Source organism: Limnohabitans sp. (assembly GCF_031539105.1).
Classification (GTDB): Bacteria; Pseudomonadota; Gammaproteobacteria; order Burkholderiales; family Burkholderiaceae_C; genus Limnohabitans.
Map to the genome: position 1 here is coordinate 110,646 of NZ_JAVKLM010000018.1, position 51,547 is coordinate 162,192.

Annotated in this window: 70 protein-coding genes, 1 other RNA gene and 1 pseudogene (1 of these 72 running past the window's edge); 25 read left to right on the forward strand and 47 right to left on the reverse strand. The window is 53.7% G+C overall.

Annotated elements, in window-relative coordinates:
- The 3 genes in view from pheA to gyrA are tightly spaced (at most 27 nt apart) and all read right to left on the reverse strand, a layout consistent with a single transcriptional unit that may run on beyond the window.
- Window positions 1-1,083, reverse strand: the 5' portion of a protein-coding gene (gene pheA / locus RMR24_RS05130; protein WP_310614007.1) for a prephenate dehydratase. 18 nt of this gene lie to the left of the window's left edge; only the first 1,083 of its 1,101 coding nucleotides appear in the window; it begins with the start codon at window positions 1,081-1,083; its stop codon lies off the left edge, out of view.
- 27 nt (window positions 1,084-1,110) lie between these two features.
- Entirely contained in the window at window positions 1,111-2,202 is a 1,092-nt protein-coding gene (serC, locus tag RMR24_RS05135; RefSeq protein WP_310614008.1) for a 3-phosphoserine/phosphohydroxythreonine transaminase, read from the reverse strand.
- A gap of 7 nt (window positions 2,203-2,209) precedes the next feature.
- The gene (gyrA, locus tag RMR24_RS05140) at window positions 2,210-4,897 is read right to left on the reverse strand and encodes a DNA gyrase subunit A (protein ID WP_310614009.1); all 2,688 of its coding nucleotides are present in this window, start codon (window positions 4,895-4,897) and stop codon (window positions 2,210-2,212) included.
- Window positions 4,898-5,122: 225 nt separating this feature from the next.
- Here gyrA and ompA point away from each other — a divergent pair, with 225 nt between their 5' ends.
- The 4 genes from ompA to ssrA all read left to right on the forward strand — a co-directional run bounded on the left by ompA (window position 5,123) and on the right by ssrA (window position 7,557).
- Entirely contained in the window at window positions 5,123-5,716 is a 594-nt protein-coding gene (ompA, locus tag RMR24_RS05145) for an outer membrane protein OmpA (RefSeq protein WP_310614010.1), read from the forward strand.
- Between the two features lie 69 nt (window positions 5,717-5,785).
- Window positions 5,786-6,505 carry a bifunctional 2-polyprenyl-6-hydroxyphenol methylase/3-demethylubiquinol 3-O-methyltransferase UbiG gene (gene ubiG, locus RMR24_RS05150; protein WP_310614011.1) on the forward strand — a complete coding sequence of 240 codons (720 nt, stop codon included), beginning with the start codon at window positions 5,786-5,788 and terminating at the stop codon, window positions 6,503-6,505.
- Entirely contained in the window at window positions 6,505-7,170 is a 666-nt protein-coding gene (gene gph / locus RMR24_RS05155) for a phosphoglycolate phosphatase (RefSeq protein WP_310614012.1), read from the forward strand. Before ubiG ends, gph begins: the two co-directional genes overlap by 1 nt.
- A gap of 12 nt (window positions 7,171-7,182) precedes the next feature.
- Window positions 7,183-7,557: a transfer-messenger RNA gene (gene ssrA / locus RMR24_RS05160) on the forward strand.
- A 196-nt stretch (window positions 7,558-7,753) separates the two neighbouring features.
- On the opposite strand, the gene RMR24_RS05165 is transcribed toward ssrA, so the two are convergent.
- The 35 genes from RMR24_RS05165 to RMR24_RS05330 form a co-directional block, all read right to left on the reverse strand.
- Complete coding sequence (locus RMR24_RS05165; RefSeq protein WP_310614013.1) at window positions 7,754-8,524, reverse strand: DNA adenine methylase; 771 nt, start codon at window positions 8,522-8,524, stop codon at window positions 7,754-7,756.
- Complete coding sequence (locus RMR24_RS13515) at window positions 8,457-8,693, reverse strand: Com family DNA-binding transcriptional regulator (RefSeq protein WP_405023310.1); 237 nt, start codon at window positions 8,691-8,693, stop codon at window positions 8,457-8,459. Before RMR24_RS13515 ends, RMR24_RS05165 begins: the two co-directional genes overlap by 68 nt.
- Window positions 8,694-8,806: 113 nt before the next feature.
- Window positions 8,807-9,241, reverse strand: coding sequence for a hypothetical protein (locus RMR24_RS05170; RefSeq protein WP_310614014.1), 435 nt, complete (start codon window positions 9,239-9,241; stop codon window positions 8,807-8,809).
- The gene (locus RMR24_RS05175) at window positions 9,241-10,158 is read right to left on the reverse strand and encodes a hypothetical protein (RefSeq protein WP_310614015.1); all 918 of its coding nucleotides are present in this window, start codon (window positions 10,156-10,158) and stop codon (window positions 9,241-9,243) included. The genes RMR24_RS05170 and RMR24_RS05175 overlap by 1 nt, the downstream gene beginning before the upstream one ends.
- Window positions 10,159-10,176: 18 nt before the next feature.
- The gene (locus tag RMR24_RS05180; RefSeq protein WP_310614016.1) at window positions 10,177-11,514 is read right to left on the reverse strand and encodes a phage tail protein; all 1,338 of its coding nucleotides are present in this window, start codon (window positions 11,512-11,514) and stop codon (window positions 10,177-10,179) included.
- 3 nt (window positions 11,515-11,517) lie between these two features.
- Complete coding sequence (locus tag RMR24_RS05185) at window positions 11,518-12,102, reverse strand: putative phage tail protein (protein ID WP_310614017.1); 585 nt, start codon at window positions 12,100-12,102, stop codon at window positions 11,518-11,520.
- Window positions 12,093-13,142, reverse strand: a complete 1,050-nt coding sequence (locus RMR24_RS05190) for a baseplate J/gp47 family protein (protein ID WP_310614018.1) — start codon at window positions 13,140-13,142, stop codon at window positions 12,093-12,095. The genes RMR24_RS05185 and RMR24_RS05190 overlap by 10 nt, the downstream gene beginning before the upstream one ends.
- Window positions 13,142-13,615 carry a phage GP46 family protein gene (locus RMR24_RS05195; protein WP_310614019.1) on the reverse strand — a complete coding sequence of 158 codons (474 nt, stop codon included), beginning with the start codon at window positions 13,613-13,615 and terminating at the stop codon, window positions 13,142-13,144. Before RMR24_RS05195 ends, RMR24_RS05190 begins: the two co-directional genes overlap by 1 nt.
- Before the next feature lie 62 nt (window positions 13,616-13,677).
- Complete coding sequence (locus RMR24_RS05200) at window positions 13,678-14,235, reverse strand: phage baseplate assembly protein V (RefSeq protein WP_310614020.1); 558 nt, start codon at window positions 14,233-14,235, stop codon at window positions 13,678-13,680.
- On the reverse strand, window positions 14,232-15,398 hold the full coding sequence (locus RMR24_RS05205) for a phage baseplate assembly protein (RefSeq protein ID WP_310614021.1): 1,167 nt from the start codon (window positions 15,396-15,398) through the stop codon (window positions 14,232-14,234). The genes RMR24_RS05200 and RMR24_RS05205 overlap by 4 nt, the downstream gene beginning before the upstream one ends.
- The gene (locus tag RMR24_RS05210; RefSeq protein ID WP_310614022.1) at window positions 15,398-16,609 is read right to left on the reverse strand and encodes a DNA circularization N-terminal domain-containing protein; all 1,212 of its coding nucleotides are present in this window, start codon (window positions 16,607-16,609) and stop codon (window positions 15,398-15,400) included. The genes RMR24_RS05205 and RMR24_RS05210 overlap by 1 nt, the downstream gene beginning before the upstream one ends.
- Window positions 16,609-18,423 carry a phage tail tape measure protein gene (locus RMR24_RS05215; protein ID WP_310614023.1) on the reverse strand — a complete coding sequence of 605 codons (1,815 nt, stop codon included), beginning with the start codon at window positions 18,421-18,423 and terminating at the stop codon, window positions 16,609-16,611. Before RMR24_RS05215 ends, RMR24_RS05210 begins: the two co-directional genes overlap by 1 nt.
- A 151-nt stretch (window positions 18,424-18,574) precedes the next feature.
- Window positions 18,575-18,865: a phage tail assembly protein gene (locus RMR24_RS05220; protein ID WP_310614024.1), complete on the reverse strand. Its 291-nt coding sequence runs from the start codon at window positions 18,863-18,865 to the stop codon at window positions 18,575-18,577.
- 3 nt (window positions 18,866-18,868) lie between these two features.
- Window positions 18,869-19,222 (reverse strand): phage tail tube protein, encoded by a 354-nt coding sequence (locus tag RMR24_RS05225; protein ID WP_310614025.1) that lies wholly within the window; start codon window positions 19,220-19,222, stop codon window positions 18,869-18,871.
- A 24-nt stretch (window positions 19,223-19,246) separates the two neighbouring features.
- Window positions 19,247-20,719: a phage tail sheath subtilisin-like domain-containing protein gene (locus RMR24_RS05230; protein WP_310614026.1), complete on the reverse strand. Its 1,473-nt coding sequence runs from the start codon at window positions 20,717-20,719 to the stop codon at window positions 19,247-19,249.
- Between the two features lie 17 nt (window positions 20,720-20,736).
- Window positions 20,737-21,006, reverse strand: a complete 270-nt coding sequence (locus tag RMR24_RS05235) for a DUF2635 domain-containing protein (RefSeq protein WP_310614027.1) — start codon at window positions 21,004-21,006, stop codon at window positions 20,737-20,739.
- A gap of 21 nt (window positions 21,007-21,027) precedes the next feature.
- The gene (locus RMR24_RS05240) at window positions 21,028-21,639 is read right to left on the reverse strand and encodes a hypothetical protein (protein WP_310614028.1); all 612 of its coding nucleotides are present in this window, start codon (window positions 21,637-21,639) and stop codon (window positions 21,028-21,030) included.
- Entirely contained in the window at window positions 21,629-22,153 is a 525-nt protein-coding gene (locus tag RMR24_RS05245; RefSeq protein WP_310614029.1) for a phage virion morphogenesis protein, read from the reverse strand. The genes RMR24_RS05240 and RMR24_RS05245 overlap by 11 nt, the downstream gene beginning before the upstream one ends.
- A complete protein-coding gene (locus tag RMR24_RS05250) occupies window positions 22,150-22,656 on the reverse strand; it encodes a DUF1320 domain-containing protein (RefSeq protein WP_310614030.1) in 507 nt (168 codons plus the stop codon). The genes RMR24_RS05245 and RMR24_RS05250 overlap by 4 nt, the downstream gene beginning before the upstream one ends.
- Before the next feature lie 39 nt (window positions 22,657-22,695).
- Window positions 22,696-22,935, reverse strand: a complete 240-nt coding sequence (locus RMR24_RS05255) for a hypothetical protein (protein WP_310614031.1) — start codon at window positions 22,933-22,935, stop codon at window positions 22,696-22,698.
- An 85-nt stretch (window positions 22,936-23,020) separates the two neighbouring features.
- Window positions 23,021-23,914 (reverse strand): Mu-like prophage major head subunit gpT family protein, encoded by an 894-nt coding sequence (locus tag RMR24_RS05260; RefSeq protein ID WP_310614032.1) that lies wholly within the window; start codon window positions 23,912-23,914, stop codon window positions 23,021-23,023.
- 37 nt (window positions 23,915-23,951) lie between these two features.
- Complete coding sequence (locus RMR24_RS05265; RefSeq protein WP_310614033.1) at window positions 23,952-24,371, reverse strand: hypothetical protein; 420 nt, start codon at window positions 24,369-24,371, stop codon at window positions 23,952-23,954.
- A gap of 37 nt (window positions 24,372-24,408) precedes the next feature.
- A complete protein-coding gene (locus RMR24_RS05270) occupies window positions 24,409-25,533 on the reverse strand; it encodes a phage protease (protein ID WP_310614034.1) in 1,125 nt (374 codons plus the stop codon).
- Between the two features lie 212 nt (window positions 25,534-25,745).
- Window positions 25,746-27,041, reverse strand: a complete 1,296-nt coding sequence (locus tag RMR24_RS05275) for a phage minor head protein (protein ID WP_310614035.1) — start codon at window positions 27,039-27,041, stop codon at window positions 25,746-25,748.
- 199 nt (window positions 27,042-27,240) lie between these two features.
- Window positions 27,241-28,863, reverse strand: coding sequence for a DUF935 domain-containing protein (locus tag RMR24_RS05280; protein WP_310614036.1), 1,623 nt, complete (start codon window positions 28,861-28,863; stop codon window positions 27,241-27,243).
- A 33-nt stretch (window positions 28,864-28,896) separates the two neighbouring features.
- Window positions 28,897-30,555 (reverse strand): hypothetical protein, encoded by a 1,659-nt coding sequence (locus RMR24_RS05285; protein WP_310614037.1) that lies wholly within the window; start codon window positions 30,553-30,555, stop codon window positions 28,897-28,899.
- Window positions 30,552-31,130, reverse strand: coding sequence for a phage protein Gp27 family protein (locus RMR24_RS05290; RefSeq protein ID WP_310614038.1), 579 nt, complete (start codon window positions 31,128-31,130; stop codon window positions 30,552-30,554). The genes RMR24_RS05285 and RMR24_RS05290 overlap by 4 nt, the downstream gene beginning before the upstream one ends.
- Before the next feature lie 11 nt (window positions 31,131-31,141).
- Window positions 31,142-31,444, reverse strand: coding sequence for an ArsR family transcriptional regulator (locus RMR24_RS05295; RefSeq protein WP_310614039.1), 303 nt, complete (start codon window positions 31,442-31,444; stop codon window positions 31,142-31,144).
- 5 nt (window positions 31,445-31,449) lie between these two features.
- A complete protein-coding gene (locus RMR24_RS05300; protein ID WP_310614040.1) occupies window positions 31,450-31,818 on the reverse strand; it encodes a DUF2730 family protein in 369 nt (122 codons plus the stop codon).
- Entirely contained in the window at window positions 31,815-32,237 is a 423-nt protein-coding gene (locus RMR24_RS05305; protein WP_310614041.1) for a holin family protein, read from the reverse strand. Before RMR24_RS05305 ends, RMR24_RS05300 begins: the two co-directional genes overlap by 4 nt.
- Before the next feature lie 10 nt (window positions 32,238-32,247).
- Window positions 32,248-32,784 (reverse strand): hypothetical protein, encoded by a 537-nt coding sequence (locus RMR24_RS05310; RefSeq protein WP_310614042.1) that lies wholly within the window; start codon window positions 32,782-32,784, stop codon window positions 32,248-32,250.
- Window positions 32,785-32,906: 122 nt separating this feature from the next.
- Window positions 32,907-33,170 carry a hypothetical protein gene (locus RMR24_RS05315; RefSeq protein WP_310614043.1) on the reverse strand — a complete coding sequence of 88 codons (264 nt, stop codon included), beginning with the start codon at window positions 33,168-33,170 and terminating at the stop codon, window positions 32,907-32,909.
- Window positions 33,171-33,448: 278 nt separating this feature from the next.
- A complete protein-coding gene (locus RMR24_RS05320) occupies window positions 33,449-33,871 on the reverse strand; it encodes a hypothetical protein (protein ID WP_310614044.1) in 423 nt (140 codons plus the stop codon).
- 412 nt (window positions 33,872-34,283) lie between these two features.
- Window positions 34,284-34,592, reverse strand: coding sequence for a hypothetical protein (locus tag RMR24_RS05325; protein WP_310614045.1), 309 nt, complete (start codon window positions 34,590-34,592; stop codon window positions 34,284-34,286).
- On the reverse strand, window positions 34,589-34,942 hold the full coding sequence (locus RMR24_RS05330; RefSeq protein WP_310614046.1) for a helix-turn-helix transcriptional regulator: 354 nt from the start codon (window positions 34,940-34,942) through the stop codon (window positions 34,589-34,591). Before RMR24_RS05330 ends, RMR24_RS05325 begins: the two co-directional genes overlap by 4 nt.
- A 126-nt stretch (window positions 34,943-35,068) precedes the next feature.
- On the opposite strand from RMR24_RS05330, the gene RMR24_RS05335 reads away from it, so the two are divergent.
- The 21 genes from RMR24_RS05335 to RMR24_RS05435 all read left to right on the forward strand — a co-directional run bounded on the left by RMR24_RS05335 (window position 35,069) and on the right by RMR24_RS05435 (window position 45,506).
- Complete coding sequence (locus RMR24_RS05335; protein WP_310614047.1) at window positions 35,069-35,329, forward strand: helix-turn-helix transcriptional regulator; 261 nt, start codon at window positions 35,069-35,071, stop codon at window positions 35,327-35,329.
- Window positions 35,326-35,661: a DNA-binding protein gene (locus RMR24_RS05340; RefSeq protein ID WP_310614048.1), complete on the forward strand. Its 336-nt coding sequence runs from the start codon at window positions 35,326-35,328 to the stop codon at window positions 35,659-35,661. Before RMR24_RS05335 ends, RMR24_RS05340 begins: the two co-directional genes overlap by 4 nt.
- Window positions 35,658-37,832, forward strand: coding sequence for a Mu transposase C-terminal domain-containing protein (locus RMR24_RS05345; RefSeq protein WP_310614049.1), 2,175 nt, complete (start codon window positions 35,658-35,660; stop codon window positions 37,830-37,832). The genes RMR24_RS05340 and RMR24_RS05345 overlap by 4 nt, the downstream gene beginning before the upstream one ends.
- Window positions 37,833-37,919: 87 nt before the next feature.
- Window positions 37,920-38,669: an ATP-binding protein gene (locus tag RMR24_RS05350; protein WP_310614050.1), complete on the forward strand. Its 750-nt coding sequence runs from the start codon at window positions 37,920-37,922 to the stop codon at window positions 38,667-38,669.
- Complete coding sequence (locus RMR24_RS05355; RefSeq protein WP_310614051.1) at window positions 38,666-39,295, forward strand: hypothetical protein; 630 nt, start codon at window positions 38,666-38,668, stop codon at window positions 39,293-39,295. The genes RMR24_RS05350 and RMR24_RS05355 overlap by 4 nt, the downstream gene beginning before the upstream one ends.
- Window positions 39,282-39,647, forward strand: coding sequence for a hypothetical protein (locus RMR24_RS05360; RefSeq protein WP_310614052.1), 366 nt, complete (start codon window positions 39,282-39,284; stop codon window positions 39,645-39,647). The genes RMR24_RS05355 and RMR24_RS05360 overlap by 14 nt, the downstream gene beginning before the upstream one ends.
- Window positions 39,647-39,823 carry a hypothetical protein gene (locus RMR24_RS05365; RefSeq protein WP_310614053.1) on the forward strand — a complete coding sequence of 59 codons (177 nt, stop codon included), beginning with the start codon at window positions 39,647-39,649 and terminating at the stop codon, window positions 39,821-39,823. The genes RMR24_RS05360 and RMR24_RS05365 overlap by 1 nt, the downstream gene beginning before the upstream one ends.
- Window positions 39,820-39,960, forward strand: a complete 141-nt coding sequence (locus RMR24_RS05370; protein ID WP_310614054.1) for a hypothetical protein — start codon at window positions 39,820-39,822, stop codon at window positions 39,958-39,960. The genes RMR24_RS05365 and RMR24_RS05370 overlap by 4 nt, the downstream gene beginning before the upstream one ends.
- Complete coding sequence (locus tag RMR24_RS05375; protein ID WP_310614055.1) at window positions 39,957-40,253, forward strand: hypothetical protein; 297 nt, start codon at window positions 39,957-39,959, stop codon at window positions 40,251-40,253. The genes RMR24_RS05370 and RMR24_RS05375 overlap by 4 nt, the downstream gene beginning before the upstream one ends.
- A 3-nt stretch (window positions 40,254-40,256) precedes the next feature.
- Window positions 40,257-40,601 carry a hypothetical protein gene (locus RMR24_RS05380; RefSeq protein ID WP_310614056.1) on the forward strand — a complete coding sequence of 115 codons (345 nt, stop codon included), beginning with the start codon at window positions 40,257-40,259 and terminating at the stop codon, window positions 40,599-40,601.
- Between the two features lie 11 nt (window positions 40,602-40,612).
- On the forward strand, window positions 40,613-41,236 hold the full coding sequence (locus tag RMR24_RS05385) for a DUF3164 family protein (protein WP_310614057.1): 624 nt from the start codon (window positions 40,613-40,615) through the stop codon (window positions 41,234-41,236).
- Window positions 41,233-41,928: a DUF2786 domain-containing protein gene (locus RMR24_RS05390; RefSeq protein WP_310614058.1), complete on the forward strand. Its 696-nt coding sequence runs from the start codon at window positions 41,233-41,235 to the stop codon at window positions 41,926-41,928. Before RMR24_RS05385 ends, RMR24_RS05390 begins: the two co-directional genes overlap by 4 nt.
- Before the next feature lie 20 nt (window positions 41,929-41,948).
- A complete protein-coding gene (locus RMR24_RS05395) occupies window positions 41,949-42,125 on the forward strand; it encodes a hypothetical protein (protein ID WP_310614059.1) in 177 nt (58 codons plus the stop codon).
- An 11-nt stretch (window positions 42,126-42,136) separates the two neighbouring features.
- Complete coding sequence (locus tag RMR24_RS05400) at window positions 42,137-42,829, forward strand: hypothetical protein (protein WP_310614060.1); 693 nt, start codon at window positions 42,137-42,139, stop codon at window positions 42,827-42,829.
- Window positions 42,826-43,284: a hypothetical protein gene (locus tag RMR24_RS05405; RefSeq protein WP_310614061.1), complete on the forward strand. Its 459-nt coding sequence runs from the start codon at window positions 42,826-42,828 to the stop codon at window positions 43,282-43,284. The genes RMR24_RS05400 and RMR24_RS05405 overlap by 4 nt, the downstream gene beginning before the upstream one ends.
- Entirely contained in the window at window positions 43,281-43,553 is a 273-nt protein-coding gene (locus tag RMR24_RS05410; protein WP_310614062.1) for a hypothetical protein, read from the forward strand. The genes RMR24_RS05405 and RMR24_RS05410 overlap by 4 nt, the downstream gene beginning before the upstream one ends.
- Complete coding sequence (locus RMR24_RS05415) at window positions 43,534-44,028, forward strand: DUF1643 domain-containing protein (RefSeq protein WP_310614063.1); 495 nt, start codon at window positions 43,534-43,536, stop codon at window positions 44,026-44,028. The genes RMR24_RS05410 and RMR24_RS05415 overlap by 20 nt, the downstream gene beginning before the upstream one ends.
- Window positions 44,025-44,399 carry a hypothetical protein gene (locus RMR24_RS05420; RefSeq protein ID WP_310614064.1) on the forward strand — a complete coding sequence of 125 codons (375 nt, stop codon included), beginning with the start codon at window positions 44,025-44,027 and terminating at the stop codon, window positions 44,397-44,399. Before RMR24_RS05415 ends, RMR24_RS05420 begins: the two co-directional genes overlap by 4 nt.
- The gene (locus RMR24_RS05425; protein WP_310614065.1) at window positions 44,396-44,827 is read left to right on the forward strand and encodes a regulatory protein GemA; all 432 of its coding nucleotides are present in this window, start codon (window positions 44,396-44,398) and stop codon (window positions 44,825-44,827) included. The genes RMR24_RS05420 and RMR24_RS05425 overlap by 4 nt, the downstream gene beginning before the upstream one ends.
- On the forward strand, window positions 44,824-45,192 hold the full coding sequence (locus tag RMR24_RS05430) for a Mor transcription activator family protein (protein ID WP_310614066.1): 369 nt from the start codon (window positions 44,824-44,826) through the stop codon (window positions 45,190-45,192). Before RMR24_RS05425 ends, RMR24_RS05430 begins: the two co-directional genes overlap by 4 nt.
- Window positions 45,189-45,506 carry a hypothetical protein gene (locus RMR24_RS05435; RefSeq protein ID WP_310614067.1) on the forward strand — a complete coding sequence of 106 codons (318 nt, stop codon included), beginning with the start codon at window positions 45,189-45,191 and terminating at the stop codon, window positions 45,504-45,506. Before RMR24_RS05430 ends, RMR24_RS05435 begins: the two co-directional genes overlap by 4 nt.
- A 689-nt stretch (window positions 45,507-46,195) precedes the next feature.
- Here RMR24_RS05435 and RMR24_RS05440 read toward each other — a convergent pair.
- The 9 genes and pseudogenes from RMR24_RS05440 to RMR24_RS05480 form a co-directional block, all read right to left on the reverse strand.
- A pseudogene (locus RMR24_RS05440) lies at window positions 46,196-46,609 on the reverse strand (transposase); the annotation flags it as partial.
- Between the two features lie 3 nt (window positions 46,610-46,612).
- Window positions 46,613-47,314, reverse strand: a complete 702-nt coding sequence (locus RMR24_RS05445) for a 2OG-Fe dioxygenase family protein (protein ID WP_310614068.1) — start codon at window positions 47,312-47,314, stop codon at window positions 46,613-46,615.
- A 26-nt stretch (window positions 47,315-47,340) separates the two neighbouring features.
- Window positions 47,341-47,679, reverse strand: coding sequence for a hypothetical protein (locus tag RMR24_RS05450; protein ID WP_310614069.1), 339 nt, complete (start codon window positions 47,677-47,679; stop codon window positions 47,341-47,343).
- Between the two features lie 21 nt (window positions 47,680-47,700).
- The gene (locus RMR24_RS05455) at window positions 47,701-48,096 is read right to left on the reverse strand and encodes a dihydroneopterin aldolase (protein ID WP_310614070.1); all 396 of its coding nucleotides are present in this window, start codon (window positions 48,094-48,096) and stop codon (window positions 47,701-47,703) included.
- On the reverse strand, window positions 48,093-48,287 hold the full coding sequence (locus tag RMR24_RS05460; RefSeq protein WP_310614078.1) for a hypothetical protein: 195 nt from the start codon (window positions 48,285-48,287) through the stop codon (window positions 48,093-48,095). Before RMR24_RS05460 ends, RMR24_RS05455 begins: the two co-directional genes overlap by 4 nt.
- Complete coding sequence (locus tag RMR24_RS05465; protein WP_310614071.1) at window positions 48,288-48,548, reverse strand: hypothetical protein; 261 nt, start codon at window positions 48,546-48,548, stop codon at window positions 48,288-48,290.
- A gap of 250 nt (window positions 48,549-48,798) precedes the next feature.
- Window positions 48,799-49,509, reverse strand: a complete 711-nt coding sequence (locus tag RMR24_RS05470; RefSeq protein WP_310614072.1) for a hypothetical protein — start codon at window positions 49,507-49,509, stop codon at window positions 48,799-48,801.
- A gap of 11 nt (window positions 49,510-49,520) precedes the next feature.
- The gene (locus tag RMR24_RS05475) at window positions 49,521-49,682 is read right to left on the reverse strand and encodes a hypothetical protein (protein WP_310614073.1); all 162 of its coding nucleotides are present in this window, start codon (window positions 49,680-49,682) and stop codon (window positions 49,521-49,523) included.
- On the reverse strand, window positions 49,679-51,424 hold the full coding sequence (locus tag RMR24_RS05480; protein ID WP_310614074.1) for a ParB/RepB/Spo0J family partition protein: 1,746 nt from the start codon (window positions 51,422-51,424) through the stop codon (window positions 49,679-49,681). Before RMR24_RS05480 ends, RMR24_RS05475 begins: the two co-directional genes overlap by 4 nt.
- Between the last annotated feature and the right edge of the window lie 123 nt (window positions 51,425-51,547).

The window sequence follows — 51,547 nt, forward strand, 5'->3', positions numbered from 1 at the left end:
AGAACCCAAGACTTTGTAAAACGCGCACAAGCCTTGCAGCTCTTGAAGTGCTGCAGCCACATGGGGCTGGCTGACGTGGCCTGAGATGTCGATGTAGAAGTAGTACTCCCACTCGCCTGATTTGGCTGGGCGCGACTCAAAGCGCGTCATGGACACGCCGTTGTTTTTGAGCGGTACCAACAAGTCGTGCACAGCACCCGGACGGTTGGGTACAGACACCACCAAGCTGGTGCAGTCGTTGCCAGACGCAGGCGGCGTGGCCAAGGTTTGGGGCAGCGCGATGACAGCAAAGCGTGTGCGGTTGTAGGCCTCGTCTTGGATGGCGTGGTGCACGATGTGCAGGCCAAACTGGCTGGCTGCGCGCTCGCTGGCCAAGGCGGCCCAAGCGGAGTTGGTGGCCGCCAAACGGGCGCCTTCGGCGTTGCTGGCCACGGCACGGCGCTCCACATGCGGCAGGTGTTGCGACAACCAGCCTTGGCACTGTGCCAAAGCTTGTGGATGGGCCATGACGACTTCAATGCCTGCATCCGAATTGCTTTGGCGCATCAGGTTGTGGCGCACCAGCAAACTCACTTCGCCCACCACATGCACGGGTGAGCGCAAGAACAAATCGAGCGAACGGGCCACCACGCCTTCTGTGGAGTTTTCCATGCCGACCACGCCATATTGGGCGGTGCCTGCAGCGGTGGCGTGGAAGACTTCGTCAAAGTTGGCGCAGTAAATCAGATTGGCGGCGCTGCCAAAAAACTCGATCGCCGCTTGTTCACAAAACGTGCCTTGTGGGCCGAGCACCGCCACGCGTTGGGGGGCTTCGAGCGCAAGGCAAGCCGACATGATTTCACGCCAGATGGATGCGATGTGTTCGTTTTTGAGCGGACCGGGGTTGGCTTGGGTGATTTTGTCGATCACTTGCGCCACGCGGTCAGGGCGGAAGAAGGGCGAGCCTTCAGCGCGTTTGATTTCGCCGACAAGCTCTGCCACTTTGGCGCGGTCGTTGACCAGCTGCAGCAGCTGTTTGTCGAGCGCGTCGATTTGCACGCGCAAGGCTGCGAGGGCTTCGGATTGAACGGGTTGTTGGCTCATGGTGTTGTTGCTCGTTCAGATGCTCAATCAAGCCTGTGTTTTTTCAAACGCTTGCATGTAGCTCACCAGCGCTTGCACGCCTTCGATGGGCATGGCGTTGTAAATGCTGGCACGCATACCGCCGACTGACTTGTGGCCTTTGAGCTGCAACAAGCCAGTAGCTTTGGCACCAGCCAAAAATGCGTCGTTGCGCGACTCGTCGGCTAAGAAGAAAGGTACGTTCATGCGTGAGCGGCAGTCATGGGCGACTTTGTTGCTGTAGAAGCTAGAGTTGTCCAAAAAGTCATACAAGAGCTTGGCCTTGGCGATGTTTTGTTGCTCCATCGCCGCCACACCACCTTGGCGTTTCAACCACTGGAAGGTCAGGCCAGCCATGTAGATGCTGTACGTGGGCGGCGTGTTGTACATGGAGCCGTGCTCGGCCACAGTTTTGTAGTTAAACGCGCTGGGGCAGACCTTGAGCGCATGACCCAGCAAGTCTTCGCGCACGATGACCAAGGTCACACCGGCAGGGCCGATGTTCTTTTGAGCGCCACCAAAAGCAACGCCCACTTTTGACCAATCGACGCTGCGCGAGAGCACATGAGACGAGAAGTCAATCACCAGAGGTGCATCGGAGCCCAAGGCCTTGAGGTCTGGCAAGGTGTGAAACTCCACGCCGTGGATGGTCTCGTTGGTGCACACATGCACATATTGCGCGTTGGCGCTGAGTTGCCATTGCGTAGGCGCAGGCAGGGTGGTGAAGTTTGTTTCAGCACCCGTGGCTGCCAAATGTGGTGTGCAGTATTTACTGGCTTCTTTGAACGACTTCTCGCTCCAACTGCCTGTGACCACCACGTCGACGGTTTCGCCGCGCGAAAGGTTCAAAGGCACGATGGCGTTTTCTGCCAAGCCGCCGCCTTGCATGAACAAGATTTTGAAGTTGGCGGGCACGGCCAAGAGCTCGCGCACATCAGCTTCGGCCTGTTCGTAGATGCTGATGAACTCTTTGCCGCGATGGCTCATTTCCATCACACCCATGCCGCTGCCTTGCCAATCGGTCATTTCGGCAGCCGCTTGCTGCAAGACCTCCAGCGGCATCGCCGCTGGACCTGCAGAAAAGTTAAAGGGGCGGTTCATGCCTCGATTAGCCTTCGCTTGGGGCGTCAGTGCCGCCTTCTGCGCTGTCGTCTTCAGCACCTTCGCTGAAATGGGCGTTGGCATCGTTTTCAACAATGCGTTGCAAGCCACTGAGTTTGGCGCCTTCGTCCAAACCAATCAAGGTCACGCCCTGTGTGGCGCGACCCATTTCGCGAATTTCAGCCACGCGGGTGCGCACCAGCACCCCGGTGTCGGTGATGAGCATGATTTCGTCGTCGGCCTGGACCAAGGTGGCAGCCACAACTTTGCCATTGCGCTCTGATTGCTGGATGGCGATCATGCCTTTGGTGCCCCGGCCGTGGCGGGTGTATTCGCTGATGTTGGTACGTTTGCCGTAGCCGTTTTCAGTGGCGGTCAAGACGCTGGCGCGGGCCACGGTTTCGTCGGTCACTGCACTTGGGTCTTCTTGTTCGGACACCAACATGGCAATCACGCTTTGTCCATCTTCGATCATCATGCCGCGCACACCGCGGGCACTGCGACCCAAGGGGCGCACGTCGTTTTCGTCAAAACGCACAGCTTTGCCGCCGTCGCTGAACAACATCACGTCGTGCTTGCCGTCGGTGAGGGCTGCGCCAACCAAGAAATCGCCCTCGTCCAAGTTGACGGCGATGATGCCGCCCTTGCGTGGGTTGTTGAATTCGTCGAGCGAGGTCTTTTTGACCGTGCCCATGGACGTGGCCATGAATACAAATTGGTCTTCAGGGAAAGTGCGTGCTTCGCCAGTCAAGGCCAACACGACGTTGATTTTTTCGCCCTCTTGCAGAGGGAACATGTTGACGATGGGGCGACCGCGTGAGCCGCGTGAGCCCGCAGGCACTTCCCACACCTTAAGCCAGTACAAACGGCCACGGTTGGAGAAGCACAGCAAATAGTCGTGCGTGTTGGCGATGAAGAGTTGGTCCACCCAATCGTCTTCTTTGTTGGCTGTGGCTTGTTTGCCGCGACCGCCGCGTTTTTGGGCGCGGTATTCAGACAGAGGTTGGCTCTTGATGTAGCCACTGTGGCTGAGCGTGACCACCATGTCGGTGGGCGTGATCAGGTCTTCGGTGCCCAAGTCTTGGGCGTTGTGCTCAATCACGCTGCGGCGTGCGCCGAGCTTGCTTTGGCCGAATTCGTTTTTCACCACCGTCAGTTCGTCACCAATGATGGTGGACACGCGTTCTGGCTTGGCTAAGATGTCGAGCAAGTCGTCGATCTCAGACATCACATCTTTGTACTCGTTGACGATCTTGTCTTGCTCAAGACCTGTCAAGCGTTGCAGACGCATCTGCAAAATTTCTTGGGCTTGGGTGTCGCTCAAACGGTACAGGCCGTCGTTGCCCATGCCGAATTCTTTTTCCAGCCCATCAGGGCGGTAGTCGTCGGCGTTGATCACACCGCCGTCGGCACGGCTGCGGGTGAGCATTTCGCGCACCAGTTGGCTGCCCCATGACTTGGTCATCAGCTCGGCCTTGGCCACGGGCGGCGTAGGCGCATTGCGGATGATGCGAATGAACTCGTCGATGTTGGCCAAAGCCACAGCCAAACCTTCCAGCACATGGCCGCGTTCGCGGGCTTTGCGCAGTGTGAAGATGGTGCGGCGTGTGACCACTTCGCGGCGGTGGCCCAAGAAAACAGCAATCAAGTCGCGCAAATTGCACAGCTTGGGTTGACCGTCAATCAAGGCCACCATGTTGATACCGAAGGTGTCTTGCAGTTGGGTCTGTTTATATAAGTTGTTCAGCACGACTTCAGGCACGGCGCCGCGCTTGAGTTCAATCACCAAACGCATGCCCGACTTGTCGGACTCGTCTTGGATGTGGCTGATGTCTTCAATCTTCTTTTCGTGAACCAATTCGGCCATGCGTTCTTGCAAGGTCTTTTTGTTCACCTGGTAAGGCAACTCGTCCACGATGATGGACTGTCGCTGACCTTTGTCGATGTCTTCAAAGTGGCACTTGGCGCGCATGACCACGCGGCCGCGGCCAGTGCGGTAACCGTCTTTGACGCCACTGATGCCGTAAATAATGCCGGCGGTCGGGAAATCAGGGGCCGGGATGATTTCCATCAGCTCGTCGATGGTCGCCTCGGGGTGGCGCAACATGTGCAAACACGCGTCCACCACTTCGTTCAAGTTATGAGGCGGGATGTTAGTGGCCATACCCACGGCAATGCCGGAGGAGCCGTTGACCAGCAAGTTGGGAATGCGGCTTGGCAAAACCAGTGGTTCTTTTTCAGAGCCGTCATAGTTGGGGCCGAAGTCCACGGTTTCTTTGTCGATGTCGCCCAGCATCTCGTGAGCGATTTTGGACAAGCGAATTTCCGTGTAACGCATGGCCGCAGCGTTGTCGCCGTCGACCGAGCCGAAGTTACCTTGGCCGTCCACCAACATGTGGCGCAACGAAAAGTCTTGCGCCATACGCACAATGGTGTCGTACACCGCGCTGTCACCGTGCGGGTGGTATTTACCAATCACATCACCCACGATACGGGCTGACTTCTTATAAGGACGGTTCCAGTCGTTGTTCAGCTCGTGCATCGCAAACAAGACGCGGCGGTGCACTGGCTTTAAGCCGTCACGCGCATCAGGGAGTGCGCGGCCCACAATCACGCTCATGGCGTAATCTAGGTAGCTGCGGCGCATCTCCTCTTCTAGGCTGATGGGCAAGGTTTCTTTGGCGAACTGGGTCATGAAAGAGGCCGTAAAGCAGGAAACCTGACATTTTAGGCTGATATGCACCCCACCTTTGTGTGGCTGACTTGCAACAAGCGTGCGCTTAATTTGTTAAGCCTTGTTATAAGAAGAAGTAGTGTCTTTTTGTTATGGCACAATATTTCTAAGCGTTCAGGTGACGACACCTTGAATGCCTCAATTCGCAGAGTGGTCTGCGGCTTATAAATCCCTCAGAGGTGAATCATGAAAAACTTGAAGAACTTGGCAGCTTTTGTTGCTACCGCTGCTTTGGCAACTGCTGCTATGGCTCAAAACATTGACAACTGGCGCAATGCTTCTGGCGATGTGTGGAAAAACGCTTCTGGCGATTGCTGGCGTGATGCCAATTGGACACCTGCTACTGCCGCCCCTGGCTGTGGTGCTCCTGTAGCCGCTCCCAAGGCTGCTCCTGCTGCTGCTCCTGCTGCTCCCGTCGCTGCAGCTTCTAAAGTGACTTACGCTGCTGACGCCTTCTTTGATTTTGACAAATCTGTGGTCAAGCCAGCTGGCAAGGCTAAGTTGGACGACTTGGTGTCTAAAGTTAAAGGCATTAACTTGGAAGTCATCATCGCCGTGGGTCACACTGACTCTGTTGGTTCTGACGCTTACAACCAAAAATTGTCAGTGCGCCGCGCTGAAGCTGTGAAGGCTTATTTGGTGTCCAAAGGCATCGAGAAAAACCGTATCTACACAGAAGGTAAAGGCGAGAAGCAACCTGTGGCTAGCAACAAGACCAGCGAAGGTCGTGCTAAGAACCGCCGCGTTGAGATCGAAGTTGTGGGTACCCGCAAGAACTGATCTGACTTGATCTAAAAAAGAAACCCCGCTTCGGCGGGGTTTCTTTTTGCTTGAACGACAATACAAATCATGCAAAACACAGCCTCGCACACCAACGTTGACCCAGCCGAATTGGCCAAGTTTTCTGAGCTCGCCCACCGCTGGTGGGACCCTGAAAGTGAATTTCGCCCGTTGCACCAAATCAATCCATTACGCTTAGAGTGGATCAACGGCATTGCGCCCTTGCAAGGTAAAAAAGTGCTGGATGTGGGCTGTGGCGGCGGCATCTTGACCGATGCCATGGCTCGTTCAGGCGCTCATGCCTTGGGCATTGACTTGGCCACCAAGTCGCTGAAGGTGGCGCAGTTGCATGCGTTAGAAGCGCAAACACCCAACGTGCAATACCGCGAAGTAGCGGTTGAGGCGTTGGCTGCTGAGCAGCCCGCTAGCTTTGATGTGGTGACCTGCATGGAAATGCTAGAGCATGTGCCCGATCCGTCGTCCATCGTTCGTGCTTGCGCGCAATTGGTCAAGCCTGGGGGCCATGTGTTTTTCTCGACGCTCAACCGCAACGCCAAGTCGTTCTTGTTTGCCATCGTGGGCGCTGAATATGTGTTGAACCTGTTGCCCCGTGGCACACACGAATACGCCAAGTTCATCCGTCCCAGCGAGTTGGCACGTGATTGCCGAGAAGCAGGCCTTGATTGGCAACACACCCGTGGCATGGAATACAACCCACTGACTCGCCGCTACTGGCTGAGTGGTGACACCAGCGTCAACTATATGGTTGCCACGCAAAGGCCGCTGTGATGCTGAAACATATCCGTGCCGTGCTGTTCGACTTGGACGGCACTTTGATTGACAGTGCCCCCGATCTAGGTGCGGCCGCTGACAAAATGCGTACCGACCGTGGCATGCCTTCGTTGCCCTATGAGTTTTACCGCCCGCTGGCAGGTGCTGGCGCACGCGGCATGCTGAAAGTGGCATTTGACATAACGCCAGAGCATCAAAACTTCATGGCCATGCGCGAAGAGTTTTTTGCAAACTACGAAGCCGCCATGACTGTGCACACCTATGTGTTTGATGGGGTGGACGATGTGATTGAACACCTCCAGCTGCGCCAAATGCCTTGGGGCGTGGTGACCAACAAAATGGCGCGTTTCACCGATCCGCTCACGGCTGCCATGCCTTTGTTTGCTAGCGCTCATGCCATAGTGAGCGGCGACACCACGCCACATCCCAAACCGCATCCTGAGCCTTTGTTTGAAGCAGCGCGTCGTTTGGGCTTGCCGCCTGAGGTGTGTTTGTATGTGGGCGACGATGAGCGTGACATTGCCGCAGGTCGTGCCGCAGGCATGCCCACGGTGGCTGCCACCTACGGTTATTTAGGCGAAAAGACCGACGTCAGCACTTGGCGCGCAGATTTACACATAGATTCACCAAATAAGCTCTTGCAATTGCTGGCAGAGGCCTAAAATAAGAGACTTGGGGCTGCATTGGTTTCGACATGGGTTCGGACGCGTGGCAGGGCATGTCGAGGTTCTGATCCTCGTTAATCTTCGGAAAAAAAACTAACTGCAAACGACGAACGTTTCGCACTCGCCGCTTAATCCGGTGAGCCTTGCAACAGTTGGCCGATAGGCTGGGTTAGGGGGTCGCAAGACTTCCTAGCTGCAAGGGAAAACATATGGGCTGGCATCACCTCGGGTACCTTGAGGTGGTGTGAGAAAAAAGGGTACTGGCTGGGTGCGTAGCGTGTCGCTGCGCGACGCACACGGCGAGACTCAAATCAGACGACTACACATGTAGAACTGTACGAAAAAGGCTTGTGGACGCGGGTTCAAATCCCGCCAGCTCCACCACACATAAGGGCTCGGATAACCTCCGAGCCCTTTTTCTTCGCTCCAAGGCTCTGTATTTGCGGGCTTTCGAGGAGTGACCTTAAGGACATGTAAACGCCCACGCTTTTAGAGCACGAGGAACGAGATAACGAGGGAAACTTGTCCGTTTAGGAAAAGTTGTCCACAGAAGAATACCTCCTGTGGACAACAAACGGGGTTAGAAATTGGTGATCAGCACCTCATTGGCAGGGGTCACACCCTTGGCTGCCGCCGAATAGACCGTCTTAACAGACTCAATCTTGAACTTTTTGAACGTCGAGCGCACCCCGTCTACATCATTCAGGCTCATGATGAACTTGCCTTTTACACCCTTTAAAACATCATTCAAACGGGCGAAATCACTGCGTCCAAAGATGCCAGCACCATAGTCCCCCTCATGCCCCCAATAGGGCGGGTCAAGGTAGAACAGCGTTGTTGGCTTGTCGAATCGGGCAAGTACGGTCTCATAAGGCAGGTTTTCAATAAACACCCGCTTGAGGCGGGCTTCGGCCGCCGCAATATCCGCGTCCAGCGTCATTAAATTAAGTCTAGGGCCACCCGTAGCAGCCACACCAAACGATGGACTGGTCAGCTTGGCTCCAAACGACAGCTTAGACACATAGTAAAACCGCGCAGCCCGCTGGACATCGGTCAACACCTCGGGCGGTGTAACCAACATGCGTTTGAACTCATCGCGAGCAATTAGTTGCTGGCTGAGCTGCTCTAGAAATGCTGACCTATGATACTTGACCACACGGTAAAACATCACCAAATCACGGTTGATGTCATTGATGATCTCAACCTTACTCGGCACCTTGTTAAAGAGCACCCATGCAGCGCCTGAAAAGACCTCAACATACGCTGTATGGGATGGCATTCGCTCAACGATCTGAGCTGCCAATTTGCTTTTGCCGCCCAGCCATGCCAGCGGACTCTTTTTCTTGACCATGCACTCCCCCTTCACATGACGCTCCAAGGCGCTCAAGTTGGGGGCTCTTGGCCCTCACATCATTCAAAGTGCTGCACCTGCTGCACTTGATTTGGACTCTCTCAAACAACGCGCGAGCCAGCAACTTACTGCACGCGCCACAACGAATATCTTTCAACATAGGCATCATTCATAATGACCCTCACCTCTAGAGGTGGCAGGGTCTTCGGTTGATGCCGTGCGTGTTACGGCGGAGACGGGTGCTTTGGGTGTTACCGCACCCTCAGCACTCGCCCTGTTTTTTTAGCAATGATCCCCATCAGGATCAAACGGGTCTAAAAGGTTTTGGCAAATATAGGCAGCCAACGCGGTGCGCCACCCCATATCACTTGTGTGCAAGCGTTTGAGGCGCGTAGTCACCAATGGTTCGATGTACAAATACGTCACCTCGAACGACCAGCGCCACACTGTCACCGTAGTAGCCTGCCAGCACGTTCGCGGAGGCTCAAAGAAAATGAGCGAAGCAATGGTGAGCTGGCACAACACATCCATCAGAACTCCCACCACCACAAACGGGTACAGCAGCAGCAATGACAAGCCGCCCAATCTGCCTGCCAACTTGGCGCGGTACACCGCCATGATCAACACATAAAACACGTAGAACAGCCACATGTACACGACTGCAAAAAGAAGCTCATCATGCAATGGTCCAAGCAACTGAGACAATAAAGCAAACATCACGTAGCACCCTTCATCAGTTGAACAAACGCCGCTTCAGCTTGCGATTTCATGGAATCTAATACAGCGGATACCTCATCAGGAGTCTTAGCAGCAGAAACAGCGTCTTGCGCCCTGCGCTTAAGCCCATCAATCAAAGCTACAGCCTGCGCATAAAACGCAGCGTTCGTGATTACCTTTTGCACGAAAATTTCGAGCGTTTCGCCCTTGATGCCGCGTGCCGTAATCTCGGCTTGAAATGCCGCTTTCTCGCCGTCGGTGGCCGTGCCTACGACAATGGCCTGCGCAATGCGCAATTTATTGCTCCAGCCAGCAATCTCGGCATCATCCGATGTGCCTGCAATCATTGCACGCTTTGACTTTGCGAAGATGGCGATACGGTCAGTCGCATCCGCCTTGATCGCAGCCAAGTGGGCGACAGCATCAAGCGCCCATGATCCATCAACCCATTTATAAAAAGGACTTGGTCTTTCCTTATCCGTAGCGCCAATGTCTTCGGGGGCCTTACCTACATCAGTGATGCTCACAGCGCTTCCGTCCGTGATGCTAAAAAGCGGGATACCACGCCAGTCGGGCACATATTTCCACTCTGTGTCAGCAAAGACACGTGTCTTACGGTCCATCGATGCGGGAGGTGCGATTGACGTAGCGCCAATGTCTGCGGGGCTGACCCCAATCTCTTCAATAGATTTGGTATCGCCAGTACGCATATCAAATACATCTACACCACGCCAGTCTGCTACGACAGACCATTTGCCATCACGAAATACAGGGCGCTCACGCGCGGCACAGTCGGGCGGAGCTATCGGTGTGGCAAATGCCGGGATCAGGTGCACACCAGGCTCAAGGGGAGACTCATCTGCTAATGAAATACCAGTGAATAGACCAGTCTCACGATCAAAAGAATAGATATTCATTTTTAACCTTTTAACCTTTTAATATTTGATATATGGGACAAAGCAGATGTAAGGGGGCATATTGGCGCCAGTCCCAGCCACGCCTGTAGACGCATTCGTCACACTCACGCCTGTAGTAGCAGAGCCGGAGGTACCATATCCCCAATCGGTATTTGTGTAGGCGTTTCCAGTCAGTCCGTTATTTCCAAGACCATATGTCTTATATGAGTGAGAGTGCCCAGGGTCGGTGACTGTCGCTGTATGCGTATGAGATACCACCACGGCGTCTTTACTACCGCCAGTAGAGCCAAGAGTAAAAGCGGTATTTCCACCCACAATCATCCTGTCACGTGCATCAGGGAGGGTGAAAGTATTAGCCCCGTCACCACCACCAAAATTTGTCCCGATTACTGCAAAAAGAGCGGAATAAACGGTGCGCGATACATTGGCGCCATTGGCCATTAAAAATCCAGCGGGTGTGGTGCTGGTAGCAAAGAAGCAAATCTCACCTGGTTTTTGAGACACGGTAGAAATCCCCGTGGCGGGATTAAGCAGCACCCACTTATCGAGCGTGAGGTCATACTGCAATTCAATCCAATGGCCACCGCCTGCGATGTCGCCAGCAGCCAGTGCAGCGCCTGCACCCTTGACGATGGCCTTGGATGCAATAGTGCCGCTGTTCGGGGTGAAGGTCGGTGCAGTCGACGTGTTGGCCGACGACGTGCGCACATTCAGCGTCATGCCGTTAGTCAACTCAGCGATTGCTGGCGTGTAGGATGCGGTAATTGTGTCGGTGGTGCCGCTAGCGGTCGCCACACTGTAGGAATTCTGCTGGAACCCAGTCTGTGTAGCCAAATAAAAGGGCGAAGGGCCAAGCAATACCCAGTCAGTGCCATCGTACTCAACGTCTGCAAGTTGATTTGCTGCGACGATACTTGCTACCTTACCTCCCGATCCATCATATTGCTTAAGGGATCTTGCACCTGTTCCAGCGACATTCAAGGTGTTATTGAAACCAATGCCTGCTGCATGAAACTTTAGGTGCAAACGAAGGCCTGTATTCAATACTGTTAACGGCACAGCACTGGTCGGTAATGTCACTGTGAAAAAAGGCGCAGTACCAGCGGTCGTGTAAGCCGTGTTGGTTTGTTGTCGTTGCAAGGTTGCAATGGCCGTCATCATCTGATTCAAAGTGGCATTGCTAGGCGTCAGTCCTGCTTGCTCAATGACCGACAGAACTTCTTCTTGCAGACCGTTGCACCAGTCTGCATTCAGGTTGGTTGCTGCGATGCCATTGGCTAAATCACCATCTTTGAAACCATCTTTACCAATACCGAATTTATTCAGTAGGCGCGAGAGTGTTGATATCCGTTGCATCTTCTATCCTTGGTACGCAAAAATTACTTTGGTTTGCGCAGGCTTGCGCGTATTGAATAAGCCCTCAATCAAACTCGGCTTGTAGCTTTGCAAAGCTGCATCGCAGTTACCATTGCACGTCAGCATTACGACGTTTTGTGCAGCATGGGGAATATTCACCCGCCACACAAAAGCATCAAAATCTGAGTAAAGCGTCGAATTGCAATTCATATCGCAGTTGATCTGCGCGAACTCAGTGATGGTGATCACCTCACCAAACCTTGCCGCCAACGCTATAAAGTACGCAATGCTTTGACCGCCCGTGTCGTTGTATTTTTCAAATGCGTCCGCTTGTCGATCAAGCAAAGTCATAGTCGATGCATTACCGCTTGTGCTAAAAAGACGCTCCCAGTCTTCCAGCGCATGCGTTGCTCGGCGTGGGTCAAACTGAGCCACAACATCAACCACCACGTTTTGAAACCGTGCAAAGGCAGCAGCGACGGCCTCTAAAAATCGTGAAAGAACTGAATCAGGTTCACGCGCAATCACGCTGCTGGGCGGCAACATAGCCAGCAGCGCGTTCAACCATGCGCTCACACTCACGCCCATGTGATCACTCCCAGCACAGGCATCTGGCCTGTGGCATACACCACATTGGAAGCTGGCGTAATCAAGATGCTGTCTGTTTCACCCACCGCATCTGAAATGACTTGTCGCAAATGGCTCACTGGCAACGTACAGCCAGGCGATGCTTCACGCACCAACATGTCAGCCAAATCTTCGGTCACAGCAGCTTGCACGGCAGGTGTATTGGGCGTGAGCTGAATTGTCAAATTCAGCGGCACAGCAATAGGTGCCACCACAATGGCACGCGCCGTCACAGGACGCACCGCATCAATATGCGCTTGCACCGTAGCCACCTCACCAGCATCTGGAATCGGGGTGACATCCGCATCACGTACAAACCGAACTACCACGCTGCCAGCCCCTTGTTCACCGGGATACACCCATGCCCGCGTGACGCCAGCCACCTCTTCAGCCCAATCAATGTAGTCTTGCAAATTCCCACCACTTGCAGGCATACGCCAGCGGGCAACAATGCGCGCTCTAAATGCTTCATTCATTTCTGCACCAGCGCCACCACTCAGCTCAGAAGCTACCGTAGCTGCACTGGCAAACCCTGCGACAGGTGCGACCAGCGACAGTGACGCACCACTCACCGTATTGCTAGATTGCCCAGCATCTAACGCTTGAACAGGCACCAAATAGGCTACTCCTGTACCAACCACATCAAGCGTAGTTGCAAACTGCACACCATCTGCACGCTGAAACAACGTACCAGTAGGCATTGGCATACCCACCGAGCCAACGACTGACAGCATGCCTGTTGCTGACGCTGCGGGGATACGATAAATGTTTTTACGCGCACCGTGATCTTCCAAGTACTCAACGTCGCATGTATCAGGCCACGCCTGTTTGAAATGGTATTCAGCGAATTGGTACAACGCTGACAAACCACCCGCAAATACGCGGTTGATCACACCAATCAAGCTGCGTCGAACAGTCGCTAAAACACCCGGTAAACGACCTTCAAATTCAGCCGTACCTTGGTCAATCAACTCAGGCAATGTGGGGCGTGGGAATGCCATCAGTTCACCTCACCTTGAAGCATCCATGCCTGTGTTGCATCAGACCACTCAAACCGATATTGACGGGAACCCGTCTTCAAATTGATCTGCACTTGTGCCACTAGCCAGTCTGCACCAGCTGTAAACACCGTGGCATCCACGGCCGTAGCTAAGCCATCATCTATCAACCATTGCAACGCTTCGATGATGTAGCTGCGCGCCCGCAGAACAGTCTCAGGCGTACGCTTCTCGCGAGCCAGCAGCCACAAGCGGCTACCAAACTTGTCATTTTGGTTTCGCGCGAAAGCATCTGCCCACCACCCGCGATGGTCATTTCCTGCGGGCACATCACTCTCACCAGCTGTGCGGTCACAAAGAAGCGACAACACCACAGCCGTCTCCAAAGAGTCGGATGCCAGCAAATCAGCCTTGAGCACATCAAGGCTCAAGTCAAAGTAACTGCGAGAAGGGGAAAAGCGCAAACTTAAATCCATGCACGCATCCTCGCGCACGCGTGACAAGTCGGCTTTTAAAGTGCTTTACTGATGCAAGGTCATCACACCAGTGGTGGTGTGGAGTTGGTCGTGCCAACCTTGTGATAGTGGTCTTTTCCTGATTTGCCAGCAATCATCACATTTGTAGTGCCGCTGACCGTTTCAGCCGTGACGGTCTTTGCTGTCAAAGCACCGACCACATTGGCGTCCCCTGCGAAGGTCACCAATGGCACATCTATGCTCACATGCGGTGCGTCGGTGATTGTGATGGGTAATCCTGCCCCTTTGATCACCATACCCGTTCGGGTCAAATGCACGCATTGGCCGAGGTCGTCATAGAGAGCTACCTCACCGTTCTCCAAGCCAGTCAGTCTATAGCGACGGTCATCCACACACACCGCAACAGCGTGGTCAGAGCTGCCCCCTACCGACAACACCAAAGCCTCAGCCCCCGCATGCGGCACCGATGTCAAGCCATAGTTTTGAAAGCGTTCAGCCTCGCGCACGTTGTTAGCCAATGGCTGCACCTGTACACCCTGCATGCGCAGCGCATCGTTCACCATACTCACCACAGCACGGCCCACCATGCCGCGCAAACGCGCTGTGAAACGGCTCATCATGGCTTACCACCCTTCGGCGAGGCATTCGACGTAGTGGGCGGCTGCAATGCCCAGCTAGGGGTAAATCCATCGCCTTTTTTATGAGCCTCTGTCGCGTCGTTCATCTTGTTGAATAACTTACTGCGCTTCGTACCACCCACAATCTCAAACGCCTCTACGCGGCTAAACACCAGCTCAGTCAGCGTTCCTTCCTCAGTCAGCTTGTAGTTGCAACCTACGATCAACATCAGCCCATCCAATTGGGTGCGGCCGTGCTTGATATGCACCAGCGTATTCGGCTGCCACAGCGGCCCCTCCATGCCATCCTTGCCTGTGCGCCAACCCACCACTGTGCACTTACCACGCTTGCCACGCCCCATACGCACCTGCGTTTCCCAATGCGCACGGTCAGCCAATGCTTTATTGCTGCTTGCATGCTCGGCAATCACCACCAGTGGTCGGTAACGGTCAATCCCTGCATCTGTGGCGCTGGCTATCAAATGCGCTGCATCGCCCCCATAAGAAGTGTCACTGCCTTGGCTCTGTCCCTTGATCGTGACCTTACTGAAACGTTCACGCCAGCTGTGCACTGCACTCATGCGCTTGATGTTCACCCCTTCAATCAGTGACACACCGCTGCTCACCGTGCTCGCGTGTGTCAATACCAATCGGCCTTGCACATCGCTGGTCACCAGCACGCTGCGCATGCGTGCTGCGCGGTCTATTGCATCAAACGCTTTCTCGCCATCTTCCAATGCAAACGACGCAAAACGCTCTCCTAATGTGGTTTGCACCACCACCTCAATACCAAAAGGCTTGGCAATGTCACGCACGATCTGCTCTAGGCTCACGTTATGCCATTGCCCTGTTTTGTAAATGGCCGAACAGTCCACCAAGTCGCCCGTCTTATCGCGTCCTTCAACTTGAAGCTTGGTCGACGTGTCTGTCATCTCAGGCTCAAACTGGTCGATGTATCCCGTGATCACCACATCATCACCCAGTAACACCTGGCAGCTCAGTCCTTCACGTATTTCATGGGCCATATCTGTGCCCGGCCAACGGTTCGTCAGCTCCAACACAAAACCACCCGCCAATTGCTCAATAGAGCGCTGCACCTCAATGCGCTTCCATCCACCATAAGCGTGACCACCAATCAGCAATGTGCATTCGTTAGACGCAGCCATTAAATTAGCACCTCCAGCGCACGTACAGGAACGAATGCAGGGTTGGCCACGCTATTACGGCTCACCAGCTCATCGGTACGCGATGCATCACCATAAATACGGTGTGCCAACACCACGGCAGGCAATACGGCCGTGGGGGTGTAAGTCGAGGTTTCTTGCAAGCGCTGCGCACGCACAGACACATCACGCACCACAGCAGCACGCAGCCCCACCAAAGCCGCAGCCACCTCGGGCGCTGGGTCTGTTGCCTCTAGCTCTGCATCCAGCTGGGCCAGCAGCGCATCGCGCAAGTCAAGTGCTTGCATGGCCGTAGCCACCACGCCCTGCTGCACAGCCAGCACCAACACCCGAGCTTGCGTTGATAGCAGCAATCGGCGATTCACATCTGCCACTGCTTGCGCATCCGCCAACGCCAAAGCACGGGTAGAGCCGGGCCGTACCGTACCGCTTGGGTTTTCGCGCTCATGGCTTGCAGTTAGCGCCTTCAAATCAGCCAATGCCGCTACAGGTCGACGCACAGACAACATCAGCGAGTTTTGCAGCGCAGACAACTGAGCTGCTAAATTTGCAGGCGTATGAATCAATGAGGTGAGTGATACCGAAATCCCTGAAACTTGTCGCACCAAGCCAGCAAGCGAACTCGTATCCGACAAACCACGCGCAACCGCTAAAGCCTTGTTTAAACCCGTTTGAATCTTCGTTAATGTCGATGAAATTGAATTTTGTACAGCCTTGAAGTTCTTCGCAAAATCACTCTGTGCCACCTCATCCAACAGCGATGCCGCTGCATCTACTTCACTCACTGTATTTGTCTTGGCTTGCGGAAACTCGTTCTCACCAGCCTCAGCAAACGTGATGGAGAAGCGTGCAATACCACCTTGGTCGTGGCTTTCCTTGATTGATACAGAACCAACCACCACCACTTGCAGCACACCATAACGGGGGTGCACCAGTTCACCGGGGCCATAGCCCTCAATCGCTGTGATCAACGCATCGCGTTCATCTAGGTACGTTTCGCCCACCACATAACCATCCACCACAAACTGGCGGGCCTTGCGTCCTAGGTCTTCAGCAAACGGCACATCGTGCTGAGGGTATTCATGCATCACATTGCGACGGCCCACTTGGGCGTCTGCATTTTGGGTGTGAAACTTCACACCTCGAAACGAGGCCATCTGCCCCCGTTGTTCATTACGCCAATCGCGTGCCATTAGCTACCAGCCTCCATATTGGTTTGACCCAGTGACGACTTCAATGGCAGATTTCTATTGCTAGAAGTCAGATTCACATCTGTGCTCATACCAGGGGCTGATTTGACGGTAACAACAATTTCACCCTTCATCAAGTTATTGCGAAGCATCTCGGATACATCTGAGCGATGGTCTTTTAACCGCATGATTGATACACCAGTACGTCTCGATTCCTCCGTTTTATCGAAATTTTGTAACTCACCATTTGCAATGCGGCGACGTGCTTCATCTGTCAAGCTTGCACCTTGATGGTTTTTGGCACCATACAAGTCAATGGAAGCGTCAACTAATCGAAACCCTTGATATGCAAGAGCCGTAATTAATCCATCACGCATGACGCTCTTGGTCAACTCTTTAAAGCCACCCTTGCTACCTTCGCCAACGCTTGGCACGTTAGGCAAGCCATTGTTTGATCCACCTATCTCAGACCAGTTGACAACATACACAGGGGTTACCCCCGCCGCAGCATGTAGTGCAGCACCTGTAGCAACGCCAGCAGCAACACCACCCACACGCCCCGTGAAGGCTTGCATATAGCTAGGGAGGCGGCGACTAAGCATGTAAGCTCCCATTGCGGCCGCAGCACCGCCAGCAGCAATTTGCCCGCCGCTATAACCCATGCCGCCATCCTTCTTGGAGTCCAACATGTACTTGATTGACCGCGATAGTGCATCGTTCACAGGTCGTGCAAACCCTTCCGCAGCTTCGCGCAGTGTGTTCTTCAATCGAGAAGACTGATCAGCGGCATTGTTGATCGCTGTCTGCAAGTCCTTGTCCAATGTCCCACCAGCTCGTTTGATCTGCTGTTCAAAATCACGGATGTTTTCTAGCCCCTTGCCACCCAGCAACGCAGCAATGCCACGCTGGGTATCAAGGTCAGCTTTACCAAATGCCTTGCTCACAAACGAAAACTTCTGTGCATCTGTCGTCAGCTTTTGGTACTTCGTGCGCAGCTCTTCAAGCACGGCCACGGAATCACGACGTGAACCGTTCTTGTTGAAAAACTTCACACCCGTAGCTTGCTCCGATTCTTTGGCGTAATGCGCATTGGTGAACAAGCGCATGGTCGAATCAACCAGCGTAGCCAAGCGCTCAGGTTGGCGCTCAATCTGTGACATACCTTCGATGAAGGCCAGCGTTGTTTGGAATGACATGCCTGCTGTCTGTGCCCGCTGTGCCACCCGAGAAAAAATGTCACTCAGGTTTTGCAGCTCGGCATTGCCCAGTCGGCCTGCCACCGTCATCTCATCCAGCATCTGTTTAGCCACGCCAGCCTTGGCCAAGTCAAATCCAAAGTTTGCAGCGCCTACTGTGAGGCCACCACTTAAGGCTTGATCATTGGCGCCTGTCACCGCCTTGGCCACACTGATGGCCTCCGTGGCCTTCATCGCCTCTTGATACTTCAAACCCGCTTGAACTAGGTTATTAAAGCCACCTACAGTTTCTTCCATCACACCGCCATTGGCACGCACCAAGGCAAACATGTTGCGGTAGGCATCAGTCTGCTCTTGCGCAGACATGCCCGCCGTCAATCGCACCTGTGTCAGTGTTTTTTCAAGCAGTGCGGCATTCTTGGCCGTTTGCACCATACCCGCACTCAATCCCAGCGTGGCTAGCTGGCCTTGGTAACTACCCCAAGCCTGGCGCAGTTTGTCAAACTCAGCCTTGGCATTTTTTCCAAAGCTGCGGGTGGCTTGCTCGGCTTGTCGGGTGGCATTCAGGTATTGGGCGACATTTCCGTCTACCTTCACGCCTACGGTATATGTGGTGCTCATGGTGATGCTTATGGTGTAGTTTGTAGTTCGCTCAAGCGTTTGGTGTAGTACAGCATCTCAGCAGCTGACAAGGCCAATATCTCTGCACGGCTCCAGCCAAACTTCATAGCCAGCAGCATCACATCGTCAAGCAGCGCTGTGCGCTGCTTGACTACTCTTCCCCCAGCGCCTCGGCCTCCCGTAGTGTTTGAGTGATCTCATCGAACTGGGCAGGGCGCATAGCCCGAAAGTGTCCAGGTGCAAACGGTCCCGTGAAGGAGCCAGCACGCACTATCACGCGGCAAGCCATTTGGATGTTGAAGCTGTTGGGCTGCAAGGGTGATGCTTCTTTTTCAGCGTCACACACATCAGCCATCGTGGGTGGGCGCAACTCAATCTCGGTAGCTTCTTGCCCGCCTACTTTCCAAGCCTTCTTCAGGGTTTTGATGATCGTGTCAGCCATGTCTTAACCCTCCAAACACTCAATACCGTGGAACACCAGCGACACTTCGCCTTTTTCCAGCTCAGGTGGCTTCGCGCAAAACGCTCCCTTCACGGTGTAGATGCGGCCCAAGTCGGTTTCAAACGTCAGCGTCGTGTCCTTCACTGCTTGCAAGTCGGTCAGCTTCACATCTGACGTATGGCTGATTTTGAAGTCCACTTGTGGGTGGGTAAACTTTTCAGTAAAGCCATCTACACCAGAATCACTCATCACAGCTTCGCGCTCAATGCCGCCGATGTTGAGCTTTGCGCCTTCTTTGCTGCGCAAGCGGCCAATGCTGCCTAGCGTGATAAATACGCGTCCTGAAATTTGTGCCATGACAAATCCTTTTATAAATACGGTTTAAAGAATGAACTGCACGCTGGCAGCAAACACACGGAACTGGTTCACGATGTTGGGCGGCAAGATGCAATTCACACGGTTTACATCACTGGTGCTACGCACCACAAGCAGGTCACGCTTGAACTGGGCAAAGTCTTCCAAGATGCCCGCCAGCTCCAAGTCACGTGCTACATCCAGCAGCTCGCTTTTGATCAAGCTAGGTGTTGCAATCGCCTGTCCAGGTGCAAACGAGGTGCCGTCGTCAGCCAGCTTGTGGCGTGGAAAACGCAAGCCAATGCGGGCGCGGAACGCATAGCGCATATAGTCCACAGTCCATTTGGTTTCCAAGTCAAGGTAGCTCACATCGGCCACGCCTGCTGCATTGGTTTGGTAAGTAGTGACCACGCGCTCAATCAGCACATTGCCGCCTTGGTCCATCGTGAAAGTGCTCACGCCATCACGCAGCAGCAGGTCACGTTCTTGGCGTGTAAAGCGGTCAGCCACGGCAGGCGGTAGCACACCGGGAAGTACCAGCGTTTGCAATGGTCGTGCAGGGTCAATGGATCCGTTGAATTCACACACAGCCCCCAGCACAGCTGCCCACACGTAAATAGGTGTAGGACTGCTCTTCACGCCAATGAAGGTGCCGTGCGGACTGTTGCGTGCTACGCCCAAGGTGCCCAGCGCCGCCATCGTGCCGCGCCATGCGCCAAACATATGGCCAGTGCGCATATCCATACCACCCCAGCGGTTTGACAGCTCGGCTTCCAGCTTGGCAATGTTGGCAACATCAGTGTAAGGCGTGATGATGTCGTAGAACGACTCCAAGCTGATGGCTGCCAATGCTGTTGCCACATCTGGGTTTCCAGCACCTACGGTACCAGAAGCGATAGCCACCGTTACACCAGCAGGTAATGCATCATCCACGTAGTAGTTGGTGCGCACGTCAATGTCATTGCCAAACACACCTTTGTGGCGAGCTGTCAGCGTCACCACTGCGGCAGCAGCAGTAGCAGTCACAGGCGCATCTAAATATGCATTCACGGCAGCGGCAATGTTGGTGGCAATGGTATTGGCGGTGTCGTTCACCGCCACGCCCACGGCCACGCGCACGCCATTGATATATAGCGCCAACATGCCTGCACCTGTTGCAGTGCCCGTCGTAGTGATGGTTTGTGTGGCTTGCACACCTGCTACCAAGTCATCCAGTGCAATGGCATAGATGTCTGATGTTTTGTTGGCATTGCGGGCTGCCATCAACATTTCAGCCAGCACAGAGCCACGGCCAAACATACTCACAGCATCTGCACCTGCATTGATGCGTTTGAGCGTGCCTGCGGGTGCCGTACCCGTAGCCAGCTTATTGCCGATGTACAAGATGCGGCGGCTCATGCTTGGCAGACCACGCACAGCCTTTGTGTTGTCAATCTCAACGTAGGTGCCGGGTGTACGGATATCAATCGGCAGCGTGTTGAATGAAATGCTATCTGGCATGTGTGATGCTCCTAGAGTTAAACGGTGGGTGTTGCAGCAGATGCTGTCGATGTGTCAGCTGACTTAGCCGTTTGCACCTTGGGTGCGGTGGCAGGCACATCAGTCTTAGGCTTGACTTCGTTGCCTTCTGCGGGGGCTTTGGTATCAATCACCACATCGCCATCCGCAACACGACGAAGCCAATAGCTGTCTTGGTTAACCCACTCACCCGCAGCAGCCAGTTGGCCGTTCATAGGTTTGCGCACGGCCACATCTGGCGTGGCAGGCTTCACAAAAATACGCTCCATAAAAACCTCTTTCTTCAAAAATTAAGCGGTAGGTGGCAGCACCACATCTATCGCTGTGTTGGGTTTGTTGGCAATGTCGCCATGCACGTGCAGCAAATCGGGCAAGTCATCTGTGGTGCCAACGCCCGTTTGCAGAGTGTTAGAGCCAGCAGCAGTACCACCCAACCCACTGGCACCATCTGCTGGGTCTGCGTAGTCATAGGGCAGCTCTATCGCGCTGCCTTCAAAGTTCATTTCAAGCACGGTTAAACCACTGCTGAAGAAGATATCCTCATCCACCATCGCACCGCGTTTGAGTTGCCAGCTGCAAGCGCCAATGCGCTGCATGTTGATGGCGCGTGCCACAAACAGCATCAGTTGGTCTACTCCCACACTCAGGCCATCACCCACGCGGGCGGCATTGCTGTCTGCGGCTTTGGCAATGCAAGCAATCGTGATTTTTGGCGTCAGCTCGTTGTCTTCCACTTCAAACACACCTGGCACCACGTACACGGCAGGGGCATCTACTGCGTAGCGTTGCAGCAGCTCGGTACTTGGCACCTGCGGCAGTGCACCCACCGTGCGTACCAGAAGCGCAGCGGCTGAATGGTCTTGCAAACGCGCAACCAGCGCGGCTTCTATTTCAGCCAGCATAGGAACCTCCGCGTTTGCCTGCTTGTGCAGCATCGTCAATCACTGCCGTGGTCAGACGCAAAATCTCGCGGCCATCTTCGGCATTCACGCCGATATAGGAGCGCTCAGGAATCGTCACCTTCTTCACGGTCACAAAGTGGCCGTTGGGCAGTCTGAAGCGCAATGCTGCTGCATTCTTAGCTTTGATCTCGCCGCCGTTTTGCATCATGGCCGCATACTTGCGGTTGGTGCCCCATTCGGCACTGTTATTGTCAGCGCGGCCGGTAATAGAGCGCAGCAACATACTGCTTTTAATCAGCGTTTTACCGCCACTGTGCTGCACACGCAGGCTAGGCTTCCAGCGGGCACCATCTGGCCCTGTTTGGTTGCGAAAACGCATGCGCGTGCTGCTCTCGCCATAGTTGGCAATCGCTTCAAAAATAGGGCGTGGCTTTTGGCCCAACGCTGCCATGCGTTGCAAGGCAGCATTAAGACCGCCTAGACCGTCAATCGTGGCTTCAATCTTGATGGTCATAGAAACCCTGTCGATTGATTTCGTTGCCACACGCGCTCACCACTCACCAGCATAGGTGCTTCAGTGGTCACGGGTTGTGCGCCTGTTTGTGCCTCGGCACCTAGGCTTAGGCGGCCAGCGGCCACATCGGCCAGCAGTTTCATGGCTGCATCTTGTTTTTTCTGTACAGCCTCGGGCACTTGGTCACCTTGCAAGATGAAACGTGCCATGTCGCATGCAATGCGGTTAAGCAATGCAGGCTGCGGGCTCAAAGGCAATGTGTAGCGCGTGCCCACATAGCCATCAATCGTGTCTGTTGCGTCTTTTAACGCACGCTGTGCGGCCGTGGTAGCCACTGCCGCACGGGCCAATTGGTCTGCGCTGTAGGCGCCCAAGTTGGTGTTGGCTGCAACATCAAGCAGCATTTGCCCAGTCACCACACGCGGCATGATGCGGTCAACCAGTTGCGCAATCGTGTCTGCGCCCGTACGGGTTAACAAGTCAGTGGTTGTGGCGTAGCTCATGGTGCTTGATGTTGAGGTTTTGAAAAACTAAGTAGCGAATTACTTAGTAACTTCTGCTGGCTCTTCCACCGCAGGCAAGTCAACTTCTTCAACAATCAAAAACTGATCGTTGTCGAGTTCGTCCACTTGGCCAGGCGTGAGGTCTTCATACGACACCACGCGTGGCTCAAATGAAAACGCGGGTGTAATGCCTGCGCTGTAGTAGCTCTCACGTTTGGCCGCTACTTTCAGGCCACGGCCTGCGGGGCCAGATAAAACTTTGCGATCGGCTTTTGCCATGTTGTACTCCAGTAAAGAAAAAATGGGGAGGTTTTGCACGCTGTGCGGCCATAGCGCACAGCGGCCTGGGGCCTAACTCAAAGAGTTAAGGCAGGTACGGGCTCACCACCAACTTGGCAGTGCCCTTGTAAATGTTGGTTGCACCGTTGGCCAAGAAGTCTGCATTGAGCAGGTTCTTTGCGGCGGCTTCGTTGCTTGGACCGCAAATCAACAGGCGAGGCATGAGACCGAGCTTGCGGCCGTTATCGCCCGTCATCGTCATCATGGCGGCGCGTGCGGCTTGGTAGCCTGTGGCATCCAAAGTCTGCTTGCTGCCATAGCACAGCTGCCACAGGCCATAGCCCACATTGCCGCGCCAGTCCACGCCATAGCGGAACTCTTTCGCCATGAATACACGCTCATCGGTGTCGTCTTGCATCGCCGTGAAATTGGGCTCTTGACGCACTTGGAGGATGAACGGTTTGATGCCACGGGTGTCATCAATCAAGAACCACGGGTTGCCAGAACCGCCACCAAAGTTGCTCACCAATGCCACGCTGCCGTCTTCATTGATGGTGGGGTGGTTAGCGTTGAAGAACGTTTGGCCGTCGTAGCAAATGTTGCTAAAGCCAGCCAGCAGCAATGCGTCAATCAACTCTTGTGGGTGACGCTTGACTTCCAATGCCAAGGCTTCTGTCAACGGCGCATAAATACCAGCTTGGTCATCGGCTAGATGGTCTCGGTGAACAGTTAACGTACGCTCCCAAGGCTTATTTTTGATCGTAAAGTCGTAGGTTCGAATGTTGGCCAAAACGCGGTCACCAATCCACTCACGCAAGCCGGGAATCAAGCCCATCCATGCGTACTGTTCGGCCGCCGTGCTGCTAGGCACGCGCATGCTGTACTGGTCGTAGTAGGTTTCTACTTTGTGCAATGCACTGTTAAAAACAGTTTGCAAGCCTGTAAAAAATGCACTCAATGTGCTACGGTTGATGATCATTTTGAATTCCTAAAAATGTCTTTGAAAAAGGTTTGAATTAGCGAGCCATGCCCACTTCCACCCACACGCCGCCAGCATCTACATCGCGCACGATGCCTGCTTGCACTCGGGTATTGGTGGCGTTGGTCAACGCCACAGTTTGGTCGTCCACCATGTAGCAGACGCCGTCAATCGCAGCAAGGGTGATCAAGTCAGCGGCAGCGCTATTGGCAAAGCGGAAGATGCCCGTAGACACGGTGATGCGTTGTGCACCATCCGCACCAGCGGTGTTGTCCACTTGTTCTTCAGCGCGGCCCACAGCCTTGAGCGTGGTCGATGTGGCACCACGCACAGCGTTGCCTGTGGTGTCCACGGCCACCAAGCTGCCTGCAAAAATTTTGGTTGCGCCCTTGACGGGCAAGCTGCGTAGCAAGTTTTCGCGACGTTGCGTGTCGCGATCTGCGGTAAGTGCGGTCATGTATGACTCCTGTTTTTAAAAAGGGGGTGAGGCCGCTTTACGCAGCCGATGCAGCCGCGCTTGCTTTGAGCGTGGCCAAGTAGTCTTCGGGTTTTTGGCCTAACATGCGGCAAACAGCCAGCTGCTCGTTGCTGAGCGCGGCTACGGTGTCCACCACTTTGTTGCCGTTCTCCGACTGCTGCTTTCCAGCCAACGCAGGGTTGGCAGGTGTGCTGTCGATCAGCGCTTTGAGCTGGGCCACATCAGCCTTGCCCACATTGCGCCAAACAGCTTCAACCGCAGGTGCCAAAATCTTGCCTTCAGCCTTGGCGGCTGAAATCAAGTCGTCCACTTCGCCAGCTTTGAGCTGGTTAGACAGGGCAGCTACTTGTGTGTTGAGCTGCGTAAATGCATCCATGCTCACCCATTTAGTAGGGTCAGGTTGTGTGGTCGTGCTTTGTGTTTTTGCTTTGAGCGCGGCTACTTCAGTGCCGAGTTCTGCCGCTTGGTCAGCATGCACTTGAGCTTGTGATGCACTGGTTTTGATGAGCGAGAGTGCCGCAGTGGCCTCTTGTTCGGTGGCGGTATAGGCCAAACCAAGGCCAGCCAATAAGGCTTTCAATACAGGGTTCATGGTTTCCTCTTCAGGGGTGGGTTCAAAAGATGCCGACAAGCGAGCCATACAGGCTGCCGTCAGCGGGGACATATCCAAATTGGGGACATTCACCAGTGCGGCATTGATCACGCCTGTGACCGTGCCGTCCTTGGTGTAGGTAATGACAGGGCTGATGTACTTGTATTCATCGCCCTCGATCATGGGTATCGCACGTTTCGTCCACTGCACATTGGTGGCAAACAAGCCCATGTCGTCTTGCCATTCGAATGTTTGGCACCAACCCGATGCAGGGGCAGGCTGGCCGTTTTCGGCAGACTGCATGGTTTGGTGCTCATAGTCAAAGTTGAACTTCACAGTGGCATGCTTTGCCGTGAGCTGTGCGGCCAGTGCGCAGCCTTGGGTGTTAGACAGCTTCCATGTCAATCCCTTTCCAGGTCGTCCATCGCGGCCCACAAACTCGCCCGCTGGCAACAGTTGCACGCGCTCAGGCGCAGCACTGTCAAATGACAGCGTTGCGCTAAGAAGTGCAACAAACAAAGGGGTTGGGGTGTGGGTCTTCGTATTCATGAAGACCCTACTTTCGCGGCTACGCGCGAGAAAGACTTTTAAAGTCGTTTACTGCCTGCGGGCATAGCGCTAGAATTTGCGCTACTTGCTGCGAGGGTCAGGCAAATCGGTTGCTGATACAACACAGCCACTGCTTAGGCGGTGCGTATGGATGTCATGTGAGGGTGCCACGCTTTGACGTGGGGGCCGTCTCACCGCAGCAAGTGCCTTTTTTATTTGAGCACATTTTTCAAACCACTACGTTTGAACGATTTAGGGTCGATCAGCTCCATCGACACCACCGAGTTACTCAGCATATCCGTCTTGCGGTTGCCCTTTACATCCATTCGCACCACCACCTTGGCCACGCGGTGCAAATCGTCATCAGTGGTGCACAGCAGCACCAGCGCATTGCCGTCTAACCATGCTTCGCCGACTTGACTGAGCAGTGTGGGCAACGTGGCCACAAATGCCTCACCCGAGCCCTTAGCTTTACGCACCTCGCCACGTTTGTCACCCAGCAGGTGGCTCAGCTTATTTAGGTTACCCATCACCACCGCTGAGCCAATGGGCGCACCCGCCGCCTCCAGTGCCCCCACCATTGCAGGCGTCAGCGCCCCCACAGGGTAGCTGCGCCCAGCCTCTTGTCGCTCGCCGCGCACATAGCGGCCCACAAACTCACCAAAGCCGCTTTGGAGTGCGGGCATCCATGTCGTGGCCCCATTGCGCAGCACCTGTGCACCTATGCGTGCGCTGGTGGTGTTGGCCGTGTCCATCATGAAGCGCGCTAAGTTGGCGCGGCGGCCACCATGCGGGTAATTAAACGCGGGGTCCACGCCCACGGGCACTTGCATCTCTTCGCCCGTACGTTTGTTCACCACAGTACGCATCACCTCGGGTGGTGCTTTGCTGATCGCATAACCATTGCGCTCCATCATGGCACTGGTGAGCTGAATAGCAGTGCATTTGCAACCGTATTCTTTAATAGGCATGTGGCTATCCCACCAAGGGTCATCCGCACGCAGCACCATGCCATCCCAAGGGCGGTGCGAGTCACGGGGGTGGATGCTATTGAGGCCGTCATACAAAAGAAACGGAAACAACTTTGTATTGGCCTTGATGCGCTCTGTTTGACCCTCGGCATAAGCCGTGGCCAAGTTAGTTTCATAAATCACTTGCAGCCTGCGTGGGCTACCCAGCAGCACCAGCTTGGCTTCACCAGTCGCAGGATCAACCATCTCTTGCTTGCCCCACCAGCCACGCTCAATCAGGCGCGGTGTAATCATGGCGTTGAAGTCAGCTTGGGTGCCGCCCTTGGCCAACACTTCACCCACCGCAGCTTTGAACTCACTTAATAAGCTCATCTGCATGGCCTTGGCAACAGTGAAGGCAGCCTGGTGCTCCTGCTGCCATACGTCATGGTGGTCAAACCCGATGCGATAGCCCTTTTGCTGGAAAAAAGCGATGGCCTCAGCGGGGTCAACAGCCCCCAAAACTGGTTTCAGGTCAATTTTTAGGCTTTTGGACATCAATCATCCCAACCTTCGGCGCACTTCAAAACGCCAAACAACCTATTTAACGCCCGTTTAAAACCGCTCAACTGGGGCGAAGATATACCAGCGCCGCAACCTTGCTTCAAATCTCGGCAAACGCCCGATTTAGCCCCTTGCTGCACGAAACCTTGCAGCCATGCGGGTTTGCATGGTGTTTTTAGGCGCATTGGCATGATCACTGACCTAGGTCAGATGGGCTGCGTTGGTTCAGTTTTCCCCAAACACGCGCGGCAAACTGCCCACGTGCCAGCATATCGGTCAACGCTTTGGGGTCAAGCTGCGACAACGCACCTTCAAGTGCTACCTGAAATGCCTCTAGCGATGGTGCCGCATTGGCAGCATCAAGCACAGACTGGATCAGCGGGTCGAGCGTTTCTTCCCAGTTGCCCAACATATCGGCGGCCAGCGTATCCAGCTCATCCCACTGGGCGGCTACGGCACCACCGTTTGCACGGTTGGCGGCGACTTGGTCAGTGGTCTTCGTATCGGTTGCTGCGTCGCCTGTATTGGCGGGGCGCTCAACAGGCGGCATGGCCAGCTCGGGCCTTGCCACGGCAAGCACGGGTTCACCATCGCGGCCGCGTGGAATCTTCAGTTTGTCATGCGCCCAGTCCACAGGCACTTGCATACCCATGCCCACCAGCTTAGGTAGTGAATCGGCGTACACCTTTATGTCTTCAGACTCTTGTGTATCAAACACAATGCGTGGGGCGCGGCGCACGTCGCTCAAGCCCTTGTTGAGCGCCAAGATGGGGTAGATCAACTGGCGTTTGATGGTCTCTGACAGCTGCCGTGCGTCGGCATCGCGTAAATCGTGGCGCACTTCGTTGTGCACGTTACCCAGCGCTTGCGTGCCGTGGCTACCCTCACCGCTGGTGAGCGTGCCGCCCAAGATGGCCTTGCTCATGGTGCGCTCCATCAGAGCCACCATTTCTAAATGAGGCAAGCTGCCACTGGTTTTAGCGGCTTCTTTAAAGTCAATTTTCATGCCCTCGGGCACGATGGCAGCAGCGTCGTGGCCAATGCCCACCACAGCGCGTAGCAATGCGGTCTTGTCTTCTTTGGTAGCACCGGGGCCATAGGTGCCTAGGCGCAGGGGTAGGCCGTAGATCTCCAAGAACTCAGCCAAGTCACGCACCGCAAAGTTTTTAAACAAGAACGGCCATGACAGCACGCGAAACAAACCGCTGCGGGCTAAATAGCCACTGCGAGCGCGGTGGTGGTGCAGCACCCAGCCAAAGGGCCACAGCTCAGCACCATCAGCCGTGCCGTCTCGCAATCGCAGCTCATTGCGGTTCATGTTTGGCGTTTGAGGCAAGCACAGCCAGCTTTGCGGCCGGTGCTGTGCCTTGGTGGGGATCAAGCTGCCGTCCACGCGCTCCCACGACAGCTCCAAGGCCGAGTAACCGTGGCCAATGGCATCGGTCAGGTCAAACACCAAATCGTCGAAGTCGAGGTTTTCAAATACCTCTTCGATGTATTCGGCTTGCGCCTTTTCTTGAGCAGAGGCGTTTTTGGGCGGCACGATTTCCCAATCCAGCTTTTGCAGGGCAAGGCGGCGCTTTTGCATTTCAGCAAACAGATGGCCATCTTTTTCTTCCATGTCTTGGAAGAGTTCATGCTGTGCAATCAAGTCACCTTGCTCGGCGCGTTGCAAGATGCCCGCCAAGCGTGATGGGTTAAGGCCACGGCTGGGGTGCGATTCAAAACGCGTGCGCAGCCAACCCAGCTCGGCAGTTTGCTCGGCGTCTTGCAGCTTCGCGGTTTCAATGGGGCGTCCTTGGGCATCAACAATCATGGTGTATGTCTTTCAAATTTCGTAGGTATTACGTCAGTAACCGCCGCGCTCGCCAAGGTCGTAGCCAGCGCCGTCATCGTCGCTGGGTGGCCGCATGGCCATGCCGTGCAGCTTGTCAGAGGGGCCATCCCAGCGCGATGCACGCGCGGGTGCTGCGGTGTATTCGTAATATGTCACGCCAGCCAGCGTACGCCGCGCATGCCACGCAAGAGAGCCTGCAATGAACGTGTCGCCGTGGCGCTTTTTCTTTGTAGCGTCTTGGCTGCGCAGCTCGGGTATTTGCGGGATGCCCTTGACCACGCGGGGTATGCGGTGATCGGCCAGCACATCTGCATCCACCGGTAGGGTGATGGTTTGATCTTCAAACGCAGCTTTGTAGGGCGGCAGGTTTTCTAGGTACCACGGTTGTGTGGCTTGGATACACAAGATACGGCTTTGGCCATACTTCTGTGCCGTCTTCTCGGCCATCATCATGCCTAAGCCACGCGCATCCAGCGCAGCCCCTACAAAGCGTGGCAGGCGGTCTATCACGTACCACAGCACTTGCAGCTGCTGGTCAAATGGCATGCCACGCAACTCAACAATGAAGGGTACGGTGCAGTGCCGCGTTTGGTCTTCTACCAGTGGCAAGAAGGCTGACAAATCACCCGTGCGGGCAAAGTCACCCCCTAAATAGGTGCTGATGCGGTGGCTGGCATTGGCCGTGGCCAAGGCTTGCAGCTTGCGCAGCTCGGGCTCTAGTTGGTCTTCGCACCAGCTTAGGATCGCGCCCTTGCGCTCAAACTCAGGTCGCCATGTGAAAGCTGGCTCACGGGCGTCACGCAGTACGGGCAGCCCCTTTTTCATGTTGCGCTCAATCAGGTCTCGGGTCAGGAACGCGCCGGTGCCGTGCTTGGGCACGCAGTCCAACTCTTCCTCGGCATCGTCACCGTAGAAAGCCCGAATCTTGGCCTCCCATTCACGCTCACCCTCGGCGCTCCATGTGTCACCCGTGCGCAAGCAAATGCGCTTGTACAGGCCTTCGTTCAGCGCTTCAGAAAATGGAAAACGATGCACGCTGTACGGGAAACGGTCCGCACGAATATCTTTTATAAGCGTGTTAAATGGATTGTCATCGCCATCATGCGTGCTGATGACGCGCAAGCTGCCACCCCAAATGAGCAGGGCCATTGCGGCCTTCAAAATCTCGCCCTGTGCTTCGTGAAAGGCTGATTCGTCCAAGATCACACGACCTTGTTTACCGCGTAAGTTGCGGGGCTTGCTGCTGAGTGCTGTGATGCGATTGCCCGATGCAAACTTGATGCTGAAGACAAAAACGCTTTTTTTCTCTTCGCCCTCAGTCCACACCTCTTCGCCCACCTCGATGGCATCAGCCACGCTGTTGAAGTGCTCGGCCCATTGGGCGCAGTCGAGGATGAACTCAATCGCCATGTCCTTGACGTAGCCGATGTACCACACGTCTTGCCCGCTGGTGGCGGCAGCGCACAGCACGCTGTCGCAAGCCTCGGCCCAGCTCAAACCAATACGGCGGCTTTTTTCGCAAACCTTGACTTGGTTGGTGTCTGCCAACCAACGTTGTTGGTAGGGCAGCAGCACAGCGGGCACGCGATCAGCAAACTTGTAGTTGGCCTTGTCGCCCATCTCGCGCATTTCTGGCGTGATGATGTGGCCTGCTGGGGAGGTGCTTGTCATTTAGCCCCCAGCTTTGACGCTTCAGGAATTCCCAAAATCTTGGTGCGAATCAGTTCCACGGTTTCATCTGTCAAGCCTGCCTTCTTCGCAGTCTTGGCGACATCGGTTGCCACTTTGGCTGCTTGGGCGGCTAACAACTTGTTGCGGTTGATCTCGCGATCAACCACCAGCTTGTCTGCACTGGCAATGTCTTTGAGGGCTTTGCCCAAAAACATCATGTCTTCAGGGCTGGCCGTCTCCATGTCGCCAATGCTTTTAAAAGCAATCACGCGCAACATTTCCAGCAACATGCGGCCCACATCGCCTTGCGGCTCGTTGCCTAACTTGTCTACCCACACAGCGGCAATTTGTTGCGCTTGGCGATAGTCTTCCATGCGCTCGCGTGCATTTTTGACATAACGGCCCACTGCGCTTTGACTGGCTTCGCTGCCTTTGTCTTTGATGATCGCCACGATTTCGGCAATAGTGGCGCGGCCTTCACGCACAGCGGCATCTACCGCCGCTTTGATATCTGGGTCTAAGCGGGTGATGCTGCTGGGGCGCGAGGGCTTGCGCTTAAATTTGGTATCGGCCACAGTACGACCCCTTATGCGCCGCTGGGCATCGGTTTTTTGACGCCCGGCACCACGGCGCGGCCACAGACCACATCAATGCCACGGGTAGTGAGTGTGGCCATTGCCACATCGCCTGTCGTGCGGGTGGTGACCAGCGCTTGCTCAGCCAGCCAGCTCAAATCGGTACGCACCACATCCACTGAGGCGCTGTGACCATAGATGCTGTCAATTGCATCGCGCAGCAAAAACGCGTTGGCTGAGAAGCCGGGCGTTTGCTCCAGCACCAGCAGCAGCGACAGGCGGCGGTCTTCAGTAATGGTTTTTTGAAAGCTCATTAAATTCACCTGCTCAGCAAGTGCTCGTGAATAATGTTGGTTTGGTGTTCTACGCGTCGGAGCAACTCGCTCATGCCCTCAACGCTGGCACGTAAGCTCTCAACCTTGCCCTCCAAGTCACTCAACTCATCGTTGGTAGGCATGTGGCTAATGCGCTCTTCTAAGCGTGTCAAACGCTCATTAGTCGCGCATGCTTGGGTATTGCTGGTTGCAATGAAATCGGTGAGCTTTGTGTTCACCCCTTGCACGGCCTGATCGTTGTCCTTGTCCTTGGTACGTAAAAACACCCAAACAGTGATTAAGCCCATGCCAATCCACTGGGCAACGTCTAGCCAGAATTTGGCGGCGGTGTAGTCAATATCCATCTTGTTCATGCCTTACCTTTGAGGCGTTCTGCGGTACGCATGCCACCAAAACCCAACATGCCTGTGACCAGTGCCATCAAGGTGTCTGCCTCAAGTGCAGGCATCACAGGGGTATGACCATAGGCAATCAATAAACCATTCGTGACTGGACGCACTACAAACTGATAGGCTAAGCCCACGCCGCACACCCAACCAATGAATGGCCGCCAGCCACCTCTAAAGTTGTTGGGCTGAGCTGCCTCGATGGCATTGATGTTGGTTTGCGCAAGCATGAGCTGCATTTGCGCATTTAGCTCGGCCAGTTCGCCGTTTTGTTGCAGCTGGGCCAACTTGAGTTGTGCCTCGGCTTGCTGCACTGGGTCAGGCCACACTTTGGCGATGATGGCTTTGCCAATGCCCAACAAGGGGGAAATGAGTAATTGGTTCACAAACTGCCCCTTATGGATAGAACACACGGTTGCCGCTGCGTGGTGCGACGGTTTGCACGTGGCACCAGCCTTTGGTGGCGCTGGGGTGCTCAAGCCACAGGCCGATTTGCGCGAGCTTTTCTTTGTGCGTCATGCACCAGCTGTCTAACGCACCCTCGGGGTCAAATAAGTCACATGCCTGCGCGGTGATGTGCAGGCTACGCACAGCGGCACCTGGTGTGCCCGAGTTGATGGCTTGTGGACGCCAGCCGCTGGTGATGGGGGTGCGACCAACAGCGGTGGGGCTCCATTCAATGATGACACCATCAGCACGCATGGCCTCTATCAACGCATTGACACGCTGCACCGTTTCGGTCGCGTTGGCAGTGAGCTTGGGGGTTACCTCGCTGGCATAAGAGGCGTTTAAATCACGGCGCATCCAATAGTGGGACAGCGCTATAGGGCCATCCCAAACAGTAACCGTATTGAACAACGCAGCGCCCACTGGAGTGAGTGCGTCAGAGATAGCGGAGGAACTGCCGCTGGCAGATGTGCTGGGATTTGTCATGCACGGCATGTTGCCGCGCGCGCGCGAGGAAGACTTTTAAAGCGGTTTACTGTCGCCTATATGGGGATGCGCGTAATCTGGCGTAATGAACACACCTACGCCTACGCCACCACATGCCCCACTTATTTGCTGGGCCGATCAAACGATGATACGAGCAACTGCTGGAATGCAGCTGCTGAATCAATCCAGTCCTCGGGCAATGCTTTGGACAAAGAGGTTGCATGCAGTGTTTCAGCATGGAACACAAACTGCCTTTTCAAAGATTCGCGGTTTGGGTGGGTTTCTATCAAGGCTACCAAGAAAGCTGTGAGAACCTGTTGACTTGCCTCTAAAGAACGCAGGCGCTCTTGAACGTTTTGATTGATTTGTCTCTGCACTTCATCCATGTTTCATCACTCATTTCGCCCAGCACACTTACCGTTCGCCTTGCGATAGCCAGCCCCACCGCGTGAACCGCAGCCTCCGCTATTTCTGCCGCCCCCGCCACCACTGTGTCGACCACCGCCCCCACCACCGCCACGCCTACCACGGGCCTCTGAAATTAAAGGTGAGGCAGTCAATAGCGTCGCTGCCAATGTTGAAAAGAAGGTTCTGCGCGTTGTCATTGTTTACCTTTGTTTACCTTTGTTTCTTTTGGTGATGTTGATGCACTCAATGTGCAAACTTAAAGCCCGTTCAAAACCCCGCGCACGGCGTTCGTCGCCTTGGGATGACTAAACCCCTTATCGCGAAGTGCGGCGTACATCGCGATGTACTGTTCGCACTTGCCACGGAACTTTGAATTCCCAACCATTTGCGGAATCATTTCGACAAGCTCTATGTTTGTGACCGTGACGTTTTTTGCCGCCAGTGCTTTTCTTATCGCGGCCACTTGATCGCCCGTTACGAGCGAATCGACGCGACAAACTAATTTAGCGTCGTCAAGCGCTGACCGCATTCGCACTACAGCAGGGTCGCTTTCATTCAACATCCGTGCAGCATCAATCGAGGCGAGCTGAGCCGCCACAGAAAGGTTTTGTTGTGCGTGGGCTAGACCGCATAGGTTGAATGCGAAGGTCAAAAACAAAACGGATAACAGGCATTTCATTATTTTTCCTCTCTAAGCTATCTGGCAGCATCAATTCCATCTCGGCATGCCGCCCAGCACTGGCCTGAGTCAAAGGATTGACGCGCTAAGGTTGACATTGCCAAATGGTCGTCACCATCCCTGATGCGGTATGTCGCATCGAATGCGTTACCTAAGTTTTGCGCGGCTAAGGGGCAGTCAGCGAACTCTCCCCAAAGCTTGACACCACGCTGTTCAAGCTGAGTAATTTGTGTGCGCAATGCGCCACGGGGTTGTCCCAAAGCATCACGCAATACCAGTGCATCAGTGGCTTTGTCGCGTAGGCGGCGAAAGTCTTTACCCCAAGCCTCTGCATCTGATTTGCTGGGGGCCGCATGCGTTGTGCAAGTTGCCGCCACCATAAAGAGATTCAGGACTGCAATAAAAGCTCTTTTCATTTCACACCCTTCGCTTGATCACGATTTCGAATTACCGTTTCAACATACCTACGCAGTCGATAAAGCTGATGCTCATTGAGTGCTTTTACTTGCCGAGTGTTAAAGGTGCGATCCATGAAGTCGCGTATTGGCGGCCACGGTACCTTGGGCATTAAGGCTTCAACGAGCGCTCGCTCTTTTAGTAATTCTTCTTGGTTGGCTCCATGCTGGACGATCACATTGCCTGTGACGTTGCCAATTTGGATGGATCGCTCTCCATCGTTGAACTGGATGTTTAATTTTTTTGCCAGCCATTTCAGCATCATGACTCCCGCTTGACTCTTGAACCTTTTAATGGGTTATGGACTTTCACTTCACCCGTTACTCCACCAATTTGCACAACACCAGAGCCGCTGTTGTTCTGAACTATTGGCGAGGCAGCTCGGTGTTCTTTTGTGCGCTCGCTGTTTGCACTCGGTGCATTTAGTAATTCATCAACAGACAGCTCCAGAAATTTAGAGACCTTTATTAGATAAAGAACATCTGGTGTCGACTCTCCCGCTTCAATTCGATATTGCTGGGCAAGGCTCACCCCAGCAGCTTTCGCAAGCTCTATGGGTTTCTTTCTTTTGTTGACAGACCACATGCGAACGCAATAACCAATGTGTTCACGCATTTCTTGATCGGCTTGCGATAGAGCAGGCTTCGGCATAAATCCCCACTAAAACAGTCGGTTAAATTCTCAGGCTTGCGAATTTCTCAGCCTTGAGAAATAATCAACCCCATCAATTCATTCAAAGGCATGAGTTCACAAATGAACCCAATAGATGTACAGGTAGCGATTATGAAGGCTGGCACCAGCCAAAAAGCAATTGCCGATTACCTTGGTGTATCCCCCACAGCCATCGGACGTGTGATTAAGGGAACGATGCGCTCGCATCTGATTGAAAAAGAAATCGAAAAAATAGTTGGAAAGAAGTTTTTTCCACCAAAGCGCAAGCCGGGTCGCGCCAAGACAGTATGGACTGGCAGGGTGGTTGCCAAGCAAGGGGCTGCTGTATGAAGCCGCGTTTGAAACTTCATTTGAACGGCGGTATGACCATCATTTCTGGAATATCTGCTGAGCTAGTCAAACAGTGTTTCCGTAGCCGTGGAATCACTATTAGCTCTTGGGCACGTGAGCACGGCTATACGCCGCAGAAAGTTATTCGTGTACTCAACGGGTTCGATAAATGGAATTACGGACAGGCACATGAAATTGCAATCAAGCTTGGCTTGAAAAATCGCACAAGTTACGTCCACCCCTCAGACGCCAGAACGCCTGAGCCTCAAGAAGGCCAGAGCGTCCGTGCTGCTGATGGGGTGGGCACCATTCACGGCGGGGCTACTGCATGACTTGGCTCACAGTCCCCCAGCTAGACGGCATCCCCGGTTTGCCCACCAGCCGAGTGCGTCGCCGCGAGTGGCTAGAGCGCAACGGCACCCCGCATCGCGCACGTGCAGGGCGTGGTGGTGGGTTTGAATATTTGGTCACTGCATTGCCACCCGAGGCACAAGCAGCATTGGCCGTACGTGGCGCAGGGGCTGTTCGCCCATTGGTCACCGCTATCAATGCAGGCCAGCAGCACGCCCGTGCAGCACAGGTGCAGGCATGCGCCACCAGCATGGCCCGTCATGGTGTGGCCTTGCAAAGCACAGGTGCACTCGACCCATTGCGTAACCCCAAGCTAGATGTGTTGCAGCGCTTTGAGGGCTACCACCTTGGGCGCGGCGGTGCCGTATGGCCTGCTGTGCTGGAGTTTTGTGCACTGTGGCAAGTTGGTCAGATTGATGCGCACCCAAGCACGCTAGGCGCACACCCCACATTGCAGGCCAAAACACTAGACAAGTGGATACGCGCATGGCGCACGCAAGGTGTTGAGGCTTTGTTAGAGCGCAAGACCCGCTCAGATAAAGGCAAGACTGCACTGGTATCTGATGCCGAGCTGCATGAAGTGTTCGTCAGCGCACTGGTCACCTTGCATAACCCCACGGCACGGCAGGTGCATCGTGTGATGGTGCATCACTTAGGTGATGTACGTACTCCCGCAGCTGGCACTCTCAAGCGTTGGCTGCGTGAATACAAGCAAAGCAACCAAGTGGCATTGCTCAAGCTGAAAAACCCTGACGGGTGGCGTAACAAATACATGCCCGCCTTTGGTAGCAGGTCAGAGCACATCACGGCACCGAATACCGAGTGGCAACTGGACAGCACGATTGCCGACGCGCAGCAGCGTGTGGAAATAGCTTTCAACTTGGTGGACAGCGATACAGGCGAAATTCGCCGCCATGCACTGGTTGCCGTGATTGATGTGTTCACCCGCCGATCAGCTGTGTTGGTTAGTCGTACAAGTAGCGCAAATGCTGTGAAGTCTGTCACGCGCAGCGCTGTGCTGGCATGGGGGCTACCAGAGCGCGTGAAGACCGACAACGGCAAGGACTACACGGCACAGGACTACGACTTTGCTTTAGATGCTTTGCGCATCGACCATATTTTGTGCACGCCATTTAGCCCCGATCAAAAGCCATTTATTGAGCGTTTTCTCGGCACCTTGCTGCACGACTTGTTCCCAATGCTCGACGGCTTTGTGGGCCACGACGTGGCCACGCGTAAAGCGATAGAGAGTGGCCGCAGCTTTGCCCAGCGCTTTGGCGTGAACGGGGTTGATTTGCATATGTCGCCCGAGCAGCTGCAAGGCGTGATCAACGGCTGGCTGAATGAGTACCACAACCGTGTGCACAGCGAGCTGGGCTGCACACCCAACGAAATGACTGAGCGCCATACCCAAAGCGTGACCCGCGTAGATGAGCGTGCGCTTGATTTGCTGCTGATGCCCATTGCCGACAAGGGTATGCGGGTGGTGGGCAAACGCGGCATCAGCCTTGGCAATGCCTATTTTGCAGCAGCCGAGCTGGCAGGCGTGATGGGCCAACAGGTGTACTGCCGACAAGACGAAGCAGACCTAGGCGCACTGCATGTGTACGCGATGGATGGCACCTACATCTGCCGTGCACTTGACCACACGCGCCTTGGCATTAACCGCGCCGAGCTGGCAGCTAAGGCCCGCGCTATTGAGGCAGCCACGGTGAACCCCGTGGTGGCTGAGTTTCGCAAGGCAAGAAAAAAAGGGCTGGTGCGCCAAGCAGTGCATGCCATCTACGCCGAGCGCGAGCAGCAAGCAGTGGAAACCTCTAGCAATGTGGCACGCCTACCTGTGCGCGAGGTGCAGCACATCACGCCAGCCGTGCAGTCGCTGCTTGACAACGCACCTACGCAACAAGCGCAGCAAAGCGCACGTGACGCAGCACGCGCCCAGTTTGATGACGATGCCCCCGTGATGCGCCTAGACACACCCAAGCAGCGCTACAGCGCGTGGGTGCGTATGCAGGCTCGCATGGCGGCAGGTGAGGCGCTGGCAATGCGTGATGCAGATTGGTCACGCAGCTATGCCAGCAGCGCCGAGTTTGAGGCATGGCATCAGATGCACGAAGGGGTTGACCCATTGGCACATGTGGCGGGTGGGTAACAAAAGAAAAGCCCCACCACGTATCAGCGTGGCAGGGCTAGGTGTTGATTTTTTGAGCGAACGAACGAAACCAACGGAAAGGATTTTATGACTAATAACAACAATCACGCAACAGCGGCATCTACAGGTGGTGTGGCAAAACTCACCAACGTGGGGTTGGCGCTTGCAGCGATGAAGCAAATCATGGCTGCCACACCTCAGATGCCACGCATGGCGGTTCTGAGTGGCCCCGCAGGCTACGGCAAGACGCAGGCTGCCACCTATCTTGCACACCCAATGGGTATGAATGCTTGCTTTGTGCAGCTGCGTCCATTCGAAACGATGAAGAGCCTTGCACAACTGCTGCTTACCGAGCTGGATGTGCGTTGGAAGTCACACTGGTCAGTAGGCCAGATGTTTGACGCCATTTGTGAGCGTTTGCAGTCCATGAACCGCCCACTGGTGATTGATGAGCTAGATCACATTGCCGAGAAAAGCTGCATCGACTTTGTGCGTGCCATCCATGACAAGTGCGCTACGCCTATCTTTCTGATTGGTGAGGAGCGTTTGCAACACAAGCTGCTTGCCAAGCATGAGCGTTTTCATGACCGCGTATTGGTTTGGGTGAATGCCGTGGCTTGCGACGAAAGCGATGCACAGCTACTGGCTGCACACAATGCACCGCAGCTCAAGTGGTCTGATGGCGCAATGAACGCACTGGTTGCCAAGACGCATGGTGTGGCACGCAAGATCACCGTGGAAGTTGAGCGTCTGAAGGAGCAAGCCCGCCGCAACGGTACAGACACCATCACCCCTGAAATGGTGAGTGGCGTGGTGCGCAAAGGGGGTGCACGATGAGCCGCCAACCCATTGCGGCAGAGCGTCGCGCCATGCAAACACCCCGCGAGCGCATTTGGGCGGCGATGCAGTCGTTCAAAGGCAAGCCATTCACAGAAGGCCAAGTGCAAGACAAGTGCGAGCCGATGGTGCCGTTGACGGCCGTCACCGACTACGTCAAAGCACTGGATAAAGCGCAAATCATTGAGCGTGCAGGCTTAGTACCCAAAGCAGTGAAAGAGCTTGGCGATCAGGTGTTGTGGGTCGTGAAGACAAAGCAATATGACGCGCCACGCGTGAACAAACAAGGCAAGTTGGTCACATCAGGCATGGGCACACAGGCCATGTGGGCGTGCATGAAGGTGATGCCACGGTTTGACTACAAGGACGTTGCTAAAGCTGCATCTATCAACGGATTGGTGGTGACACCCGCCACAGCAAAGTCCTATGTGATTTTGCTCACCAAGGCTGGTATTTTGAGTGTGGTCAAGCCATCCAAACCCAATGTGCCTGCGGTGCTTCGATTGGCGTACAACACAGGGCCCCATGCACCTGCCATCACACGCCAAAAAGTGGTGTTTGACCGAAACACAGGTCGCGCATTCCCCATGCAAAACGCACAGGAGTTAGCCGATGAACTCGAATAAAAAACCAACGGCGCAAGCACGCGCAGCGCGTCCGCTACCGAGCGATGTGCTGAGTGCATTGAGTAATGCGGTGGCGCGTGCTGGCTCTCAGTCCAAGGTAGCTGCCGAGCTTGGGGTTAGCACAGCGGTTGTGAACCAGCTTTTAAAAGACCGTTACACGGGCGATACAGCCACGCTGACAAGCCGTATCCGTGGTCAGTACATGGCTGAGGTAGTGCAGTGCCCCGTGATGGGCACCTTGGGGCGCAGGCACTGCCTAGATAACCAATCGCGCCCGCTTGCATTCACCAACCCAACACGCTCTGCGTTGCATGCGGCGTGCAAGACCTGTGCAAACCGAAAGGATACGTGATGAGTCATACCTTGATTGAAACCCGTATGTACCAGCGTCCACGCCTGAGCTGGGTGAAGCGGCGTGCACGTCGAATCATGTCGTTCTATGGCGTGCCTCGCCGCCAAGCGGTGATTGATGCGCGTGTCGACTATGTGGCTTTCACGGGCGACGTATTGATGGGGATGTCCAAATGACAAAACACATGTTTGCACCAGGTGTGATTGATGCATCACCTACACGCTTTGAGCGTCGAACACTTGCACGCCGTTGGACCGTGCGAGTTGTTGCGGTGATGGGTGTGATGGCTTTTATTGCATGGAAGTACTTATGAGTAAGTCGTCTCAAAACCTCAAGGCTGCTCTGCGCCAATCAGGCTATGTAGATACCGCGCCGTCGTGCGGTGACTGTGGGCGTGCTTCAGATGAGCCGCAAGGCACGTTTTGCATGGTTCATTTGGTGCTGGTGGATGACGGTGCGCGATGCATCCACTGGATGCCATCCAACAGTTGGATGCGAGCCAATCCTGATGTGGTGCATCTCTATGCCAGCGATGCACTGTCACCCGCAGAGCTGGCCTATGCCGATAAAGCTCACGCGCTGCCAAAACCAGCATCTAGGGGTTAAGCCATGACACACATTACCTCATCACAAGTTTTGACTGAGTTGAGTCATCACATCGGCCGTGACAACGGTATTCATGTGCAGGACTTGGTTCGACGCATCACCTGCGAATCAAAAGTAAACGCACCGCTTGAGCGGCGTGTTCGCCAGTTGGTAGCTGAGCTACGCATGGAAGGGCATCACATCTGTGCCCATCCTGCGCGTGGCTATTTCATGGCGGCAACAGCAGAAGAGCTGGCCGATACCTGCGAGTTTTTGTACGAGCGAGCAATGACAAGCCTGACACAGATCAGCCGTATGAAACAAATCTCCCTGCCTGACTTGCGCGGGCAACTTCACTTAAAAACTTGAAAGGACAGACCATGTCAGAAGAAGAACAAACCATCCCCAAGGGTTATTGGAAAAACGCCAGTGGTGCTTTGGTGCCCGAGGCGAAGATTAAACCAATTGACAAAGACCGTCATTACGTTGTCCGCGACTTGATTGAAGATGCAAAAGATTTGTCAAGCCGCATCGTGGGCTTCAAGCTGGAGGCCATGAATGCGATTGAAGAGTTTGTGGTTCGTTCACTTGCTCAATACGACGTGAAGCATGGTGGAAAAAAAGGCAATGTCACATTGGTGAGCTTTGATGGTCGCTACAAAGTCGTGCGACAGATGCAAGAAACCATCGTCTTTGACGAACGCCTGCAAGCGGCCAAAGCCCTGATTGATGAGTGCATTCATATTTGGGCTAAAGGTAGTAACGCCAATATCAAAGTTCTGGTGAATGACGCTTTTCAAGTAGACCGTGAAGGCAAGATATCCACGGGGCGTGTTTTGGGGCTGCGCCGTTTAGATATCAAAGACGAAACCTGGACACGCGCAATGGCTGCTATCAGCGACAGCATGAATGTGTCCAGCACCAAGCCCTATGTCCGCTTTTACGAACGTGATGACCGCACGGGCGAGTATGTAGCTATCAGCTTGGATGTGGCGGCGGTATGAGTGACAAAGCAAAAATTCTTGACAAGATCAAGAAGTGCTTGGCGCTTTCGTCGTCATGCAATGAGCATGAGGCCGCAGCGGCTCTGCGCCAAGCTCAAAAGCTGATGGAGCTGCACGGCATTACTGACTTGGATGTGCAGGCATCTCAGGCTCAAGAAGAAAAAGCAAAAGCAGGCGCGAAATCGAAGCCCTCCTCATGGGAGAACGAGCTGGCAAGTCGTATCAGCGCACTCTTCAAATGCCGTGTGATTTTTCATCCAAGTTGGAACTGTGGTCATTGGGCATTTGTGGGATGCAGCGCATCGCCAGAGCTTGCTCAATACACATTTACCGTATTGCTTCGTCAGGTAAAGCGTGCACGTGATGCTTACATCAAATCCAATTTGAAGCGCTGCAAAACGGCAACAAAAACACGGCGTGCTGATGCGTTTTGCGCTGGATGGATTCGCTCCGCATTCATGGCTATCAATGATTTTGGTCAGCCAGACGAAAAGACTTCGCAAGCAATTGATGCGTATGTGGCTACCAATTACGGTGAGCTGGAGCCCCTGAAATCAAAAGACAGGAATGGGGGTCGACTCAGTGACAAGTCTCTACAGGACTTCTTAGCTGGGCATCGCTCTGGTCGTGATGCCCAGCTGAATCGTGGCGTGGGAAGTACGGATCAACCACTTGCCATTTCAAACATCTAATTTTTAAAAGGGCATCACAAATGAAAAGCTACGAGCAAATTGCTGCGTCTATGTACCAAGCCTATTGCAAGCGCTTTGGTGGCAAAGACATTGATGGTCGAGACATAGCCACATGGGATGAGCTGGGTGATTTGACCCGTCAGAGCTGGATTGCTGCGGCCAAGCAAGCCGCAGCCGAGCTGGCTTTAGTGCACTGAAAGGATTTTGTATGAGCAAAGAATTTGATGTCGTGCGCGATGCACCTGAGACGCCCGAGCAAGCGATGGCAGTGCTTGAATCATGGGCTGGAAATTTGGCAGTGACTTTCAGCCGTGAGCGCTATGAGCTTGTGCTGGAGGCGCTGAAGAAAAAAGAGCCCATGTCTTGGCCTTGCGTAATTGAGACAGCAGATTTTGAAAAAGATACTGTCACGCTAAAGATGCGGTGTAGAGATTACAAAATCTCTGCGGGTCCGCATTGGCTATCTACCCACCCGCAGCCAAAGCAAGAGCCTGTGGGTAAAAAAATATGCAGTATCTGTGGATATGTGGGAGTAAAAACAGACTCCGTGGGTCAGTGCCCCAAATGTCATTGGGACGAACTTTTGTCAGTGGGTGACAGCTCGGTACGGTCTGCTTTGAATGCAATGCTTACGCAATTTGGGATGGATGAAGATGAGTGGAATAAACCAATATTTGATCAAGCTCGAAAAGCATTAGCCACGCCACAACAGCCAAAGCAAGAGCCGCTACCAAATGAGCAGGTATTCGATCTGGCAGAGATTGCATGGCGTCATGGCTGGGCATCATGCCGTGACGCTGAGCGCATTGGTGATGAGGCGGAAGACGCGCGATGGGGCGAAATTGGGGCAGAGGTCGTGCAAGACATTACCGCTCACATCAAGGAAGGCGGTGCAGCATGAGCATTGAAGCGATGAAGCAGATTCAGCAGTGCTTGAAAGACAAGATGTATGCACACGCTGAGATGTGCTTAGCAGAAGCCATCGCAGAGGCAGAGAAGCAAGAGCCTGTGACGGATGGAAAACTTTCTGCAACACTTAAAGATACGCAAATAGAGATTGAGTTGGCTCAATACAAGCGAATGTTTGGGGCGGCTTGTGATGCTTTGGGCGCAATCAATGAAGCTCTCGGCCTTGACCCTGATGATGGTGGTGCAGAACCAATTCTTTCCGCCATTGAAGAACTGAAAGCAGCTCAGCCAAAGCGTGAGCTGCTTACGGATGATGAACTCGACGCGAAATTGCGTCCAACGATTCAAAAAATCTGCCGCCATCACGGTATTTTGAATGGTGTACTTGAAGCTGACTTGAGCGTTGCTTTATCAAAATACGCCCACGGCATTAAGGGGGAAGCATGAATCTCTTAAAGAAATCTGGGTTTGTTTTAGCTCAATCTTGCGGCGGCAATCCAGTCATGACAACGGTCGTTGTGATGCTATTCGCTTTGATGTTCAATATTTTTGAGGCAGGTGTTGAATCCGTGATTTTTGGACATCGATTCGAACACCTGCTCGACATTTTCTTTCAGTTATTTTTCATCGGCTACGCGGCCTATGCCGTCTACTGCTGCGCTTTATTTAACAGCTTCAACGGAATAAGGGGGAAGCATGAACGCAGTTATCAGTGAGTGCGGACGCTATCGTTACCGTCTTGAGCACACTGTTGCCATGAACGGTCCTGTGTACGCATTCTTCGGAATCAACCCAAGCACGGCCGATGCCATTCTGAACGATATAACCGTGCGCAAGTGGATTGGATTCAGCAAGCGGTGGGGCGCTTCGCGTTTCATTGTTGGAAATGCTTTCGCCTATAGATCAATAGATGTAAAGGCGTTAGCTATGGTTGATGACCCATACGGCGACAAGATTGGTGATCACACCACAGACATCATCAACGATGCCGATATCTTGATTCCATGCTGGGGTAATAGGTCCAAGGTTTCTTCAAAGCTGCATGGCGTATTCGATGTGCTGCTTGACGCTTTAGTGTCATCTGGAAAACCTGTCATGCACTTTGGTCTGACTAACGCTGGTGACCCTAAGCATCCTTTGATGTTGGGCTACTCAACACCTCTGATTCCTTGGGAAAGCGGTGCAGCGTGAGCACATCAAATCAACTACAAATTCTTCAACACAGTCTTGGCCTCAATCAGTATGGGCAGGGTCTCCAGTACAGAAACCATTTTGTAGCTGGTCCAGGCAGCACTGACTTCGCCATATGCATTGAGCTTGTAGAGGCCGGATTGATGAAGCGTCGCTCCTCATTCATCCTGACCGCTGGCGATGAAGTATTTCATGTCACACAAGCTGGAGCTGACTTTGTGGCCCTGAATAGCCCCAAGCCTTCCAAGGTGCCAAAAAGCAAGGCTCGTTACCTACGGTTTCTTGAGTACGGCGATGGGTTTGATTCGTTTTTGCAGTTCTGCCGTTGGGATGCATCGCCAGAGCGAAGCTGGAATGGGGGGCACGCATGATCAATTCAAGAAACAGCGAGCTGGCAAAAATTCACGTTGCCAAAAAGCAGCTTCAAATGACCAATGACGACTACCTTGCGATGCTGTGGACGCAAGGCCGTGTGCGTAGTTCCGCTGACCTCGACCATGCTGGCCGTCGCAAAGTACTTGATTACCTTTCAAGCATCGGTTTCAAGCCAATTGCAAGCCCTCAAACCAAGCGTCCAGCTCGGCCAATCCCCACGCCAGACAAGTTGCCACTTGTACGCCGCATTCGCGCACAGCTCATCAGTTTGGGGCGTTTGCCTGATACCTATGCCGATGGCATCGTGAAGCAAATGCTTGGTGTCGATGCACCTGATTTTTTTGAATGGTGCAACCCCTCTGATTTGCACAAAGTCACGCAGGCGCTTGGGGTTGAACAGCAACGCAAGGGGGTTGCCAAATGACAGACAGCACAGTCATGCGCAGACGCGCCTCAGAAGCCTTGCAATCAGTGGCTGATCATGTCACTGAGCGCCTGCAAAAAGACCACAAACTCAGCATCGACGCGGCAGCTGATATCGGCAACGATCTCGCTGACTGGATGGCCGACTTTTTAGGTGGCCAGCTCATCTATTTCGCCCGTGGTAAGTCCCGCGAAATCTCGACCCGTGACCTCCAAATTTTTGAGCGCATGAAGCGCGGCAACGCCAATGAACTGGCTGCTGAATTTGGCATCAGCTATGTGCAGGTATATTCAATTTACCGCCGGATGCTTCGCGAGGCTCGCAAAGCCCGTCAGCCCGGCTTGTTTAAAGATGAAGATGCATGAGTAAAGTCACCACAACCACCATTCAAATGATTTTGAGCAAGATTGAGGCTGCACACAAAGTGCGCGATACAACCGCACTTGAATCGCTATTCGTTCATGCGTATGGTCTTTGTGGCTACGGTTCAGACGACCTTTCAACAGGCTTTGAGTTTCTTGTCTCAAAACTCGACATCATCAATAAGCTAGGTCTGCATGACCTATTCAGTGAGCTGCTTGAGCTTGGACTGCATTGGGCAACAGCTGAAAACCGTGCTTCTGTATGGATTGAGTTGTTCACTCTAGGCGAATCCATCAGAAAATCAGAGTCAGAATAGCCTGTGGATAACTTTGCTTTATGCACAGGATACTCAAAAACAGAGATCTAACTGCTCTAGAGGGCGACAAACTTGTTCATAACGGACAAGTTGGATAAGTTCAAAGCCTGAAACGCCAGCCTAATCTGTCATACCCAGCAAACCCTACCAACCCAGCAGTTACGGTCTATTTATAGGCGTTTAAAGGGGCGTAAAACGTAGGCGCCAGCCGCCCCAAATCTCAAATATCGTGACCTGCGCCCGTTAAAAGCTTGAGCCCGTCCATTTTTGGAATCAAAGGGCCAAATTTTTCTAAACCCCCGTCACCATTGGCTTTTCCCGCTAATCTTCGATAATTCCCGGCTATTCCCGTTTCCTCTAATATCTAGTCCCTGCACAGGACACGGCAACTTTACTTTTTCAAAAAGTGAGTTTTTCCTGTCGTTTTCTCTCTCTTTTCTCTGCTTTCTTAAGGACGCGTCCACAAGGGGAACCTAGATTTCATGCGGGTTTGCGGGAAGTCGTTTAACCCTAACTGTGGATGAGCATGGTTAACTCAAAATGAACTTTAGACGCGAGTAGAGATTCGTTGCTTACCTGTTTTATTAAATATATTTCCCAATTGCGGCATCCGAAATTAGCTTATCTATCACTTAGCGAACTCGAGGGCTCATCCAAGGCAGCCGTTGCCGCCTCAACTGTCGCAGCCGCATAAATGGTGCGCAGATCAGCCGCCACCGCCTTGCGCATCTCCAGCTCACGTAGTTCAAGCTGTGGCGCACCATGTGCACCACGTACAGCTGAACGGCAGTTTGTGGGTACACCGATTCGATCGCATCAGGGAACCCCTTCAAGCCATCTACGCAGGCGATGAAGATTTCTAGCACGCCGCGATTTTTCAGCTCAGTCAAATTTGCAGCTAGAACTTGGCAGCCTCAGTCTGCGCAATCCAGAAGGCCAGCAATTGCTTGTTACCCGTCAAATCAATGCCCAGCGCCAAGTAACGGCTTTGACCGCCACCGCATCTCTGGATTTGACATGGATGCAGTCCAGGTAAACGATGGGTGCAGCGCATCGAGCGGGCACGGCTGCGAAGCCTTGGCTTCACTTATCACAGCATCGGTAGCTTATGCAATTGCATCTTGAAAATTGTTTGCACGCAATGTAACAACTAGTGTGTCGCGATAGCCGCTAGACCCTAAGGGTTGGATGGGTGTACTTTCGTGTATAACGCGCGCATCGTCCAGGAGAAGCAGTGACCACGGTTGAGTTAATGTGAATCTTTCTCCGTGTGGGCTTTGTGCATCGAATACGCGCGTTTCGCCGCCTTTAATATTTACTCGATTGATCATGAATACCGCAACAAAATCTACACCGTCACGATGTGCGCCTTCGGGAGTTGGACGACCAATCCCATCTGTGGTGTCTATCCGGAATTGGTGCGCTTCGATGCACCATTTCATATCTTTACCGTACATTTGGTTAGATGTTTTTGCTAGGAATGATAGTATTTTTATCCATGCAGATTTGCAAACTGTTTGTTCAAGTACTGGTTCAAACCAGCGCTCCATACCGCCGTGCAGTGCGTTGTAGTCAAGCGGTTGCCAGTGTGCTCGGTGTTGTGCCTGAACTAATTTGCTGTTCTCAAAGATGAAGCTGCTGTGGCGACGTCGTCTGTAGCGACCGCCGTCCTTCAAATGCAAGTCAATGGGCATGTTTTCCCAGTCGGATGCAAGTGAACATAATTCATTTGGTGAGCTACCTATCCAATTTGCGACGCTTGCGGCATCAAGAATGCAGAAGCCACGCTGATGCAACAGGTTGTTCATATCGTTGAGCTTGGAGTAGTGAGGAGCTAGCTCTTGAATTTATTGTTCTCCAGCTCAAGGCTTGGCTGTTCCATGATGTAAGCGTCAGCAACGTACGCAGGGCCTTTCATCAAAATCACAATGGCACACCCGATTGCAAGTGTCAAAACCAGCGACCAATGCAAGATGACTAGTCCCACCATGACATAAAAAAATTGTTCTACTGAACGGGTGAACTCCATTCCTTCGAGTAAGTAAGCTGCACCACTTGCGATGAGCGGCAGAGCCGTGCCTTTTGCCAAAATGAGCCGTAGTTTTTTCCAAATCTCCCACTCTAACCCTGCGGGTGAGCGCTGAAATCCATCGAGTTTTTCAAAGTAATTCATCTGTAGTGATTTATAGGCTTCTCAATAAGTCGAGTTATGAAGGTTGTTGGTAGCAATTTCGTTTAGTGACAAACGCACCCCCAAAACACCCGTATTGTTTCGTACTGGAGCTTTCCGAAGGCTAATTTCAATAGTCTTAATTTCTAAGTATGCAGCGCAAGCTTGAGCGATTCTTGTCATAAGTCTTTCTTGTGTTTCATAGTGACCATCTTCAGCAATACGGTCTATTTCCTTAATCAGCGGGTCGTAGTCAAAGACGTTGGCCATGTCATCTGTGGAGATCGACACTAGGTTTGTGTCGATGCCAAGAGTGAGGTCCAGTAAATGAAAGTCAGGTTTTGTATCTTGAGGACCATATGTACCTATCTGCGTTTTAAGTGCTAAATCGCGCAGCTCGACAAAAGCTCTTGCATTCATGGCTGAACCTTTTTGACAACTAATTTCATGAGCCCGTCTGACGCCTCTTCAATCAAGTCCAAGACATGTTCAAACCCTTGTTCTCCACCGTAGTAGGGGTCAGGGATGATTGAGGCTTGTGTCGTTTGTAAGAACTCGGCGAATCCACGAATCTTGTGTTGGTGCTCAGAAGGGCGGCTCTGATTGTTTATTTATGCGGCTTTACGCTTATTTTGCGTAAATTTTGGGGAGTTCTCCCACTCGATCAGTTCACTTTGAGACCATTTCCCATCGCGTCCTGGCGCGGGGAATGAGCCTGTCTTGACTCGCTTAGATAGCGTCTGACGACACACATCATAGCGAGCTGCTACAGCTTCTTGATTCATGCGCACATCATGCACTTTGGCAAGCGTGATGATGGCCGAAGTTAAAGTGTCGATTCGTTGCTCAAGGCGTTTTATTTCTTGACTCATATCTCCACCCCCTCAATGAAAAAGCTATATGCCGCAAGGAAAATCCAGTAGATACAAAAAATCAATAAGCCAATGCATGCAATACCGGCAAGCAAAATAAATATCACTAGGCTTGGCATGAAGATCGCCGAAGCATATCCATCGACACTGACGCATAAGCCACTCAGAAGTACGTAAATCACAAGGGCTGTGCATCGATTGATGACGCTTTGATACCTGTGATGGCGGGGGGATTTTGGATTGTCGAATTTCATATGTCCGCCTTAATGCCGTGGGTAGCTTCGTTGGTCTTATTGCTTGCCTCTACCACCCATCCGTTAATCGAGACTTGCACCGCATCGCCGTCGAGCAAGGTAATTCCTTTTGCGAGCATGTACTGCGGTGTGGCATGAAGCTCATGGGCTACATATACCAATGCTTTGCGTAGACGGTCTATCTCATCCGTCAGCGGCTCACGCTTTGGCTGTGGGTGAGTAGATAGCCAATGCGGACCCGCAGAGATTTTGTAATCTCTACACTGCATCTTTAGCGTGATGGTGTCACTCTCAAAGTCGGCCGCTTCAATTTCACAGGGCCATGCCACAGGCGCTTGCTCGGGCGTCTCAGGTGCATCACGCACCACATCAAATTTTCCGAGTTTGACTTTTGAAAACGGCATCGGCCAGAATCGACGGTCGTCATTGGGGTTAAAAGGTTGAGCCCGAGTCGTAGTCATTCGTGTCTCAAGCATTTGCCACACGCGCTCGTATTCTGGCCAGTCATGCTCGACGACAACGGCCTGAAGAAAAGCTTTGCCATCCACTGCGCGACCGGCGTTTATTTTTCCGGCCATGTCGTGCACGGCCTCTTGCTTTTCGGCGCTCAGGTATTTGCGCATGTCGCTGATTTTGAGCACGTAGTAACGTTCTTCACGGCGGAACGGCTGCGGTGTGCGAGGGGAAAGATACATTCTGTGTTGCATAGGGCCTCGCCTTAGTCGTTGTGATGTTGTGTGCGGTCTTTCAGCACGCCCACTGGCCCGTTATGCGGGGCTTTGTGGGGAACGCGCTTGCCTGAGATCACCGATGGTTTGGTGAACGCGTCAAGTGAGCCAGGTCGAACGGGCGCTGGCTTGGGGATGTAGTGGGTGTTCATGCGTCCACCTCTTCTTTAGCTGCAACGTTGGCGTCCACAGCACCGGCGTCGTCGCCGGTGCCTTCAATGGCCCTAGCGGCGGAGCCGCTCTGATCTTTCCCCGAATTCGGGCTACCCTTGGTTTTTGATTCGCTCTTGCCCCGCGCACGCGCAGCGGGTTTTTTGGCCTCGCCCCCCGTTTCGTCTTGCGCCCGCGCAGCGGTTGGTTGGGTAGACGCGGTTTCGGCAGGTTCGTCGATGGGCACACCATATTCGCTTGCTGCTGCATGCAGGGCTTCTGCTTTGCCAGCGTCTTTTTGATAGATTGAGCCCTCAAGGTCATCGTGTAGCGATGCGCAAAGCAGCCATTGAGCAATGTCATCTGTGTTCATGTGTGGCAGGGATGCTCTAAATTCAGCTTCATCTGGCAGGCCAACTGCTTCAAGAAGTTCATCGTCTATAAAAGCATGATCAATGTATGACGTTGCAATGGCTACTAGGTCAAGGCGTCGACGTGGTTGGCAGCGCACCTGTGCCATCACACGTCTTAAAAGTTGTTTGTTTTTTTCTGTGATGGCTTCAGCTTCTTCAGCCGAGCGAGCACGATTGCTCGATGGCGAGGTGGGTTTGTCAAACTTGATTTCTTGTAGCAGCCCCGCATCCACAGCGTCTTTGCGCTTGACCGCTTCGATGGTTTTGCCTGTGCGCGGGTCTTGGATGGTGACAGCCATAGATGCTTGAGCAGTCTTGGTGAGTCCTAGCTTTTTGGCGTCAGCGAGGGGGATGTAGCCATCTTTCAGCTGCCCGTGGGCATCTATGGCCTGCTTGGCTTTGTTTCCATCCAGCACGGTTTTGCCTTGCGCTTCCAGCTTGGCAGCCTCTCGTTGCAAGTGCGCTTTTTTCTTGCGCTCAAAACAGTCGGGCTGTGTGCAGATGTCTGCATTGCCTTTTTTGGTCCACCCGCCTGCGTCGCGGTTTTGGGTGATGTCTTCAAATTCAGGGGCATTGCCGCTGCGGTCGGGGCAGTCGAGGCAATTGGCACATGGCGTGTCGGTGAGTAGCGTGATGTCGGTGATGTCGAAAATGGCGGTGGCCAAGTCGAGTGTGTATTTGTCCACCAGCAGCTCGCGAATGCGCCGATAGCTTTGTTTGCCACCATCTTTCAAATCCATGTGCTGCGCTTTGATGGCAGCCAGCGCATGCTCTTGCACTTTGGCGCTTGGCAGGCGAGCCAGCAGCAGGGCGACTTCGCTGCCAATGTCTCCGCGCAAGCAAGCCTCACGCACACTGGGCACGGCCTTGAGCAACTTGAGGCGACCATACACATAGCTGCGGCTCTTGCCTGTGTCGGCTGTGATTTGGTCTGCGGTAACGCCGTGGTCATTCATGAGGCGCTCAAAGCCTTCTGCTTCTTCGATGGGGTGTACATCTTCGCGACCGATGTTTTCAATCAGCTGTGCGCGTTGGACTTCTTCATCAGTCATGTCACGCACATCGATGGGTACTTCGGTCAAGCCTGCCAGCAATGCGGCGCGGCGGCGACGGTGACCAAACACCAGCTCGTATGCGATGGGGTCATCTGAACCAAAGTTTTTGATTTCAGGGTGTGGGTTAGGGCGTACCACGATGGCTTGCAAAATGCTGCCATGTGGTGGCTTCATGGTTTCGGCCAAGGCGGCAAGGCTTGCTTCGTTGTAGGTGCGACGGTATTGGAATGGGCTCTCAACAATGTTGTGAGGGCTGGTTGATGTTGGCTGTTGCATGGTATTTGTCTCAGTTCAAAGTGGTGATAACGCGTCCGCCAGTGCTGCGAATTTCGCCCACGGCGGCATTGATGGCTCGTTTGAATTCGGCGGCGCTCAGTTGTTCGCACTGGTATTGGTAAA

What these genes read in the sequence shown, in the direction of transcription:
- RMR24_RS05455 (WP_310614070.1), bottom strand. Translation starts at nt 48,096, where the DNA reads ATGAATGCAAGAGCTTTTGTCGAGCTGCGCGATTTAGCACTTAAAACG.
- RMR24_RS05190 (WP_310614018.1), bottom strand. Translation starts at nt 13,142, where the DNA reads ATGGCATTCCCACGCCCCACATTGCCTGAGTTGATTGACCAAGGTACG.
- ubiG (WP_310614011.1), top strand. Translation starts at nt 5,786, where the DNA reads ATGCAAAACACAGCCTCGCACACCAACGTTGACCCAGCCGAATTGGCC.
- RMR24_RS05215 (WP_310614023.1), bottom strand. Translation starts at nt 18,423, where the DNA reads ATGAGCACCACATATACCGTAGGCGTGAAGGTAGACGGAAATGTCGCC.
- RMR24_RS05380 (WP_310614056.1), top strand. Translation starts at nt 40,257, where the DNA reads ATGACACACATTACCTCATCACAAGTTTTGACTGAGTTGAGTCATCAC.
- RMR24_RS05430 (WP_310614066.1), top strand. Translation starts at nt 44,824, where the DNA reads ATGACAGACAGCACAGTCATGCGCAGACGCGCCTCAGAAGCCTTGCAA.
- RMR24_RS05260 (WP_310614032.1), bottom strand. Translation starts at nt 23,914, where the DNA reads ATGATCATCAACCGTAGCACATTGAGTGCATTTTTTACAGGCTTGCAA.
- RMR24_RS05370 (WP_310614054.1), top strand. Translation starts at nt 39,820, where the DNA reads ATGACAAAACACATGTTTGCACCAGGTGTGATTGATGCATCACCTACA.
- RMR24_RS05340 (WP_310614048.1), top strand. Translation starts at nt 35,326, where the DNA reads ATGAAGCCGCGTTTGAAACTTCATTTGAACGGCGGTATGACCATCATT.
- RMR24_RS05465 (WP_310614071.1), bottom strand. Translation starts at nt 48,548, where the DNA reads ATGAGTCAAGAAATAAAACGCCTTGAGCAACGAATCGACACTTTAACT.
- RMR24_RS05195 (WP_310614019.1), bottom strand. Translation starts at nt 13,615, where the DNA reads ATGGATTTAAGTTTGCGCTTTTCCCCTTCTCGCAGTTACTTTGACTTG.
- RMR24_RS05360 (WP_310614052.1), top strand. Translation starts at nt 39,282, where the DNA reads ATGAACTCGAATAAAAAACCAACGGCGCAAGCACGCGCAGCGCGTCCG.
- RMR24_RS05180 (WP_310614016.1), bottom strand. Translation starts at nt 11,514, where the DNA reads ATGCAACGGATATCAACACTCTCGCGCCTACTGAATAAATTCGGTATT.
- RMR24_RS05175 (WP_310614015.1), bottom strand. Translation starts at nt 10,158, where the DNA reads ATGAATATCTATTCTTTTGATCGTGAGACTGGTCTATTCACTGGTATT.
- RMR24_RS05210 (WP_310614022.1), bottom strand. Translation starts at nt 16,609, where the DNA reads ATGGCACGCGATTGGCGTAATGAACAACGGGGGCAGATGGCCTCGTTT.
- RMR24_RS13515 (WP_405023310.1), bottom strand. Translation starts at nt 8,693, where the DNA reads ATGATGCCTATGTTGAAAGATATTCGTTGTGGCGCGTGCAGTAAGTTG.
- gyrA (WP_310614009.1), bottom strand. Translation starts at nt 4,897, where the DNA reads ATGACCCAGTTCGCCAAAGAAACCTTGCCCATCAGCCTAGAAGAGGAG.
- RMR24_RS05240 (WP_310614028.1), bottom strand. Translation starts at nt 21,639, where the DNA reads ATGCTGGCTGAAATAGAAGCCGCGCTGGTTGCGCGTTTGCAAGACCAT.
- RMR24_RS05280 (WP_310614036.1), bottom strand. Translation starts at nt 28,863, where the DNA reads ATGATTGTTGATGCCCAAGGACGCCCCATTGAAACCGCGAAGCTGCAA.
- RMR24_RS05470 (WP_310614072.1), bottom strand. Translation starts at nt 49,509, where the DNA reads ATGCAACACAGAATGTATCTTTCCCCTCGCACACCGCAGCCGTTCCGC.
- RMR24_RS05365 (WP_310614053.1), top strand. Translation starts at nt 39,647, where the DNA reads ATGAGTCATACCTTGATTGAAACCCGTATGTACCAGCGTCCACGCCTG.
- RMR24_RS05415 (WP_310614063.1), top strand. Translation starts at nt 43,534, where the DNA reads ATGAACGCAGTTATCAGTGAGTGCGGACGCTATCGTTACCGTCTTGAG.
- RMR24_RS05250 (WP_310614030.1), bottom strand. Translation starts at nt 22,656, where the DNA reads ATGAGCTACGCCACAACCACTGACTTGTTAACCCGTACGGGCGCAGAC.
- RMR24_RS05255 (WP_310614031.1), bottom strand. Translation starts at nt 22,935, where the DNA reads ATGGCAAAAGCCGATCGCAAAGTTTTATCTGGCCCCGCAGGCCGTGGC.
- RMR24_RS05475 (WP_310614073.1), bottom strand. Translation starts at nt 49,682, where the DNA reads ATGAACACCCACTACATCCCCAAGCCAGCGCCCGTTCGACCTGGCTCA.
- RMR24_RS05375 (WP_310614055.1), top strand. Translation starts at nt 39,957, where the DNA reads ATGAGTAAGTCGTCTCAAAACCTCAAGGCTGCTCTGCGCCAATCAGGC.
- RMR24_RS05310 (WP_310614042.1), bottom strand. Translation starts at nt 32,784, where the DNA reads ATGACAAATCCCAGCACATCTGCCAGCGGCAGTTCCTCCGCTATCTCT.
- RMR24_RS05425 (WP_310614065.1), top strand. Translation starts at nt 44,396, where the DNA reads ATGATCAATTCAAGAAACAGCGAGCTGGCAAAAATTCACGTTGCCAAA.
- RMR24_RS05435 (WP_310614067.1), top strand. Translation starts at nt 45,189, where the DNA reads ATGAGTAAAGTCACCACAACCACCATTCAAATGATTTTGAGCAAGATT.
- RMR24_RS05285 (WP_310614037.1), bottom strand. Translation starts at nt 30,555, where the DNA reads ATGACAAGCACCTCCCCAGCAGGCCACATCATCACGCCAGAAATGCGC.
- gph (WP_310614012.1), top strand. Translation starts at nt 6,505, where the DNA reads ATGCTGAAACATATCCGTGCCGTGCTGTTCGACTTGGACGGCACTTTG.
- RMR24_RS05400 (WP_310614060.1), top strand. Translation starts at nt 42,137, where the DNA reads ATGAGCAAAGAATTTGATGTCGTGCGCGATGCACCTGAGACGCCCGAG.
- RMR24_RS05275 (WP_310614035.1), bottom strand. Translation starts at nt 27,041, where the DNA reads ATGTCCAAAAGCCTAAAAATTGACCTGAAACCAGTTTTGGGGGCTGTT.
- RMR24_RS05395 (WP_310614059.1), top strand. Translation starts at nt 41,949, where the DNA reads ATGAAAAGCTACGAGCAAATTGCTGCGTCTATGTACCAAGCCTATTGC.
- RMR24_RS05170 (WP_310614014.1), bottom strand. Translation starts at nt 9,241, where the DNA reads ATGTTTGCTTTATTGTCTCAGTTGCTTGGACCATTGCATGATGAGCTT.
- RMR24_RS05220 (WP_310614024.1), bottom strand. Translation starts at nt 18,865, where the DNA reads ATGGCTGACACGATCATCAAAACCCTGAAGAAGGCTTGGAAAGTAGGC.
- RMR24_RS05405 (WP_310614061.1), top strand. Translation starts at nt 42,826, where the DNA reads ATGAGCATTGAAGCGATGAAGCAGATTCAGCAGTGCTTGAAAGACAAG.
- RMR24_RS05205 (WP_310614021.1), bottom strand. Translation starts at nt 15,398, where the DNA reads ATGGCTGCGTCTAACGAATGCACATTGCTGATTGGTGGTCACGCTTAT.
- RMR24_RS05300 (WP_310614040.1), bottom strand. Translation starts at nt 31,818, where the DNA reads ATGAACAAGATGGATATTGACTACACCGCCGCCAAATTCTGGCTAGAC.
- RMR24_RS05200 (WP_310614020.1), bottom strand. Translation starts at nt 14,235, where the DNA reads ATGATGAGCCGTTTCACAGCGCGTTTGCGCGGCATGGTGGGCCGTGCT.
- RMR24_RS05325 (WP_310614045.1), bottom strand. Translation starts at nt 34,592, where the DNA reads ATGATGCTGAAATGGCTGGCAAAAAAATTAAACATCCAGTTCAACGAT.
- RMR24_RS05450 (WP_310614069.1), bottom strand. Translation starts at nt 47,679, where the DNA reads ATGAATTACTTTGAAAAACTCGATGGATTTCAGCGCTCACCCGCAGGG.
- RMR24_RS05230 (WP_310614026.1), bottom strand. Translation starts at nt 20,719, where the DNA reads ATGCCAGATAGCATTTCATTCAACACGCTGCCGATTGATATCCGTACA.
- RMR24_RS05345 (WP_310614049.1), top strand. Translation starts at nt 35,658, where the DNA reads ATGACTTGGCTCACAGTCCCCCAGCTAGACGGCATCCCCGGTTTGCCC.
- RMR24_RS05480 (WP_310614074.1), bottom strand. Translation starts at nt 51,424, where the DNA reads ATGCAACAGCCAACATCAACCAGCCCTCACAACATTGTTGAGAGCCCA.
- serC (WP_310614008.1), bottom strand. Translation starts at nt 2,202, where the DNA reads ATGAACCGCCCCTTTAACTTTTCTGCAGGTCCAGCGGCGATGCCGCTG.
- RMR24_RS05235 (WP_310614027.1), bottom strand. Translation starts at nt 21,006, where the DNA reads ATGGAGCGTATTTTTGTGAAGCCTGCCACGCCAGATGTGGCCGTGCGC.
- RMR24_RS05335 (WP_310614047.1), top strand. Translation starts at nt 35,069, where the DNA reads ATGAGTTCACAAATGAACCCAATAGATGTACAGGTAGCGATTATGAAG.
- RMR24_RS05390 (WP_310614058.1), top strand. Translation starts at nt 41,233, where the DNA reads ATGAGTGACAAAGCAAAAATTCTTGACAAGATCAAGAAGTGCTTGGCG.
- RMR24_RS05350 (WP_310614050.1), top strand. Translation starts at nt 37,920, where the DNA reads ATGACTAATAACAACAATCACGCAACAGCGGCATCTACAGGTGGTGTG.
- RMR24_RS05265 (WP_310614033.1), bottom strand. Translation starts at nt 24,371, where the DNA reads ATGACCGCACTTACCGCAGATCGCGACACGCAACGTCGCGAAAACTTG.
- RMR24_RS05330 (WP_310614046.1), bottom strand. Translation starts at nt 34,942, where the DNA reads ATGCGTGAACACATTGGTTATTGCGTTCGCATGTGGTCTGTCAACAAA.
- RMR24_RS05225 (WP_310614025.1), bottom strand. Translation starts at nt 19,222, where the DNA reads ATGGCACAAATTTCAGGACGCGTATTTATCACGCTAGGCAGCATTGGC.
- RMR24_RS05270 (WP_310614034.1), bottom strand. Translation starts at nt 25,533, where the DNA reads ATGAATACGAAGACCCACACCCCAACCCCTTTGTTTGTTGCACTTCTT.
- RMR24_RS05445 (WP_310614068.1), bottom strand. Translation starts at nt 47,314, where the DNA reads ATGAACAACCTGTTGCATCAGCGTGGCTTCTGCATTCTTGATGCCGCA.
- RMR24_RS05185 (WP_310614017.1), bottom strand. Translation starts at nt 12,102, where the DNA reads ATGGGCGTGAGTGTGAGCGCATGGTTGAACGCGCTGCTGGCTATGTTG.
- RMR24_RS05410 (WP_310614062.1), top strand. Translation starts at nt 43,281, where the DNA reads ATGAATCTCTTAAAGAAATCTGGGTTTGTTTTAGCTCAATCTTGCGGC.
- RMR24_RS05245 (WP_310614029.1), bottom strand. Translation starts at nt 22,153, where the DNA reads ATGACCATCAAGATTGAAGCCACGATTGACGGTCTAGGCGGTCTTAAT.
- RMR24_RS05355 (WP_310614051.1), top strand. Translation starts at nt 38,666, where the DNA reads ATGAGCCGCCAACCCATTGCGGCAGAGCGTCGCGCCATGCAAACACCC.
- RMR24_RS05315 (WP_310614043.1), bottom strand. Translation starts at nt 33,170, where the DNA reads ATGGATGAAGTGCAGAGACAAATCAATCAAAACGTTCAAGAGCGCCTG.
- RMR24_RS05165 (WP_310614013.1), bottom strand. Translation starts at nt 8,524, where the DNA reads ATGGTCAAGAAAAAGAGTCCGCTGGCATGGCTGGGCGGCAAAAGCAAA.
- RMR24_RS05320 (WP_310614044.1), bottom strand. Translation starts at nt 33,871, where the DNA reads ATGAAATGCCTGTTATCCGTTTTGTTTTTGACCTTCGCATTCAACCTA.
- RMR24_RS05295 (WP_310614039.1), bottom strand. Translation starts at nt 31,444, where the DNA reads ATGAGCTTTCAAAAAACCATTACTGAAGACCGCCGCCTGTCGCTGCTG.
- ompA (WP_310614010.1), top strand. Translation starts at nt 5,123, where the DNA reads ATGAAAAACTTGAAGAACTTGGCAGCTTTTGTTGCTACCGCTGCTTTG.
- RMR24_RS05385 (WP_310614057.1), top strand. Translation starts at nt 40,613, where the DNA reads ATGTCAGAAGAAGAACAAACCATCCCCAAGGGTTATTGGAAAAACGCC.